Source organism: Streptomyces sp. SID8352 (assembly GCF_009862265.1).
Lineage (GTDB): Bacteria > Actinomycetota > Actinomycetes > Streptomycetales > Streptomycetaceae > Streptomyces.
The window spans coordinates 51907-109577 of the sequence record NZ_WWGX01000075.1 but is presented as its reverse complement, the minus strand read 5'-3'; the positions used below and the strand labels follow the sequence as shown (position 1 = coordinate 109577).

At 76.1% G+C, this 57671-nt stretch carries 25 protein-coding genes and 1 pseudogene (2 of these 26 only partly in view); 17 read left to right on the top strand and 9 right to left on the bottom strand.

Annotated elements, in window-relative coordinates; translation table 11 throughout:
* The 6 genes and pseudogenes from GTY84_RS34105 to GTY84_RS23335 form a co-directional block, all read left to right on the top strand.
* Nucleotides 1–3584, top strand: a pseudogene (locus tag GTY84_RS34105) (SDR family NAD(P)-dependent oxidoreductase); its annotated part reaches 6667 nt to the left of the window's first position; the annotation flags it as partial.
* 746 nt (nucleotides 3585–4330) lie between these two features.
* Entirely contained in the window at nucleotides 4331–8068 is a 3738-nt protein-coding gene (locus GTY84_RS23355) for a beta-ketoacyl synthase N-terminal-like domain-containing protein (RefSeq protein ID WP_345943503.1), read from the top strand.
* A gap of 2 nt (nucleotides 8069–8070) precedes the next feature.
* Entirely contained in the window at nucleotides 8071–19098 is an 11028-nt protein-coding gene (locus tag GTY84_RS23350; protein WP_161228337.1) for an SDR family NAD(P)-dependent oxidoreductase, read from the top strand.
* A complete protein-coding gene (locus tag GTY84_RS23345) occupies nucleotides 19095–34118 on the top strand; it encodes an SDR family NAD(P)-dependent oxidoreductase (protein ID WP_161228336.1) in 15024 nt (5007 codons plus the stop codon). Before GTY84_RS23350 ends, GTY84_RS23345 begins: the two co-directional genes overlap by 4 nt.
* On the top strand, nucleotides 34115–35320 hold the full coding sequence (locus tag GTY84_RS23340; RefSeq protein ID WP_161228335.1) for a MupA/Atu3671 family FMN-dependent luciferase-like monooxygenase: 1206 nt from the start codon (nucleotides 34115–34117) through the stop codon (nucleotides 35318–35320). The genes GTY84_RS23345 and GTY84_RS23340 overlap by 4 nt, the downstream gene beginning before the upstream one ends.
* A gap of 117 nt (nucleotides 35321–35437) precedes the next feature.
* Nucleotides 35438–36211 (top strand): alpha/beta fold hydrolase, encoded by a 774-nt coding sequence (locus GTY84_RS23335; RefSeq protein WP_161228334.1) that lies wholly within the window; start codon nucleotides 35438–35440, stop codon nucleotides 36209–36211.
* Between the two features lie 20 nt (nucleotides 36212–36231).
* Here the strand turns inward: GTY84_RS23335 and GTY84_RS23330 are convergent, their stop codons facing one another.
* Both GTY84_RS23330 and GTY84_RS23325 read right to left on the bottom strand, forming a co-directional pair.
* Entirely contained in the window at nucleotides 36232–36867 is a 636-nt protein-coding gene (locus tag GTY84_RS23330) for a response regulator transcription factor (protein ID WP_161228333.1), read from the bottom strand.
* Nucleotides 36868–36880: 13 nt separating this feature from the next.
* Nucleotides 36881–37966 carry a sensor histidine kinase gene (locus GTY84_RS23325; protein WP_161228332.1) on the bottom strand — a complete coding sequence of 362 codons (1086 nt, stop codon included), beginning with the start codon at nucleotides 37964–37966 and terminating at the stop codon, nucleotides 36881–36883.
* A gap of 298 nt (nucleotides 37967–38264) precedes the next feature.
* Between GTY84_RS23325 and GTY84_RS23320 the strand changes: the two genes are divergently transcribed.
* The 3 genes from GTY84_RS23320 (at nucleotide 38265) to GTY84_RS23310 (ending at nucleotide 40815) form a co-directional block, all read left to right on the top strand.
* Nucleotides 38265–39161 carry a response regulator transcription factor gene (locus GTY84_RS23320; protein ID WP_161228375.1) on the top strand — a complete coding sequence of 299 codons (897 nt, stop codon included), beginning with the start codon at nucleotides 38265–38267 and terminating at the stop codon, nucleotides 39159–39161.
* A 14-nt stretch (nucleotides 39162–39175) separates the two neighbouring features.
* Nucleotides 39176–39892, top strand: a complete 717-nt coding sequence (locus GTY84_RS23315; RefSeq protein ID WP_161228331.1) for a HAMP domain-containing sensor histidine kinase — start codon at nucleotides 39176–39178, stop codon at nucleotides 39890–39892.
* A 359-nt stretch (nucleotides 39893–40251) separates the two neighbouring features.
* Nucleotides 40252–40815 carry a dihydrofolate reductase family protein gene (locus tag GTY84_RS23310; RefSeq protein ID WP_161228330.1) on the top strand — a complete coding sequence of 188 codons (564 nt, stop codon included), beginning with the start codon at nucleotides 40252–40254 and terminating at the stop codon, nucleotides 40813–40815.
* A 290-nt stretch (nucleotides 40816–41105) separates the two neighbouring features.
* Here the strand turns inward: GTY84_RS23310 and GTY84_RS23305 are convergent, their stop codons facing one another.
* From GTY84_RS23305 to GTY84_RS23295, 3 genes are all read right to left on the bottom strand, one after another.
* On the bottom strand, nucleotides 41106–41882 hold the full coding sequence (locus GTY84_RS23305; protein WP_161228329.1) for an ABC transporter permease subunit: 777 nt from the start codon (nucleotides 41880–41882) through the stop codon (nucleotides 41106–41108).
* Nucleotides 41872–42786: an ABC transporter ATP-binding protein gene (locus GTY84_RS23300; protein ID WP_161228328.1), complete on the bottom strand. Its 915-nt coding sequence runs from the start codon at nucleotides 42784–42786 to the stop codon at nucleotides 41872–41874. The genes GTY84_RS23305 and GTY84_RS23300 overlap by 11 nt, the downstream gene beginning before the upstream one ends.
* Nucleotides 42787–43802: 1016 nt before the next feature.
* Nucleotides 43803–44282, bottom strand: a complete 480-nt coding sequence (locus tag GTY84_RS23295; protein WP_161228327.1) for a hypothetical protein — start codon at nucleotides 44280–44282, stop codon at nucleotides 43803–43805.
* A gap of 517 nt (nucleotides 44283–44799) precedes the next feature.
* On the opposite strand from GTY84_RS23295, the gene GTY84_RS23290 reads away from it, so the two are divergent.
* The 7 genes from GTY84_RS23290 to GTY84_RS23260 all read left to right on the top strand — a co-directional run bounded on the left by GTY84_RS23290 (nucleotide 44800) and on the right by GTY84_RS23260 (nucleotide 51701).
* Complete coding sequence (locus GTY84_RS23290; protein WP_161228326.1) at nucleotides 44800–45717, top strand: ribokinase; 918 nt, start codon at nucleotides 44800–44802, stop codon at nucleotides 45715–45717.
* Complete coding sequence (locus tag GTY84_RS23285) at nucleotides 45714–46751, top strand: ABC transporter permease (RefSeq protein WP_161228325.1); 1038 nt, start codon at nucleotides 45714–45716, stop codon at nucleotides 46749–46751. Before GTY84_RS23290 ends, GTY84_RS23285 begins: the two co-directional genes overlap by 4 nt.
* Before the next feature lie 128 nt (nucleotides 46752–46879).
* Complete coding sequence (locus GTY84_RS23280) at nucleotides 46880–47908, top strand: substrate-binding domain-containing protein (RefSeq protein WP_161228324.1); 1029 nt, start codon at nucleotides 46880–46882, stop codon at nucleotides 47906–47908.
* Complete coding sequence (locus GTY84_RS23275) at nucleotides 47908–49476, top strand: sugar ABC transporter ATP-binding protein (RefSeq protein ID WP_161228323.1); 1569 nt, start codon at nucleotides 47908–47910, stop codon at nucleotides 49474–49476. Before GTY84_RS23280 ends, GTY84_RS23275 begins: the two co-directional genes overlap by 1 nt.
* A gap of 68 nt (nucleotides 49477–49544) precedes the next feature.
* Nucleotides 49545–50000: a D-ribose pyranase gene (rbsD, locus tag GTY84_RS23270; protein WP_161228322.1), complete on the top strand. Its 456-nt coding sequence runs from the start codon at nucleotides 49545–49547 to the stop codon at nucleotides 49998–50000.
* A gap of 122 nt (nucleotides 50001–50122) precedes the next feature.
* On the top strand, nucleotides 50123–50836 hold the full coding sequence (gene deoC, locus GTY84_RS23265) for a deoxyribose-phosphate aldolase (RefSeq protein WP_161228321.1): 714 nt from the start codon (nucleotides 50123–50125) through the stop codon (nucleotides 50834–50836).
* A gap of 106 nt (nucleotides 50837–50942) precedes the next feature.
* On the top strand, nucleotides 50943–51701 hold the full coding sequence (locus tag GTY84_RS23260) for a GntR family transcriptional regulator (RefSeq protein WP_161228320.1): 759 nt from the start codon (nucleotides 50943–50945) through the stop codon (nucleotides 51699–51701).
* On the opposite strand, the gene GTY84_RS23255 is transcribed toward GTY84_RS23260, so the two are convergent.
* Nucleotides 51607–52416, bottom strand: coding sequence for a hypothetical protein (locus GTY84_RS23255; RefSeq protein ID WP_345943505.1), 810 nt, complete (start codon nucleotides 52414–52416; stop codon nucleotides 51607–51609). The genes GTY84_RS23260 and GTY84_RS23255 overlap by 95 nt on opposite strands.
* Before the next feature lie 200 nt (nucleotides 52417–52616).
* Nucleotides 52617–54392 carry a phosphatidylglycerol lysyltransferase domain-containing protein gene (locus GTY84_RS23250; protein WP_161228319.1) on the bottom strand — a complete coding sequence of 592 codons (1776 nt, stop codon included), beginning with the start codon at nucleotides 54390–54392 and terminating at the stop codon, nucleotides 52617–52619.
* 447 nt (nucleotides 54393–54839) lie between these two features.
* Between GTY84_RS23250 and GTY84_RS23245 the strand changes: the two genes are divergently transcribed.
* The gene (locus GTY84_RS23245; RefSeq protein WP_161228318.1) at nucleotides 54840–56768 is read left to right on the top strand and encodes a serine/threonine-protein kinase; all 1929 of its coding nucleotides are present in this window, start codon (nucleotides 54840–54842) and stop codon (nucleotides 56766–56768) included.
* A 112-nt stretch (nucleotides 56769–56880) separates the two neighbouring features.
* Here GTY84_RS23245 and GTY84_RS23240 read toward each other — a convergent pair whose 3' ends face one another.
* The gene (locus GTY84_RS23240; RefSeq protein ID WP_161228317.1) at nucleotides 56881–57231 is read right to left on the bottom strand and encodes a hypothetical protein; all 351 of its coding nucleotides are present in this window, start codon (nucleotides 57229–57231) and stop codon (nucleotides 56881–56883) included.
* Nucleotides 57232–57338: 107 nt separating this feature from the next.
* Nucleotides 57339–57671 carry the 3' portion of a hypothetical protein gene (locus tag GTY84_RS23235; RefSeq protein WP_202551634.1) on the bottom strand. 237 nt of this gene lie beyond the right edge of the window, so only the last 333 of its 570 coding nucleotides appear in the window; its start codon lies beyond the right edge, outside the window; its stop codon occupies nucleotides 57339–57341.

Genomic DNA, 57671 nt, shown 5'->3' with positions numbered 1-57671 from the left:
CAGGTGCCGCCGCGCCGCGCCGTGGCTCCCCGGCGCCGCGTCCCGGTACCGCCGTCACCGGCGCGGCGGTCGCGCACCCGTCGGCGGAGAACCGGTGGCCGGACCCGTGGCAGGAGGCTGAGCAGGGGCAAGCGATCGGCGTGTGGGCGCCGTACTGGCAGGACCGGGCCGAGCGACGCCCGGCGGGCGGGGCTCCACCGGGGACGGTCGTGGTGCTCGACGCGCCCGGCGTCCCGCCGGTCGGCGAAGGCGACGGGGACGGGCCGTGGGCGCTGCTGCGCGCGGTGGAGTACCCGGAGGGGGTGACGGCCGACGGCGCTCCCGGCGTCGCGCTGCGCCGGGGCGACCCCGGCGGGCTGCTCGCCCTGCTGGAGCGAGCGGCGGACCGGGGCCCCGTGGTCCTGGTGGACCGGCGCGCGTGCGGGGCGGGGCCCGCGACCGGCGATCCCGTCACCGCCGTGCTGCGGCGGCTGCCCGCCGCAGCGGGCCGGGCGCTCTGCGCGGGCGCCCTCGCCCCGCTGACCCACGTACAGGTGACCCCGGCGGACTCCGAGGACCCGGTGGATGGGGCGGTCGCCGCCTTCGGCCGGGCCCTGGCCCGGGAGACCAGCCGCTTCCGGCACGTCCGGGTGCGCCTCGCCGAGGGCGCGGCCCCCTCGCTGCGGGAGCTGGTGGCGGAGGCGGACGGCGCCGACGCCGAGGTGCGGATCGGGCCGGGCGGACGGCAGGTGCTGCGCTTCGCCCGGACCGGACCGGCCCACGGGGACGACGGCGCGCACGGCGGCGGGGGCGGGGGCAGCGACGACGCCGGGTTCTCCCCAGGGGCCCACTACCTGGTCACCGGGGGTGCCGGGGGCATCGGGCGCCTGGTCGCCGAACACCTGGCCGCGCGGTACGGCGCGCGGATCACCCTCGTCGGGCGGTCGGCGCCGGGCCCCGGGCACGAGCGGTTCCGCTCCCGGCTGCGGTCCCTGGGCGGGGACGGCCAGTACCTCGCTGCGGACGTCACCGACCGCGCCGCGCTGGACGGCGCGCTCCGCACGGCCCGGTCCCGCTTCGGCGCGCTCGACGGGGTGCTGCACGCGGCGGGCGTGGTCGAGGACGCGCCGCTGCGGGACAAGGACGATGCGCGGATGGCGCGCGTGCTGGCGCCGAAGACCACGGGCACCGTCCTGCTGGACGAGCTGACGGTCCGGGACCGGCTCCGGCTGTTCGTCCTCTTCTCCTCCGTCGTCGGCACAGTGGGCAACGCGGGCCAGTGCGACTACGCGGCGGCCAACGCCTATCTCGACGCCTTCGCCGTACGCCGTGACGCGCACGTCGCGCGGGGGGCGCGGTACGGCCGGACGGTGTCCGTGGCCTGGCCGCTCTGGTCCGGGGGCGGGATGCGGCTGGACGCCGAGGCGGCCTCGCTGGCCGTGACGACCATCGGCCTGGTGCCCATCGGGACCGGGGAGGCGCTGGGGGTGCTGGAGCAGGCCCTCCGCTCCGGGGCGCCGCGCCTGTACGTCTCCCGGGCCGGGGCCGGACGCACCCGGGCGGTGCTCGGGCTGACCGGGCTGGACGAAGCGGCCGGCGCCGCTCCGGTCCCGCCGGGCGTCACGGCCCCCGCGCCGGACAGTCCGGCGGCGCAGGATCCGGCGCCCCTCGCGGAGCGGGTGCGGGCCCTGGTGACGGCCCGGGTCGCGGAGGCCGCGGGGATCGCTCCGGAGGGGATCGACCCGGCGGTCGAACTGGGCGCCTACGGATTCAACTCGGTCCTGCTGACCGCCCTCGCCAACCGGCTCAACGACACCCTCGGCACGGCCCTCACCCCGGTGCTCTTCTACGAGTTCCCGACGGTCGACGCGGTCTCCCGTCATCTCATGGAGCGTCACATCGGGATTGTCACGGCCTCGTTGGCAGACCGGTCGCCCGATTTGGCGGCAACTGCCGGGAACGGGGGCCCGGCGGACGCGTCCGCCGCGGCGAGCGCCTCCGGGCCGGCGGAATCGTCCAGTACAGAGGGTGCCTCGGGCCCGGAGAAGACGCCCGGCCCGGTGGGGACACCCGGCGCCGCGGGCACCTCCGGAACCTCCGGCCCGCACGGCACGACCGAGCGGCACGGCACCACCGGGGGGCCCTCCGGCAAGGCGTCGGCAGCGCGGCCGGGCGGGGGCGGCGGGGCCGAGCCCGTCGCCGTCGTGGGCCTGGCGGGACGCTTCCCGGGCGCTCCGGACGCCGAGACGTTCTGGCGGAACCTGCGCGCCGGGCGGGACATGGTCACCGAGATCCCCGCCGAGCGCTGGGACTGGCGGTCGTACGACGGCGATCCGCGCCGGGAGCCGGGCACCTCCGACTGCCGGGCGGGCGGCTTCCTCGACTCGGTGACCGGCTTCGACGCGACGCACTTCTCGCTGTCCCCGCGCGAGGCCGCCCTGATGGACCCGCAGCAGCGGCTGTTCCTGGAGACCTGCTGGCACGCGCTGGAGGACGCCGGGTACGACCCGCGGTCGTTCGCCGGTTCGCGCACCGGTGTCTTCGCGGGGGCCACCCTGCACGACTACCTGGAGGTCCTGGGCGCGCACGGCACCGCGGCCGCGGGGCACACCGTCACCGGCAACGTGCACGCCATCGTCGCCAACCGCGTCTCCTACCTGCTGGACCTGCGCGGCCCCAGTGAGACGGTGGACACCGCCTGCTCCAGTTCGCTGGTCGCCCTGCACCACGCCCTCGCGGCACTGCGGTCGGGCGAGTGCGACGCGGCCCTCGTCGGCGGGGTCAATGTGGTGATGACACCGACGTGGTACGTCTCGCTCAGCCGGGGCGGCATGCTGTCGCCGGGCGGACGCTGCCACACCTTCGACAGCCGCGCGGACGGCTACGTTCGGGCCGAGGGCGTCGGCGCGGTCCTGCTGAAGCCGCTGTCCCGGGCGCTCGCCGACGGCGACACGGTCCGGGCGGTGATCCGCGGCTCCGCCGTCGGGCACGGCGGCCGGAGCCACTCGCTGACGGCCCCGACCCCGCGCGGCCAGGCCGACACCGTCGTGGCCGCGCTGCGCGACGCGGGCGTCGCCCCGGAGTCGGTGGGGTACGTGGAGGCGCACGGCACCGGCACGAGGCTCGGTGACCCGATCGAGGTCCAGGGCCTCCGGCTCGCCTACGAACGGGCCTCCGACGGCCGGGGCGCACCGGCCGGGACCACGGTGCTCGGCGCGCTCAAGGCGTCCGTCGGCCATCCGGAGAGCGCGGCCGGCGTCGCCGGGCTGATCGCCGTGGTGCACGCGCTGCGGGACCGGACGCTGCCGCCGGTGGCCGGGCTCGACGTCCTCAACCCACTTCTGGAGCTGGAGGGTTCGCCGTTCCGCGTGCTGCGCGCCGCCGAGCCGTGGACTCCGTCGGGCGGCGGGCCGCTGCGCGCGGGGCTGAGTTCCTTCGGCTTCGGCGGGGTCAACGCGCATGTCGTGGTCGAGGAACCGCCGGTGCCCGCGCCGCGTCCGGAGGTCCGGCCGGGGCCGCAGGTGGTGGTGCTGTCGGCCCGGACACGGGAGCAACTGTCCTCGTACGCCGAACGGTTGCGGGACGCCGTCGCGCGGGACGGCGCGCGCCTGGACGATCTGGCGTGGACGTCGCAGACGGGGCGCACCCCGCTGGCCGAGCGGCTCGCGGTGGTCGCCTCGTCGCGGGCCGAGCTGTGCGAGCGGCTGTCCGCCTGTCTGCGGGACACGGGTGAGGCCGGGACGCCGGGTGTCCATCTGGGCGGACCGCACCCGGGAGCGGCGGACGGTCCCGCCGTGCGCCCGGCCGATCCGGCGGACGCCGCGGCGCGCTGGGCGGCGGGCGAACGGGTCGACTGGACGGCGCTGCACGACACGCCCCGCCGCCGGGTGCCGTTCCCGGGGTATCCCTTCGACCACGGCACCGCGTTCGGGCCCACGGGGATGCCCGCGCGGCCGGCCCCGGGTAGCACGGCTTCCGACCCTGGCACCGTGTCCGGCGGCGCTCCGGCGGGCGGCTCCGCGAACGGCACGGTGCGGGGTGACACCGTGCGGGGTGCCACGGTGCGGGGCGGCGCGGGGCCCGTGCGCGAGGCAGTGCCGGGCGGCCCCCCGGCCGTGGCAGGGCCCCGGGACGGGGGGACGGGCGCCGGGGCGCCCGCCCCGGCGCCCGGTGCAACGGCCCGCGGCGACGCGGACGGCGGACCGGCCGTGCCCGTCGGCTCCCGTCCGGCCGCCGTCCTCCCGGCCGCACCGGTGCCGGACCGGGAGACTCCGGGCCGGGGCGCCGGGGCGCCCGTACCCGCCGGGGTGCGCGGGGAAAGAGGCTCTCCGGGGGCCGCACCGGCGGTGCCGTGGGGCACCGCTCCCCCCGGGACCGCCGTACCGGCCGCCGAGCCTCCGGAGCCCGCACCGGCGCACGGTGCGGTGGTCCCCGAACTGCTGGTGCGGGAGTGGGTGGAAGCATCTGCGAGCGGTCCCGTCGCCGTGGACGGCGGCCCCCTGCGGATCGGCGTGCTGCTCGTCGGGGCGCGGGACGCCCTCGGGCTGGCCGAGATCGCCGCCCGCGCGGCGGGCGCGGACAAGAGCGGCTGGGCCGTGGTGCGCGAGCGCAGCCTGCTCCCCCATCTGGGCCCCGACGAGTACGACCTGGACCTGGACGACCACGCGGCGGGCCGGGACCTCGCCGGACGGCTGTACGAGCGCTACGGGCGGCTCGACGCCGTCGCCGACCTGGCCGATCTCTCCGACGGCGCGCGGGACGGCTCACCGCGGGACCGGGAGGCGGCCCGGATCGGCCTGCTGCAGGAGCTGGTGCGCCGCGCCGCCGGGGCCGGGCACGAACTGTCGCTCCTGCACGTCACCCGCGGCCGGGAGGCCCTGGGGAACTCCGCGCCGCGCGCCCGGGGCGCGGCGATGGCCGCCCTCGTCCGGTCGGTGGGCGCCGAGTACCGGGCCGTGCGCGCGGCCTCGGTGGACCTGGACCCGGTCACGACGGACCCCGCGGCGGTGCTCGACGCCGTGCGGGCGGAACTCGCCGCGCTCACCCGGGACCCGGGCGAGGTCTGCCTGCGCGGCACGCGGCGCTGGGTGCCCGGGCCGCTGCGGGTGCTGCCGACCGGTCCGGAGCGGCCGGACCTCGATCCCGGCCGGACGTATCTGGTGACCGGCGGCACCTCGGGGGGCTGGGGCTGGCGGCGGCGCGGCGGCTGGCGGACCGGGGCGCCCGGGGGCTGGCGCTGCTGGGGCGCCGTCCGCTGCCGCCGCGCGCCGACTGGCCGCGGATCGCGGATGCCGCGGCCGGGGGCCGGGAGGCACCGGGGAGCGCGGCGGACCCGCGGACCGCGGAGCTGGTGCGGACGGTGCTGGAGCTGGAGGGGCGTGGCGTGCGGGTGCTGGTCCACACCGGGCCGCTGACCGACCGGGCCGGGCTGACCGGCTTCCTGGACCGTGTGCGCGGCGCTTCCGGACCGGTCGCCGGGGTACTGCACTGCGCCGGTTCGGTGGACCGCAGGCCCCCGGCGTTCGTGCGCCGCACGCCCGGCGCCATCGCGGGCACCTGGGAACCGAAGACGGCCGGGCTGCGGGTGCTGGACGAACTGGTGCGGGCCGACCGGCCGGACTTCGTCGTCCTGTACTCGTCGGTCTCCGCCGTGCTGCCCCGGCTCGCCGTCGGACTGGGCGACTACGCCGCCGCCAACGCCCATCTGTCGGCGTACGCGGCCGAGCGCAATGCCGGGGAAGGACCCGACGGCACCCGCTACCTCTGCGTCTCCTGGGGCAGTTGGACCGGACTCGGCATGGGTGAGGTGACGGCGGCGGCCTATCACAAGGCGGGATTCGGCGCGTTGGGCCGCAAGGAGGGGCTCGGTCTGCTGGAACGGGTGATCGCGGGCCGGATCGACGGAGCGGTCGCGGCGGCCGTCCGCCCCGGTCACTTCCCGCCCCTGGCCACCGGCCCGGCCCCGCTCCCCGCAGCGCTCCCCGCCCCACCGCTAGGTGGCGGCGCACCGGCGGCGGACCCCCGCGCCGACGGCGGGACGGTGGCCGCCGGCCCGGTCCCGCCGGTGGTACGGCCCGGCGGCGCGCACCACGGCACCGTCCGCGCCACGGAGCCGGAGGCTCGGACACCGGCGCAGGCGCAGGCACAGGCACCGGCCGAAGCACACGCACACGACGCGGCGGTGGACGAGACGAAGGAGCCCCAGGTGACGACCTCGGAAGGCGCCCCGGGCGCTGCCGTCGGAGCGGCGGTCGAGGAGTTCCTCCTCGACCTCATGGCCCAGGAGCTGATGCTGTCGAGGGAGGCGGTGTCGGCCGATTCCCCCTTCGCAGAGCTGGGCGTGGACTCCATCCTGATCGCCGGGATGGTGGGGAGACTGGAGGAACTGGCCGACGCCCCGCTCGACCCCTCGGTGGTCCTGGAGAACCCGACGGCCGGACGCCTCGCCGCCTTCCTGACCGGCGAACACCCGGAGGGCGTACGGCGCTGGGCCGACCGGCGGGACCCGGTCCGCGTCCCGGACCGGTCCACCGCGGCGGTCAGCGCGCCGCGCCCGGCGGCCCCCGTTCCCGCCGCGGTGCCCGGGCCCCGGCCACTGGCCGTGATCGGCATGGCGAGCCGCTTCCCCGGGGCGCCCGACACCGACGCCTTCTGGGAACTGCTGGCCGGGGGCCGCAGCGCGATCCGGGAGGTGCCGGCGTCCCGCTGGAGCGCCGCCGAACTGTACGCGCCGCAGAAGGCACCGGGGCGCTCGCTCTCCCGGTGGGGCGGATTCCTCGACGGGATCGAGGAGTTCGACCCGGAGCCGTTCGGCATCGCGGCCGAGGACGCGTCCCATGTCGACCCGCTGATCCGGCTGGTCCTGGAGTGCGCCGAGCAGGCGTTCCGGGACGCCGGGTACGAGCGGCCCGAACTGGCGGGCACCCGTACCGGCGTGTTCGTGGCGGCGCAGACGGGGGCGTACGCGCAGCGCGTACGGGTCCCGCACCGCGCCACCGTGACGGGGCTCAACCAGAACTTCGCCGCCGCCCAGCTCGCCCAGGTCTACGACCTGCGCGGCCCGCATCTGGTGGTCGACACCGCCTGCTCCTCGTCGCTGACCGCGCTGTCGCTGGCCGAGCAGTCGATGCGACTGGGCGAGTGCGAGACGGCACTGGTGGCCGCGGCGGACCTGCTGCTGGACGAGATGCCGTACCTCAAGCTGAGCGCGTCCGGCGCGCTGTCCCCGGACGCGGAGTGCCGGGTCTTCGACGCACGGGCGAACGGCCTGGTCCTCGGGGAGGGGGCGGGCGCCCTGCTGCTCAAGCCGCTGGACGCGGCGCTCGCCGCCGGAGACCGGGTGCACGCGGTGGTGGAGTCGGTGGCGGTCAACAACGACGGGCGCACCATGGGACTGACGACGCCCAACCCGGAGGCCCAGGAGGAGGTGGTCCGCCGGGCGCACCGCGCGGCGGGTGTGGACCCCGCCGCGATCGGCATGGTCGAGGCGCACGGCACCGGCACGATGATCGGTGACCCGATGGAACTGCGGGCCCTGACCCGCGCGTTCGGGGACGGGTCCGGGAGTACCGGGTACTGCGCGGTGGGCAGCGTCAAGTCCAACATCGGGCACGCGCTGATGGCCGCCGGCATGGCGGGCCTGCAGAAGGCGGTGCTCGCCCTGCGCCACCGGCTGATCCCGCCGACCCTGCACTGCGAGACGCCCAATCCGCGCTTCGCCTTCGACCGGTCGCCCTTCCGTCCGCACACGGTCCTCGGGGAGTTCGCCCCGCTCGGGGGCGCGCGCCGGGCCGGGGTGAGCGCGTTCGGCTTCGGCGGCGTCAACTGCCATGCGGTGCTGCGGGAGTTGACGGACGCCGAGGCGGCGTCGCGCCCCGCGGTGCGCCCGGCGCTGCCGCCCGCGGTCTTCCACCGCGTCCGCCACTGGGTGGACCGGGATGCGGGCACGGCGCCCGCGCCGACCCCTGCCCCGGTCCCGGCGGCCCCGGCCGCGCCCTCCCCGCTCTCCGTCCCCGCGCCCGCGGCCGGTTCCGGCACCGGTGCCGTTGCCGTTGCCGGACCGATCCTGCCGCTCGAGGAGTTGATCTGACGATGTCCGACCCCACCCCGTCGTACGAAGCCCGGGACGCCGTGCGCCGCCTCGCCGGGCGCCGGTTCGCGACCCGGGTCACCGCGCGGGACGCAGCGGTGCGCGACCATCTGGTGCACCGCACCCCGGTGCTCCCCGGTGTCTTCCACCTCGACCTCGTGCTGCGCCTGGTGCGGCACCTGGGGGTCGATCCGGCCCTGGTCGAGCTGCGGCGCTGTGTCTTCATGCGGCCGCTGATCGCCGTGGGCGACCTCGACCGGCAGTTGGAGGTGAGCGTGGGCGAGCCGGGGCCGCAGGGCGGGGTCCAGGTCACCGTCCGCAGCCGCCCGGTGGTGGGTGGGGTGGTCGCCGACGAGGAGTGGCGGGACAACTTCCGGGCGGAGATCCACGGCACGGACCCCTGGGTTCCGGACCCGGTCCCGGCGGGACGGCTGGCCGCCTCCTCCGGGCCGGGCTCGCTGGACGCCGACGACCTGTACGCGCTGGCCCGCCAACTCGACATCGAGCACGGGCCGTTCATGAAGGTGCTGGGGCGGGTCGGAGCCGGTGAGGGCTTCTCGGTGGCCGATGTGCGGCTGCACGCCAGCGCGGTGGAGGCCCTCGGGAACTTCCATGTGCACCCCGTCTTCATGGACTTCTCGGTCCTCGTGCCGTTCCTCCAGTTCCCGGAGCCGGTCCGGCGCGGCATCGTCCAGCCCTTCATCCCGATCTACGTCGACTCCTTCCGCGCCCGGCGCCCCCTGGAGTCCCGGACGCTGGTGCACGCGCCACAGCTGCCGAGCCTCCATGTGGACGACTCCACGCAGGCCGTCGTTGCCGACATCGACCTGTGCACGCCGGACGGGGAGGTCGCGGTCCGGCTGTCGGGCTACCGCGCGAAGCGGGTGCGCACGTCGGAGGACATCCGCAAGTACGCGGCGGAGGGCCGCCGTCCGGCCGTGCGGAGGGCGGAACCGGCGCCGGCTCCGGCACCGGGGGGCGCCGCGCCCGCGTGCGCGGAGGCCGCGCCCTCCGCGCACGCGGCGGTGCCCGAGTCCTCCCCCGCACCGGAGGTCGGGCGGGCCGCGCCGGCACCCTCGCGGGAGGCGACGCCGGCCCCGTCGGCGCCCGGCGGCGGTCTCACCGCCCTGGTGACCGCGCTCGTCGTCGAGCAGACCGGTGGCTCCGCCCCGGCCGTCCTCCCCGACCAGGGCTTCTACGACGAACTCGGCCTGACCTCCGTCGACCTGCTCGCCATCGCCGGAAGGCTGGAGACCGCCCTCGGCACCGAGCTGTATCCCACCCTGCTCTTCGAGCACCCCACCATCGCCCAGCTCGTCGCCCACCTCCAGGAGGAGGGGGTACGGGTACCCGAACCGCCGGACCCCGGTCCTCCCCCGGCCACCGCCGAGCCCTCCGCTCCGGCCGCCGCACCCGACACGGCACCGTCGCGGGTGTCCGGGCCCGCGTCCGCGCCCTCCGCGGGCGGCGCACCGGACGGGACCGCCGACGCGCCCATCGCGATCGTCGGCGTGGCCGGCCGCTACCCTGGCGCCCGGAACCCCGACGAGCTGTGGGAGGTGCTGCGCTCCGGCCGCGACTGCCTGGGCGACGTGCCTCCCGAACGGTGGGACGCGGACGCGTGGTTCGCGGCCGAGCCGGGCACCCCGGGCCGCACCCATCTGAGACGGGGCGGGTTCATCGAGGACGTCGACCGCTTCGACGCGGCGTTCTTCCGTGTCCCCCCTCGGCAGGCCGCGCTGGCGGACCCGCACGAGCGGCAGTTCCTGGAGGTGGCCTGGTCGGCGCTGGAGGACGCGGGATACACACCGGAGTCGCTGACGGCGGCGGCGCGCGGCCCGGTCGGCGTGTTCGCCGGGTCGATGTGGGCCGACTACCACCTGCACGGCCTGGACAGCGTGCGCGACGGCGGCTCGGAGGTGGCGCTGAGCTGGCTCGGCGGCGTTCCCAACCGGGTCAGCCACGCCTTCGACCTCCGCGGCCCCAGCGTCCTGGTGGACACCGCCTGCTCCTCCTCGCTCGTGGCGCTGCACCAGGCCTGCGAGTCGCTGCGCCGGGGTGAGTGCCGGGCCGCCCTGGTGGGCGGGGTGAGCCTGTCGCTGCACCCGTACAAGTACCTGCGGTCGTCGGCGGGCGGGCTGCTGGCGAAGGACGGCACCAGCCGCCCCTTCGGCGAGGGTGCCTCCGGCTACGTCCCGGCGGACGGGGTGGGCGCGCTGGTCGTCCGGCCGCTGGCGGACGCCGAGGCCGACGGCGACCGGATCCTGGCCGTGGTGCGCGGCTCCGCCGTCAACCACACGGGCCGCACCGCCGGTTACACCGTCACCAGCCCCGACGCCCAGAGCCGGGTGGTGGAGGAGGCCCTGGCGCGGGCCGGCGTCCCGGCGTCGACCGTGACCCTCGTCGAGGCGCACGGCGCGGCGACCGCCCTCGGCGACCAGTTGGAGGTGGAGGCGCTGACCCGGGCGTACCGCAGGGAGACCGACGCCGTGGGCTACTGCGCCATCGGGTCGGTGAAGGCGAACATCGGGCACACCGAGGCCGCCGCCGGGCTCGCCTCCCTGACCAAGGTCCTGCTCTGCCTGCGCCACCGCACGCTCGTGCCCGCACCGCACGCCGACCGGCCCAATCCGGCGATCGACTTCGCGGGCTCGCCCTTCCGGCTGCCGCGCGGCGAGGAGCCCTGGACCCCCGTGACGGACCCGGTGACCGGGCGGCCCGCGCCGCTGCGGGCGGGGATCAGCGCCTTCGGCTTCGGCGGCTCCAACGCCCATGTCGTCCTGGAGGAGTACGTACCGTCCCGGGCTCCGGCGCCCGGCGCGGCCGAGGGCACGGGCACGGGCCGCCAGGTCGTCGCCCTGTCCGCCCGGACCGGGGAGCGGCTGACGCGCCGGGCCGCCGATCTGGCCGCCGCCCTGCGCTCCCGGCCCGGGATCCGGCTGGCCGACGTCGCCCACACGCTCGCCGTGGGGCGGCGTCCCCTGGGCGAGCGGCTGGCCCTGGTCGTCTCGTCCACCGGCGAACTGGCCGACGCCCTGGACGCGTTCGTCTCCGGCCGAGTCCCGCCGGTGCCGCACACCCGCGCCACCGCCCGGCCCGGGGCGTCCCAGGCGGCCCCGCCGTCCCCGGCGGACCACGCGGCGGTGGCCGCGTCCTGGGCGGGCGGCCGCACGGACACGCTCGCCCCGGTACCGGGCGGCCGGCGGATACCGCTGCCCACCTACCCGTTCGCCGGGGAGCGGTACTGGGTCGGCCGCGCGACGCCCCCGCCCGCGCCGGCGCCCCCGGCCGGACGGGTGGCTCCGCCCACGATCGCGGTGCCCTCCGCGCCGCTTCCGGAGCCCGGCCCGGGGCCGGTCCCGACGCCGCCCGGCACCGGTTCCGTGCCACTGGAGGACCTGCGGCGCGTGATGCTGTACGAGCCCGCCTGGGCACCACGTCCGGCACCCGCGCCGTCGGTGCCGCTGGACGGGGCGTGCGTGCTGGTCCTGGACACCTCCGGGGCCCGCCTCCCGGCCCTGCGCACCCGGGTGCGCCCCGTGCTGGTCACCCCGGGCGACGGCTTCGCCCGGCTGTCCGGCGACCACTTCACCGTCGTCCCGGACTCCGCCGAGGACCACCGCAGGGTGCGCGAGGCGCTGGAGGCGGAGGGCAGGGTGCCGGCGGCGATCCTGCACCTGTGGCATCTGGACGGCTGCGACCCCGACGGGCCGGCCGACCGGCCCACCGGGCTGCTGTCCGTCTACGCGCTGTGCCGGGCGTGGGCGATGGGGCGCCGCACCGCGCTGCCGGTCGTGCACGCCTACCACGCGCCCGACGAGTGCCCGCCCGACGCCTCGGTCGGCGGACTGGCCCGCGGACTGCGGCTGGAGCAGCCCAAGCTGCCCCTGAGTACGGTGCGGTTCGCCCGGCCGACCGGTGGTGATCAAGCGGGAGCGGTCGCCGCGCTGCTCGTGGAGGCGTCCTCTCCCGGGGACCTGGAGGTCCGGTACCCCGCGGGCACCCCGCGCGAGGTGCGCGGCTTCGCCCCCGCCCGCGCGCGGGCCCACGGGACACCGCTGGCCCGGCCGGGCGGCACGTATCTGATCAGCGGGGGCACCGGGGGCATCGCGCGGCACGTGGCGCGGCGGATGGCCCGCGCGGCGCGGCCCGACCTCGTGCTGTTCGGCCGCTCCCCGGAGGGCCCCGCGCAGCGGGAGTTCCTCGCGGAACTGGCCGCGCTCGGCTCCCGGGCCGTCTACCTGACGGCGGACGTGACCCGGCTCGACGAGATGCGGCGGCTGGTCGCCACGGCGGAGGAACGGTTCGGGCCGGTCACCGGGGTGATCCACACGGCGGGGGTGGTGGAGGACGGCCTCCTGATCACCAAGCGGCCCGACTCCGTGCGCCGGGTGCTCGCGCCCAAGCTCGACGGCGCCCGCAACCTCGACCTGGCGACCGCCGGCCAGCCCCTGGACTACCTGGTGCTGTTCTCCTCCACCTCCGCGGTCCTCGGCTCCGTCGGTACCACCGACTACACGGCGGCCAACGCCTATCTGGACGCCTTCGCCGCCCGGCGGGAGTCCCTGGCCGCCCGGGGCGGGCGCCGGGGCCGCAGCGTCGCCCTGAACTGGCCGCTGTGGGACGAGGGCGGCATGCGGATCAACCCTGCCGTGGAGGCCCAGGTGCTGGAGAGCACCGGCCTGGTGCCGCTCCGGACGGCGCACGGGCTGGCCGCGCTGGAGGCCGGTCTGGCCCATGACGGCCCGCAGCTCGCGGTCTTCGAGGGCGACCGCGCCCGGGTGGAGCGGCTGCTCGCAGTCATCCTGCCGGAACGCGTCCGCCCCGCCGCCACGGACGGGACGGCCCCGGCCGACGGCCTCCCGGCCACTCCGTCCGACGGTGCGCCGCAGACGCCCGGAGCGCCCGGGGACCTGCGGGGCACACCCGGCGGGCATCAGGCCGGGGCGGGCGAGAGCGACCCGGTGCCCTGGCTGGAGAGCGTGATCTCCGAGGCGGTGGCGGGGACGCCGGCGCGGGAGGCCGCACCGTCCGGGGAGATGAACACCTGGACCTTCATGGAGCTGGGCCTCACCTCGGTGGACGTGGTGCGGCTCGGGGAGCGGCTGGGGCGACTGCTGGGCGTCGCGATCTCCCCCACGCTGTTCTTCCGTCACACCCGCGTCCCGGAACTGGCGGCCCATCTGGCCGGGGCGCACCGCGAGGCGGTCCTCGCCGCCCGGCGCTCCTCGCCCACGGCGGGAACCGACACGCTCCACCCGGTGGGGCCCGGCGCCACGGGCACGGGGGCCGCGGTGGCCGCCGCACCGGCCCCCTCCGCCCGTACGTCGTCGCCCTCATCAGCCCTCCAACAGCACGTGGACGAGCGGGACATCGCCGTGATCGGCCTCGCGGGACGCTTCCCCGGCGCCGCGAACGCGCGGGAGCTGTGGGACGCCCTCGTCACCGGGCGCGATCTGGTCGGGGCGGTGCCCGCCGACCGCTGGGACCACACCGGGTTCCTGGACCCCGACGGCGCGCCGGGGACCACCGAGTGCCCGGCCGGCGGCTTCCTCTCCGACGTGAGCCGGTTCGACGCGGCCTTCTTCGGCATCCCCGCGGCCGAGGCCGAGGCCATGGACCCGCAGACCCGGCTGCTGCTGGAGGTGCTGCACGAGGCGGCCGAGGACGCGGCCGTCCTCCCGGCGCTGCGCGGCAGCGACACCGGTGTCTTCGTCGGCGAGTGCTTCCGCGACTACGAGGGCGAGATGATCGCCCTCGGGCGCCGCCCGGGGCCGTACGACGCGACGGGGATCGCCACTGCGATGGCGGCCAACCGGCCCTCCCACCACTTCGGGCTGGAGGGCCCGGCGATCACCGTGGACACGGCCTGCTCCTCCTCGCTGCACGCGCTGCACCTGGCCGTGGAGTCGCTGCGGCGCGGCGAGTGCTCGATGGCCTTCGCGGCGGGCGGCAACCTGATACTGACACCCCGTCACTATCTGTCGCTGTCCGGGACGGGGGCCCTGTCGCCCAGCGGTCGCTGCCACGCCTTCGACGAGCGGGCCGACGGCTACGCGCCGGCCGAGGCGGTGGCCGCGGTGCTGCTGAAGCCGCTGCGGGCGGCGCTCGCCGACGGGGATCCCGTCAGGGCGGTCGTCAAGGGCGTCGCGGTCGGCCACGGCGGGCACGCGGGCGCCGTCACGGCGCCGAGTCCGCAGCGGCAGACCGCGCTCATCGAGCGGGCCTGGCGCGACGCGGGGGTGCCCGCGCACACCATGGGCCTTCTGGAGGCGCACGGGACGGGTACCCGGCTCGGCGACCCCGTCGAGATCGAGGGGGTGCGCGGCGCCCTGACCGGCCGGCCCACCGACGCGCCGCCGGTCGTGGTCGGCACCGCCAAGGCCCATCTGGGTCACGCGGAGGGCGCGGCGGGCGTGATCGGGGTGGTGAAGGCGGTGCTGTCCCTGGAGCACCGGCGCATCCCGGCGATGCCCGGCTTCCGCACCCCCAACCCGTATCTCGCCCTGGACGACGGGCTGCTGGCCCTCGCGACCCGCACCGCCGACTGGGCGGCCCGGCCGGGCGTCCCGCGCAGGGCGGGGGTCAGTTCCTTCGGGTTCGGCGGGGCCTACGCGCACGCCGTGCTGGAGGAGGCCCCGGCGGGGGCGCGCAGGGCGGCGGACGGGACGGGCCGGAGCGTGGTGGTGCCGTTCTCCGCGACGTCCGGGGAGGAACTGGCCGAGGTGCTGTGCCGCCACCGTGCCGCCCTCGACGGGGTGCCGGACCCGGCGGCGGTCGCCGCGACCCTGCAACGGGGCCGCGAGGCCCTGCCGGTGCGGGCCGCCGCGGTCGCGGGCACCGCGACGGAACTGCGGGACGTCCTGGACGAGTTGATAGCGGGACCGACCATGCCGGGAGCGGTCCGGGCGGCGCCCGGTTCGCCGTCCGCGGCCGTGGACACCGCCCGCCGCTGGGCGGAGGGCGGATCCGTGGACTGGGCGACGGCGCCGGGGGGCTCCGGGGCGCGGCGGCTGAACCTGCCCGGACGGCCCTTCGGCGGCGGACGGTTCTGGCTGCGCGAGGCGGGAGAGCGGATGCCCACGGCACCGGGAGCACGGACTCCGGTGGCGCCGGATGCGCGGGGACCGGGCGCGGCGGCGCACGCGCGGGGGGCGGCGGAGACGCGAGCGCCGGGAGCGGAAGGAATGAAGGGAGCGCGGGGGCCGCGCGCCTCGGCACCTGACCCGACGCCCGACGCGCCCGCGCTTCCCACGCCACCGCATGCCTCTGTTCACCCCACGTCCCCGCACGCGCCCGCCCTCTCCGCAGTCCCGGACGGGTCCGGCGGACGAGCAGCCGGGGTCGCCGGCACCGCGCCGCCGGACGCCGACGGTCCCGTCGGGGCGGCGCTCGCGGCGGCCGGGGAGTTCCTGGACCGGGCGGGGTACGACGCGGCCGGTGTGCGGCGCGGGCTGGACCGGCTGGGCGCCGTCGGTACCCGGCTCGCCGCGCTCTCCCTGCGCGAACACCTCGGTGTCACGGGCGAGCTGACGGCGGCCGCGGTGCTGGCGGGGCTGCCGCCGGTCGAGCCGTACGGGCGCCACGTCGCGCGGCTCGCCGCCATGATGGCCGCCGCGCCCCGCCCCCTGCCCGACCGGGCCGCCGAACGAACCTTCGTCGAAGGTGAGTTCGAGATGCTGGTCCGGGACCATCCGGAGGTCGGCAGCCTGGCGGCGCTGGCCCGCGAGGTGATTCCGCACATCCCCCGGGTGGTCACCGGTGCCGTGTCGGCGCTCGACCTGTACTTCGGCGGCGAGGTGGCGGACCTGCTGGGCCAGGTGTACCGGGGCAACGCCATCGCCGACCACTACAACACCCTGGTCGCCCGCCTCGCCGAGGGCTTCGTCGGCGCGCGTCTCGCCCGGGACCCGGACCGGACGGTGCGGGTGCTGGAGGCGGGCGCCGGTACCGGCGGCACCACAGCACCGGTCCTGGAGCACCTGGCGCGGCACGGGGCACGGGTGGAGTACACCTTCACCGACATCTCCGCCTCCTACTTCCGGCGGGCCCGGGGCGCCCTCTCCGGTACCGGAGTACCGATGGTGTTCACCACCTTCGACGTGGAACGTGACCCCGCCGCGCAGGGATTGGGGACGGGCGCGTACGACCTGGTCATCGCCGCCAACGCGGTCCACGCGACGAGCGACGTCACCAGGTCGACGGCCCGGCTGCGGGAACTCCTCGCGGACGGCGGGCTGTTGCTCCTCAACGAGATCACCTCGGACATCGACTACCAGTTCCTGCTGTTCGGCCTGATCCCCAGCTGGTGGACGTGCCGTGACTCCGAACGGCTGCCCGGCGCACCGCTGCTGGCGCGCGACCGCTGGCAGGACGTCCTCCGTCGGGCCGGATTCACGCGGTCCTGGGTACGGGCGCACCGCACCGACGAGCCGGACGGGGACACCGACCAGTGCGTGATCGTGGCCCGGGCGGGAGGCACCGCGCCCCCCGTCCCCCCGATCACCGCACCCGCCCGGACGGCTCCCGCTCCCTCCGCCCCGGCGGGGACCGCCCCCGCCCCCGCGCCCTCGCCCTCGCCCTCGCCCTCGGCCGCGGAGACGGAGCGGGCCGTCCGTGCCCATCTGCGGGAGGTCGTCGCCTCGTTCCTCTCCGTGCCGGCGGACACCGTGGACGAGGAGACCTCCTTCACCGAGCTGGGCGTGGACTCCCTCGGCACCATCCAGCTCGTACGGGAACTCGAACCGGACTTCGGGAAGCTGCCCAAGGTGCTGCTCTACGAGGCCGGCACCGTCGCCGCGCTCGCCCGTGAACTGCTCGCCCGCGCACCGGAGTCGTGCGCCCGTTTCGCGGCCCCCTCCGCCCCGGCCCCCGGGTCCGGGGCACCGGCGGGGAGCGGCCCGGACCCGCGGCCCGGGACCGCCGGAACGACGACCGCCGACGCCGACGCCGACGGGACGGACCCGGCGGGCACCGCGCCCCGGGACCCGGTGGCCGTCGTGGGCATGGCCGTCCGCGTACCCGGCGCACGCACCACGCGCGAGCTCTGGCGCCATCTGCTGGCGGGCACCGACCACGTCACGCAGATCCCGGCGGACCGCTGGGACTGGCGTCCGCTGTTCGGCGACCCGCACCGCGAGCCGGGGAGGACCAACAGCCGCTGGGGGGCGTTCGTCGACGGGGTCACCGAGTTCGACGCCGAGTTCTTCGGCATCTCGGGCCGCGAGGCGGAGGTGATGGACCCGCAGCAGCGGCTGATGCTCCAGACCGCCTGGCACGCGGTGGAGGACGCGGGGCACGCGCCGTCCTCGCTGCGGGACACCGACACCGGGGTGTTCATCGGCACCACCTCCCACGACTACGCGACGCACCTGGCCCGGGTGGGCCGCTACCGGGAGCCGTACGCGGTCAACGGCAACGCCAAGACGGTGCTGGCGAACCGCATCTCCTTCGAACTCGGGCTGCACGGGCCCAGCGAGGCCGTGGACACCGCCTGCTCCAGCTCCCTCACCGCCCTGCACCACGCGGTCCGCGCCATCGAGAACGGCGAATGCTCCTCCGCCCTGGTCGGCGGCGTGCACCTGCTGCTGGCGCCCGACATGTACGTCGCCCTCGGCCAGATGGGCGCGCTGTCCCCGGACGGCCGGTCCCGGGCCTTCGACGCCTCGGCGAACGGCTTCGGCCGGGGCGAGGGCGTGGTCGCGCTGTACGTCAAGCCGCTGTCGCGGGCGCTGGCCGACGGCGACACGGTGTACGCGCTGGTGCGCGGCTCCGGCGGGAACCACGGCGGCCGGGCGCAGTCCCTGCCGGTGCCCAACCCGGCCGCGCAGGCGTCGCTGATCGCGCGGGTGCTGCGCGAATCGGACACCGATCCGCGAACCGTCGGCCTCGTCGAGGCCCACGGCACCGGCACGGAGGTCGGCGACCCGATCGAACTGCGGGGCCTGCGGAGGGCGTTCGCGGAGCGCGCGGGGATCGGGGAGGACGAGGAGGTGGCCCCCTGGTGCGCGGTGGGGTCGATCAAGTCCAACATGGGCCATCTGGAGGCCGCCGCCGGGCTCGCGGGGGTGGTCAAGGCCGTACTGGCCCTGCGGCACGGGATGATCCCGCCGAGCGTCCACTTCCGCCGGGCCAATCCGCTGCTGGACCTGGAGGGCAGCCCGTTCCGGATCGCCGACCGGCTGCGCGCGTGGCCCGCACCGGTGGACGGACGGGGGCGGGCGCTGCCCCGGCGGGCGGCGGTGAGTTCGATGGGCTTCGGCGGCACCAACGCCCATGTGATCCTGGAGGAGTACCCCGGGCACTCCCCCGCCCCGGCGGCCCCGGACGACGAGCCCGCCGAACGGCTGTTCGTGCTGTCGGCCCGGGACGAGGAGCGGCTGGCGGACGCGGTCCGCGCCCTGGCCGACCGGCTCGACGGCGCGCGGGACCTGACGGCGGCCGAGGTGTCGCACACCCTGTGCACCGGCCGGAACGCGATGGAGCACCGGCTCGCCGTGGCCGCCCGCACCCTGCCGGACCTCGTGGCGGCCCTGCGCCGCCACGCCGAAGGACGCACCGCCGACGGGGTGTTCGGCGGGCGGGCCACGGGCTCGGGCCCCGCGCCGCGCCCCTCGGCCGGCCGGGTCGGCGACGCGCGCACGGTGGGCCGGCTCTGGGCCGGGGGCGGGGCGGGCGCGGAGGAACTGGCCGCGCTCTCGCGGCCGGGCACACGGCGGGTGAGCCTGCCCGGCTACCCCTTCGCCCCCACCGCCCACTGGGCGGAGGCCGAGCCCGACGGGGAGCCCGGTCCGGCCGGCCCCGCCGGACACCCCGGGCGCACCGGGTCCGGGGCCCCGCCCGCCACCGCGGCCCCCGGCACCCCCTGCCCGGTGGCACCGGACGTCCCCGGGGGCCCGGCCGCCGCCGACCCCCTGCGGGACGACGCCCCGCAGGAGCTGATCGCCTTGCTCGACGCCCTGAGCAGAGGCGACGTGACCGTTGACGACGTGGACCTCAGCCTGGTCCGGAACGACGGGATGGAACGATGACAGCCAGCACCGACACGCTCCGCCGTCTGGTCCTCGAACGGGTCCGCGACGGACGGCTGGATCCCGGGGTGGCCGCCCGGCTGCTCGCCCGCGCCGGGGCCGCCGACCCTGCGGAGGAGCGCCCGGGGACCGTACGGTTCGTCCCCGTCTGGGAACCGGCCGCCGCGCGCCCGGCCGGGCACCCCGCCGTCGCGGCCGGGGACGTCCTGTTCCTGACCGACGCCGCCGCGCCCGTACCGGCCGGGGCACGGACCCTGCGGACGGACGGGGCAACCATGGAAGCCGGGGACTGGACGGCGCGGCTGGCCGCGCACGCCGCGCGGCACGGGCGGCCACGCGGACTGGTCCTCGACCTGGGGACGGTGGAGGCCCGGCACGCGGTGGAGCGGGCGCTGCCCCTGGTGCGCGCCCTGATCCCGGACCGCTCGGCCGGACCGCTGCCGCTGGTGTTCCTCACCGGCCCGGACCACCCGGACACGGCCGCAGCCCTGGGCGCGCTGGCGCAGGTGGCGCACGCGGAGGACCGCAGACTGCGCGCGGTGGCCGTGACGGTCGACACCGGGCCCGGCGGCACGGTGGACGCCTTCGAGGTGGCCTTCGCGGAGCTGGCGGCGCTCCGGCCGGGCCTCGGACAGGTGCGCCACGGCGCGGGCGGCCGGGAGGTCCGGGTGCTGCGCCCGGCACCGGACCGCACCGGGCGGTCCGCGGTGTTCCGGGACGGCGGCCGGTATCTGGTCACCGGCGGCACCCGGGGCATCGGCCTGCGCCTTGCCGCGCTGCTCGCCCGTGACCACCGCGCCCGGCTGGTGCTCACCGGCCGCTCCGCGCCGGATCCGGAGCAGACGGCCGGGTACCGGCGGCTGGAGGAGTCCGGGGCCCGGATCGTCCCCGTGCGCGGGGACGTCACCGATCCCGGGGCGGCGCGCGCGGCCGTCGACACCGCCGTGCGCGAGTTCGGCGGACTGGACGGCGTCCTGCACTGCGCGGGGCTCAACGAGGACGCGTACCTGGTCAACAAGGACCTCGCCTCGGCGCGGCGGGTGCTGTCCGTGAAGCTGGACGGGGCGGCGCACCTCGACCGGGCCACGGCCGGGCTGCCGCTCGACCTGTTCGCCCTGTTCTCGTCGACGTCCGCCTACTTCGGGGCGGCCGGTCAGTCGGACTACGCCGCCGCCAACCGGGCCCTGGGTGAACTGGCCGCGGCCCGCGCCCGGCGGGTGGCCCGGGGTTCGCGGCACGGCGCGTCGGTGGCCGTGGCCTGGCCGCTGTGGGCGGAGGGCGGCATGACGGTGTCGGACCGCGACCGCCGGATGCTGGAGGAGACGCAGGGGATGCTGCCCATGCCGACGGGGACGGGGCTGCGGGAGCTGTCCGCCGCCCTCGCGGCCGGGGAGCCGGAGATCCTGCTGGTCCACGGGCGGGCGGACCGCGCCCGCGCCTGGGTCGCACGGGTGTCGCGCGAGGAGTCGGCCGGGGCCGCGCAGGCCGGTCCCTCGGCGACCGGGGACGGAGAGGGTTCGCGGCCGGGCACCGGAAGGGACCCGGCACGGGCGGCAGTCGGGACCGGCGAGGTCGGCGGCCCGGGTGGGGACGGCGAGGGCGGCGGCTCCGGCGGAGGCGACCGGACCGCGGCAGCGGAGGCGTATCTGCTGGACCTGGTCACCAGGACCGCCAAGCTGCCCCCCGGACGGCTCCGCGCCGACCAGGAGTTCTCCACCTTCGGGGTGGACTCGATCCTCATCAAGAAGCTGACCGCCACCCTGGAGGACCGCTTCGGCGACCTCCCGGTGACCCTGCTGTTCGAGTACCGGACCGTGGCGGAGCTGGCCCGGTACCTCGTCGCGCGGCACCCGGAGGGCTTCGCACCGACGGCCCCGGACGCGCCGGGTACGCCGGACGGCGCGGGCACCGGCACCGGCACCTCCGCCCCCGGCACCGGCAGTACCGGCTCCCCCGCCCGCCCCGCCGACACCAGGCACCGCGCGCGCACCGGTCCGCCCGGGGAGCTCTCCGGAGGACTGCCGCTCGACCGGGCGGTCGCCGTCGTGGGCCTGGCCGGACGGTACCCGGGCGGCGCCGACCTCGACGAGTTCTGGGAGTCGCTGGCCTCGGGCACCGATCTGATCACCACGGTGCCCGGGGACCGCTGGGACAACGACCGCCTCCTCACCGACCGGCGCGGCACCCCCGGCGCCGTCACCGGCCGGTGGGGCGGCTTCCTCGACGACGTGGCCCGCTTCGACCCGCTGTTCTTCGCCATCTCCCCCGCCGAGGCCGCCCGGCTCGACCCGAACGAGCGGATCTTCCTGGAGGTCGCCTGGTCGGCGCTGGAGCACGCCGGGTACTCGCGCCGGCGGCTGCACGAGGCCACCCGGACCGGTGACACTCACGCCGTCGGCGTGTTCGTCGGCGTGACCGGCTCCCAGTACGGGCTCGTCGGCGCCGAGCAGTGGGGCCGCGGCAACAAGGTCCTCGCGCACTCCATGGACTACTCGATCGCCAACCGGCTCAGCTACGTCCTCGACGTGCACGGGCCCAGCATGGTCGTCGACACCGCCTGCTCCGGTTCCCTGACGGCGCTACACCTGGCCTGCCGCAGCCTGCTGTCGGGCGAGTCCCGGATGGCCGTGACGGGCGGCGTCAACGTCAACATCCACCCCATCAAGTACGCGGCCCTCACCGACATGCGGCTGCTGGCCTCCGACGGCCGCTGCCGGGCCTTCGGCGCGGACGGCGACGGCTTCGTGCCGGGCGAGGGGGCCGGGGCGCTGGTCCTGAAGCGGCTGTCCGACGCCCTCGCCGACGGCGACCGCATCCACGCCGTGGTGCGCGGCACCGCCGTCAACCACGGCGGGCGCAGCAACGGTTACACCGTGCCGACGCCCCGCGCCCAGGGCGCGGTCGTCTCCGAGGCGCTGCGCGCGGCCCGCGTCGACGCGCGGACCATCGGCTGCGTCGAGGCGCACGGGACCGGGACGGCGCTGGGCGATCCGGTCGAAGTGGAGGGGCTGCGGCGGGCGTTCGCCGAGCACACCGACGACACCGGCTTCTGCGCGATCGGTTCGGTGAAGTCCAACATCGGCCACGCCCAGGCAGCCGCCGGCGTGGGCGGCGTCACCAAGGTCGTGCTGCAGTTCGCGCACCGCACCCTGGTGCCCACGCTGCACAGCGAGCCGGTCAACCCCGGGCTCCGGCTGGAGACCACCCCGTTCCGTCCGCAGCGGACGAAGGAACCCTGGCCCGCCCCGGCCGGCACCCCGCGCCGCGCGGCGGTGAGCTCCTTCGGGGCCGGGGGCGCCAACGGACACGTGGTTCTGGAGGAGTGGGCCGTCCCGCAGGGGTCGGCGGACGACGGACGGCCCTACGCGGTGGGGCTGTCGGCCCGTACTCCGGAGCAGTTGCGGAGGATCGCGGAGCGGCTGGTGGCGGATCTGACGCGGGGGCCCGGCCGTGCGCTGCGCGACATCGCGTTCACCCTGCTGACCGGGCGCGACGAGTGGGACCACCGGCTCGCGGTGGTGGCCTCCTCGGTGGACGAGCTGTGCGAGCTGCTGAGCGCCCATCTCGACGGCGAGGTGTCGTCCGCGGTGCGCGCGGGCCGCGCGGGCGGGGGCGCCGGGGTGCCCGCCGTGACGGCCCCGGCGGACGGACCGGGGTGGGCCGCGCTCGCCGCGGCCTGGGTGGCGGGGGCGCCCGTCGTGTGGCGGGAGGCGTTCGGGGACCCACGTCCCACTCCGGTGCCGCTGCCGTCGTATCCGTTCGGCGGCGGGCGGCACTGGGTGGACCTGGTGGACGAACCGGCCGCCGCGTCCGGCGGCGGAGCCGGCCCGGGCGGCCGGGAGGACACCGTCCCGCCGCTGCCGTCCCGGACCGACGCGGTGATCGCGGACCATCTGGTGGACGGCCGGGCCGTGGTCGCCGGGGTCGTGCACCTGGAACTGGCGCGGCGGGCGGCGGGGCTCGCGGAGGCGCCGGCGGTCTTCGAGGACGTGCGCTGGCGGGTCCCGCTGGTGGCGGGTGCGGGCGTGCTGGACGCGACCGTCCGGTTCGCCGGGGACGGCGCGGGCCGGGGAGCGAACGGGGCACGCGGCGCCTACGAGGTCCGTGGTGCCGCGTCCGGGACCGTGCACTCCAGCGGGGTGCTGACCCCGGGCGGCGGTACGGACCTGGGCACGCTCGACGTGGCGGCGGTGCGCGCCCGGTGCGGGCGGCGGGTCGAGGGCGGCGAGGTGTACGGCCGGGCCCGGTCGGCGGGCCTGCGTTACGGTCCGCTGTACCGGGGGCTCGGGGCGCTGTACCGGGGTGACGGCGAGGCGTTCGGGGAGCTGTCCGGGCCCGGCACGGGGGCTCCGCCGTGGGCGGCCGGGGCGGCGCTGACGGACAGCGCGCTGCACGCGGTGCAGGGGGTGCTGCCCGAGGACGGGGAGCGCGCCGTCCTGCCCGCGTCGGTGTCCCGGATCGTGTGGGGCGGCTCCGCGCTGCGCGCCCGCTACGTCCACGTGCGGCTGGTGGCGCTGGACGCCGTGCGCGGCACCGCGCGCGCGGACGTCGTCCTCGCCGACGCCGACGGCGCGGTGCTGGCCCGGTTCGAGGGGCTGCGCGTGGCCCGCCCGGCGCCTTCGTCGGCGGGGACGACCGCTGCCGCCGACGGCGGGGACGATGACGTGCCGCTGTACCGACCGGTGTGGCGGCCGGCGGCACCGGCGGGCACGACGGCCTCCGATGGCGACGGCGGGGAGGCGTCCGGGGGCGCCCCGGGCCCGGTGCTGGTGCTGGACACGGCCCACGACCACGGGCTCGGCCGCGCGCTGGCCGCGCACCACCGGGCCGCCGGACACCACGTGGTGCGGGTGCCGCTGGAGGAGGTCGCGCTCTCGGCGGACGCCTTCGGCCGGGTGCTGGACGAGGCCGGGGGGCCGGGCACGGTCTGGTTCCTGGGCGGTGTGGAGGAGCGGCTGTACTCGGCCGACGACCTCGGCCAGCTCGACGAGGCCCTGGACCGGGGCCCGGTGGCCCTGTTCCACCTGCTGCGCGCCCTGGACACGCGCCGCGCCGCCCCGCGGTCCGCCCCCGGCGGCGACACGGGCGCCGGCGAAGGCGTGGACGGCGGTGTCGGCACGGACGCCGCCGGAGGGACCCGTTCCGGCGCGGGGGTCCGCGTCCGGGTGGTGACCTCGGGGGTGCAGGCCGTCGACGAGGCCGTCGCGGCGCGCAACCCCTTCGCGGGCGGGCTGCCCGGACTGGTCGCCACGGCCTCCCGTGAGCTGGCGTCCCTCGGCCTGAGCTGCGTCGACGTGGCGCGCGAGGATCTGCTGCGGTGCGCGCGGCAGGACGCCTGGGAGGAGTTGCTCGCCCCGCTGGCGGCGGAGCCCGCCGCCCGGCCCGCGCACCCGGTGGCGCTGAGCGGCGGGGTGCGCCACGTCCGGGAACTGGAGCGGATCGACCTGTCCGGCACCGGCGACCCGCCGCTGCGCGAGGGCGGGCGGTATCTGGTCACAGGGGGCGCGGGCGGACTGGGCACGGTCGTCGCCGGGCACCTGGCCCGCGCCCACGGGGCACGGGTGCTGCTGACCGGCCGCAGGCCCCAGGAGCACCTGCCCGAGCGGGCCCGGGCCCTGCTGTCCGAACTGCCGGACCGGGTGGCGTACGCGGTCGCGGACGTCACCGACGAACCGGCGCTGCGGCGCGCGGTGGCGGGCATGCGCGAGGCGTGGGGCGGCGTGGACGGCGTCGTGCACTCGGCCTTCGTGCTGGAGGACCGGACGCTGGCGCGGATGGACGAGGCGACGCTGCGCGCGTCGTTCGGTCCGAAGGCGTACGGCACGGTGGTGCTGCACCGGGTGCTGGCGGACGACCCGCTGGACTTCTTCGCGGTGTTCTCCTCCGCGATCTCCTTCAACGGCAACGCCGGGCAGGGCAACTACGCGGCGGCCTCCACCTTCCAGGACGCCTACGGCCGGTTCCTGGCGGCCAGGCTGCGGCTGCCCGTCCGGGTCCTCGACTGGGGGCTGTGGGGCGAGAGCGGTTCGGTCGCCACCGACGGCTACCGGGCCGGGGTGGCCGCCCGGCTCGGGGTCGAGCCGCTGAGCGACGCGGCGGGCCTGACCGCGTTGCGGCGGGTGCTGGCCGGTCCGGCCGTGCAGGTGGCGCCGGTCCGGCTGGCGGGGGCGGAAGACGGCCCGGGGGTGCGCCCGGCCCCGGTGCCGTCCGGTGGATCCGGGGCGGTCCGCGCGGCGGAGGCCGCGGCCCGGCGGAGGACCGCCGAGGGCCCCGGGCCGGCGGGCGCGGAGTACTTCGCCGCCCTGGAGCCGTACGCACGGGTGCTGTTGCGGGACGCCTTCCTCGCCCACGGCTCGTGGCCCGGCCCCGGCACGACGGTGACCCGGACCGCGCTCGCGGAACGTCTCGGGGTGCCCCCGGCCCGTGGACGGCTGCTGGACGCGGCGCTGTCGGCGCTGGTACGGGGCGGGCACCTGGAGCGCGGCGCGGACGGCGCGTTCACCGTACCGGCGACCGGGCCCCGGGTGCCGGACCCGGCCGCCGCCGGGGTGCTGGAGGAGCGGCTGCTCACCGCGCACCCCCACGCGGGCGCGCTGGTGGGCCTGTTGCGGGAGTGCGCGCGGGCGCTGCCGGAAGTGCTGACCGGCCGGCGCGACGGGCTGTCGGTGCTCTTCCCGGGCGGCGGCCACCACAAGCTGGCGCCGCTGTACCACGACGACCCGCGCTCGGAGCACTTCAACGCGGTGTGCGCGGCGGCCGTCGCCGCCCACGCGGAGCGGTGGACCGGCGAGGGCACCGGGCGGCTGCGGCTGCTGGAGGTCGGCGCGGGCACCGGCGGCACCGCTCGTCCCGTCCTGGAGGCCCTGCGCCCGTTCGCCGACCGTGTCGACTACGCGTTCACGGACCTCTCCCCCGGACTCGTCCGCAGGGCCCGCGAGCGGTTCGGGGAGGCGTACCCGTACGCGGACTTCTCGGTGCTGGACATCGCGGGGGACCCGGTGGCGCAGGGCTTCGAGGAGGAGGCCCACGACGTCGTCCTCGCGGCGAACGTGCTGCACGCCACCCGCGATGTGCGCGGCGTCGTCCGGGCGGCGGCGCGACTGCTGCGGCCCGGCGGGCTGCTGGTGGTCAACGAGGGCACGCGGGTGCTGGACGCCGTCACCATGATCTTCGGCCTGACCGAGGGCTGGTGGGCGTACGGGGACGGGGAGCTGCGCCAGCCGTGCTCGCCGCTGCTCAGCCCGGGGACCTGGCGGTCGGTGCTGCTGGACGCCGGGCTGCGCGGGGTGCGGACCGTGGGCGCGGCGGGGCCGGACGACGGGGCGGCGGGCCAGCACGTGTTCCTGGCCGAGCGCGACGAGTGGCCGGTGCCCGTAGGGCGCGCCCCGCACGCCGGGGGCACGCACGCCGGGGGCGCGGACGCCGGGGGCACGGACGCCGGGGGCGGGGTGGGCGGGGGCGCGGTCGGCGGGGCGGCGCTCCCGTCCTCGGCGCCGATGCCGGACGCGCCGGGGACGGCGCCCGGACCGGACGCGGTTGAGGCCGCCGCGGCGTATCTGCGGGGCGTCCTGGCCGACGTACTGCGGATGGACAGGACGGACCTCGACCCGGCGGCAACGCTGTCCTCCTACGGGGTCGACTCCCTGGTCGCCCTGGAGGCGGCCGAGCGGATCGAGGCGGACCTCGGCACGGCACCGCGCCACGTCCGCTTCGAGTCGGTGTCCGTGCGCGAACTTGCCGGGGTGCTGCTGGAGACGGCGGGCGGAGCGCCGGACCGGTTCACGGGCGGCGGGGTGGCCGGGACCGCCGTCGCCGTACGGCCGGACGGGACCGGCGCCCGCCCGGCCCCGACCGGCCCCGCTCCCGTCGCGGCAGCCACCGCGTATCTGCGGGAGGTGCTCGCCTCGGTGCTGGGCATGGACGCGGCGGACCTCGATCCCGCCGCGCCCCTGTCCTCGTACGGGGTGGACTCCCTGGTGGCCATGGAGGTCCTGGAGCGGGTCGAGGCCCGGCTCGGGCCCGTCCCGCGCGCCGTGCGCTTCGAGACGACGTCGCTCGACGGGGTGGTCGAGGCGCTGCTCGGCGATCCTTCCCGTCCGCTGGACCGGCTGTCCGGCCCGGCCGCGGCGACGGAGCCCGCCCCGGATGCCGGATACGTCCCGACGGGGGCGGTGGCCGCGGTGCCGCGCGCGGGCGGGACGGCGTCCGGAGCACCGGGCGCGGGAGGGAACGGAGGGTGGCCGTCCGGCACGGACACCGCCCCGGTTCCCGCTCCGGTCGGGGATGCGGCGGCCGGGCCGGTCCCGGCGGAGGCCGTCGGGTCCCCGCACGTCCCGGTCCCGGCCGCGCCGGCCGCGGTCGGCCCGGCGGCACCGGCCCACCCGATCGCTCCGGCCGGACAGGGCGCCCCGGCCCGGGTGGTGCCGACGCCCACCGCCGAGGAGCCGCTCGCCGTCGTCGGGTTCTCCGGACGGTTCCCCGGGGCCGGTACGCCCGACGTGCTCTGGGGGCGGCTGCGCGCCGGCCGGCGGGCCGTCTCCGGGGTGCCCGGCGGGCACTGGGCGGCCGATCAGAAGGAGGGTGAGGCGCGGTGGGGCGGGTTCCTGGACGACGTGGAGGCGTTCGACCCACTGGTCTTCCGGATGTCCCCCCGGGACGCCGAGCGCACCGACCCCCAGGAGCGGCTGTTCCTGGAGGCGGTGTGGACGGCGCTGGAGGACGCGGGAACCACCCGGGCCGGTCTGGAACGCGCGGCACGCGCCACGAACGGCGCCGGTGTCGGCGTGTTCGCCGGGGTGATGCACAGCCCCTACCAGGTGCGGGCGGCGGAGCTGCGCGGCGCGGGCCACGAGGCGCGCGCCCATTCCGCGCACTGGTCGGTGGCCAACCGCGTCTCGCACGTGCTCGGCTTCACCGGGCCGAGCCTGGCCGTGGACACCGCCTGCTCGTCCTCCCTGACCGCCCTGCACCTGGCGTGCGGGGCGGTACGGCGCGGGGACTGCGGCGCCGCCGTGGTGGGCGGCGTCAACCTGATCCTGGACCCGTCGCACCACGACGCCCTGGCGGGGATGAGGATGCTCGCCCCGGACGGCCGCAGCCGCTCCTTCGACCGGGACGCCGACGGCATGGTCCCCGGCGAAGGCGTGGGCGCCGTCGTGCTCAAGCCGCTGGCGGCGGCACTGCGCGACCGCGACCGGGTGCACGGCCTGGTCCTGGGGACCGCGGCCAACGCGAACGGGGCCACCGACAGCATGGTCACCCCGAGCGCCGACGCCCAGGAGGAACTGATCCGCAGGGCGCTGGCCCGCGCGGGTGTCGAGCCCGGCGCCGTGCAGTACGTGGAGGCGCAGGCGACCGGCTCCCCGATCGCCGATCCCGTGGAGGCGGCGGCGCTGGCCCGGGTGTTCGGGGGAGCCGGGGTGGCGGTCGGGTCCGTGAAGCCGTCCCTGGGCCACCTGGAAGCGGCCTCCGGGATGGCCCAGCTCATCAAGGTGCTGCTCCAGATGCGGCACGGTGAGCTGGCGCCCACCCTGGACTGCCCCCGTCCCGTCGCGGAGTTCGACGGCGACGCGCTGCGCCTGGTGCGGGAGCCGGAGCCCTGGCCCGGCGGCACACCTGCCGCCGGACGGCTCGCCTCGGTCAGCTCCTTCGGCGCGGGCGGCGCCAACGCCCATGCGGTGCTGGCCGGTCCGCCGGAACCGCGGCCCCGGGCCCAGGCGGGGCCGGGAGCGGGTGCGATGCCGCGCCTGATCCTGCTGTCGGCCCGGCGGGAGGAACAACTCACCGCCCACGCACACCGGTTGCGCGACCATCTGGCGGAACGCGGCGACGCGGCGCCGGAACTGGCGGACGTGGCCCGCACCCTCGCGGTGGGCCGCGAACCGCTCGGGCGCAGGCTGGCCGTCGTGGCGCACGACGTCCCCGAACTCGTCTCCCTGCTGGACCGCCATCTCGCCGGGGAACGGCCTGACCGGGTGTCGGCCGGCCACGCCCCGGCGGACGCGGACACCGGTCACACCGTCGCGCCCGGCGCCGGGCCGGCCGCCCTGGCGGCGGCGGGCGCGGCCTGGGCGGCGGGCGCCCGGCTGACGGGGGCGGCGGAGGCCCTCGGCCTGGACGAGGGCCGGATCGTCTCCCTGCCCGGCTACCCCTTCGCCCGGACCCCGCACCGGCTGCCCGCCGGAACGGCCCCCGCGGGCGTCACCGATGCGCCCCCGGCGGTGCCGGTCCGGGCTCCGGTCCCGGTGCCGGCCTCCGGACCGGCCGCCGTCCCCGCCGCGGAACACCGGCCCCGCCACACCTCGGTCCCGGAGGAGGACGACGTGACAGAGACCATCGGCCGGATGCGCGCCACCGTGGTGGACGCGGTGGCGGCGGTGCTGGGGGTGCGGCACGAGGACATCGGACTGGACGAGCACCTCAGCGACTTCGGCTTCGACTCGGTCACGGTGGTCGAACTGACCGTCCGCGTCAACGCCGAGCTGGGCACTTCCCTCAACCCCGCCGACCTGTACGGCTTCCGCGATGTCGGGGCCCTGATCGAGGCCCTGGCCCGGCAGACGGCGACCGTGCCGCAGGCCCCGGCCGCACCCCCGAGCCCCGAACCACCGGCACCGGACCGGCCACAAGCACCGGCACCGGCACGAGTGCCGGCCCCCGCGCCGGCCTTCCCGCCCGGGACGGCCCCGGGACCGCCGCCTCCCACCGGGACCGGCCGTCCGGAGCCGGGGCACCCGGGCGTGGCCGAGCCCGTCGCGATCGTCGGGATGGCGGGCGCCTTCCCCGGCTCCCCCGACCTCGCCTCCTACTGGGCCAACCTGCTCGCCGGGCGGGACCTCGTCGAGGAGATACCGGCCGAGCGCTTCGACTGGCGGGAAATCTACGGCGATCCGAGGACCGATCCCGGGCGGGTGGCCTCCCGCTGGGGCGGCTTCCTGGCCGACGCCGACCGGTTCGACGCCGGGTTCTTCCGCATCTCGCCGCGCGAGGCCCGGCTGATGGACCCGCAGCACCGGCTGTTCCTGCAGACCGTGTGGCGGGCCGTCGAGGACGCGGGCCACGATCCGGCCTCCCTGGCCGGCACCCGCACCGGCGTCTTCGTCGGCTGCGGCTCCACCGAGTACGCCACGCTGCTCCTGGAATCCGGCACCGAGATCGACGGCCAGGTCGCCACCGGCAACGCGCACAGCATCCTGGCCAACCGCGTCTCCTTCCTGCTGGACCTGCGCGGACCGAGCGAACCGGTCGACACCGCCTGCTCGTCGGGGCTGGTCGCGGTGCACCGCGCGGTGGGCGCCCTGCGCTCCGGCGAATGCTCGGCGGCGATCGCGGGCGGGGTCAACCTCACCCTCACGCCCACCGGGCACCTGGCCTTCGGCAAGTCCGGGATGCTGGCCCCGGACGGCCGCTGCAAGTCCTTCGACCACCGCGCCGACGGCTATGTGCGCGGCGAGGGCGTCGGCGCGGTCCTGCTGAAGCCGCTGTCGGCGGCGCTCGACGACGGCGACACGGTGTACGCGGTGATCCGCGGCACGGCGGTCAACCACGGCGGCCGGGCGGCGTCGCTCACCGCGCCCAACTCCGAGTCGCAGGCGGCCGTGATCACCGCGGCGCACCGGCGGGGCGGCACCGACGCGTCCCTCGTCGGCTACGTGGAGGCGCACGGCACCGGGACCGCGCTCGGCGACCCGGTCGAACTCAAGGGCCTCACCCGAGCCTTCCACGAGCTGGGGGTGGGGCCGGAGCACGGCCGGGGCATCGCCCTCGGCAGCGTCAAGACCAACGTCGGGCACCTGGAGACCGCGGCGGGCATCGCGGGACTCGTCAAGACCGTCCTCGCGATGCGGCACGGCATGCTGCCGCCGACGCTGCACCTGGAGCGCCCCAACCCGCTGCTCGACCTGGCGGACGGCCCGTTCCACCTGGTCGACTCGGTCCGCCCGTGGGACCGGCCGCGCACCGCCTCCGGTGCCGAGGCGCCCCGGCTGGCCGGGATCAGCTCGTTCGGCTTCGGCGGTGTCAACGCCCATGTGGTGGTGGAGGAGTTCGTCGACCCGCGGGCGGTGCCCGCCGACGACGGCACCCCGGAGCTTTTCGTGCTCAGCGCCCGCTCCGACGACCGGCTCAGGGAGTACGCGACCCTGTTCGCGGACCGGCTGGACCGGGCGGCGGCCGGCGGCGCGGACCCCGTGGGCCTGCGCGCGCTCGCCCGGACGCTGCGGGTCGGGCGGCCCGCGCTGGAGCGCCGTCTCGCCGTGGTCACCGACTCCTCCGCGCGGCTGGCCGCGGCGCTGCGGGCGTTCGCCGCCGGTGAGCGGTGCGACGTGGTCGCCGAGAGCACCCCGGCCGTGCCCGACCGGGCCGCCGCCGGGGTGCTGGACGCGGACGACACGGCACGGGTGCTGGAGCTGGCCCGCTCCGGCGACCTGGGCAAGGCGGCGGCCCTGTGGGTGCGGGGCGCCGACCTCGACTGGTCCGCGCTGGACAGCGGTGAGCCGTGGCGCCGGGTGGCGGGGCTGCCCACGTACCCCTTCGCTCGCGAGCGCCACTGGTTCACCGGAGCCGCGCCCACGACGGCCACGGCGCCCGTCCCGGTGACCGTGCCCGCCGCGACCGCCCCGGCCGCGACGGCAGGGGTCACCTCCCCGCCCCGGCCGACGGCGTCCGTCGTCCCGGCCCCGGCTCCCGTGACCGGCCCGGCCCCCGCACCTCCGGCGTCCCCGGCACTCCCCGCTCCCCCGCACCTCGCTGCGCCGGCCCCACCGGCGCCCGCTCGCCCCGCCACCGTGCCCGCGCCCGAGCCCGCACCCACGGCGCCGCCGACGCCACCCGCCTCCCGCTCCGCGACCGCGGCGGACGGGACGACGGCCCCGGCAACGGCTCCCGCCCCCGGCGGCGGCCTGGCCGCCCGGGTGCGGGTCCTGCTCGCCGAGGGCATCGGTCTGCCGCCCGAGTCCGTGGCCCCCGACCGGGACCTGGCTGCGTACGGCGTCGACTCGATCTCGGCGCTGCGGATCATGCAGCGCATCCAGGGCGCGTTCGGCGACCACATCCCCATGGCGGCGATCTTCGAGTGCACGACCCTGGACAGCCTCGTCCGGCACCTCACCGACGAGTACGGCGTCTCCCCGGACGGCGGACCCGCACCCGCCACCGCCGGGGAACCCGGCGCGGCCGACCGGGCGGCGGGCGCACCGGACGCGCCGCCCGCCCCGGCGCCCCGGGCGGTCGTGGTCCCCTTCGGGGAGGACGGCCCCGGCACCCCTCTGTACGGCCTGCCCGGGGAGACCGGCGAGCTGACCTGGCTGCTGCGCCTGCGCGCGCCGTTCGCCGCCCGGGGGCCGGTCCGGGGAGTCGAGTTCACCACTCCCGCCCCGCGCGGCACGACGGCGGGGCACGGGCTGGCGGAGCTGGCGCGGGTGTGCGTCGACGCGATCCTCGCGCACCGTCCTGCGGGCCCGTACCGGCTGGCCGGTCACGCGGTGGCCGCCCGGCTCGCGGTGGAGGCGGCACGGCTGCTGACCGACGCGGGCCACGAGGTCGCCGATCTGGTGCTGCTGGACGCGCCCGGACCCGAGGAGCGGCTCGCCGGGGACGACGCGGCCGATGTGCGCGCGGTGGCCGAGCAGTTCGCCGCCGTCTGGTGCGGCTCCCCGGCGTCCGCGCCGCCGCCCGCCCCCTCGGGGACCGCGGCGGACCGCGGGGCGGCGCTCCGCTCCGCCGTCCGGTCGCTGTCCGCGCTTCCCGGTGTCCCCCTGCGCGGCACCCCGCTGGAGGAGCGCCTGGCCGGGGCGGCCGACTGGCGCCGGCTGCTGCGCCGGGCCGTCGGGGACACACCCGTCCGCCCGCTCGCCCCGGCCGGCCGGACCGCCGTCCTGGCCGCCCCCGGGGCGGGGTCCTGGGACCGCGCGCTGGTGCCGCCGCCGGTCCTGCTGGACGCGGTGGAGGTGCCCGGTGGCACCCTGTCGCGCGAGGGCGCCGCACGGCTGGACCCCCGCGCCTCCGGGACGGCACCCGCGCCCCGGCCCGCGCCCGTGGCCGCAGGACGCGGTGTCCGCACCGTCCCCGCCGGGGACCGCAGCTTCCTGGTTCCCATCAACCGCTCCGGGACCAGGATGCCGTCGTACTGGGTGCACCACCTGTTCGGTGACGTCAGCTACTGCATCTACCTGTCCCGGTACCTGGGCATGGAGTATCCGCTCCACGGGCTGGAGCAGCTGGACGCCGATCTGCGGTTCACCGAGTTCCCGTCCATCGAGGCGATGGCGGCACGCTACGTGGCGGAGATCCGGGCGGAGCACCCCGAGGGGCCGTACGTGCTCGGCGGGGCCTCCTTCGGCGGCATCCTGGCCTTCGAGATGGCGCGCCAACTGGTGGCGGACGGAGCCGAGGTGGCCCACCTGTACCTCGTGGACGCCCTGCTGCCGGGGACGGGCGCCTGGGACGGCGTCGACAACTCGGTGATCACCGAGGAGAACCAGGACGCGGTCACACTGATGCTGATCGGCAACTCGGCCTCGCAGTTGTGGAAGGCCGAACCGTCACTGACCATCGAGGAGCTGACGGGTCTGTCGGCCGAGGAGGCCATCGACCACGTCACCCGGCACGTGGTGGAGGGCTCCCCGGCCGAACTGTCGGCGGAGGAGGTGCACCGGCTGGTGCGCACCCGGTTCGCGCTCCTCGACCTCAACGGCAAGCTGCTGCTCGACTACCGGGCGCGGCCGTTCGCCCGGCCGGTGCCGACCACGGTCTTCCACGCCACGCGGGGCTTCTCCGCCGCGCGCAATCCGTACGGCATGCCCGCGATCGGCCGGGACGACAGCGACACCACCAACGGGCTCGGCTCGCTGGCCGGTGACGACGTGCGCGTCCACCACCTGGACGCCGACCACTTCACCATCGTCCTGGAGGAGAACCTGCGGGCCATCGCCGAGGTCGTGGCGGACACCCTGCCCCCGACCGAACCCGCCACCACCGCCACGTCCGCTCCCGCTCCCGCTCCGAAGGGACCGCGCGCATGACCGACTTCAGCGTCTACTTCTTCTCCTCCGACGACCGCAACGCCGCGGGTGACCGGTACCGGTTCATCCTGGACGTCGCCCGCTACCTGGACGACCGGGGGTTCCTGGCGATCTGGACGCCGGAACGGCACTTCCAGGAGTTCGGCGGCAGCTTCCCCAACCCCTCCGTGCTCAGCGCGGCCCTCGCCACGGTGACGAGGAACCTGCGGTTGCGGGCCGGGAGCGTGGTGCTGCCGCACCACCACCCGGTGCGGGTGGCGGAGGAGTGGGCCCTGGTCGACCAGTTGTCCGGCGGCCGGGCCGGGATCTGCCTGGCCACCGGCTGGCACAAGGGCGACTTCGTCTTCCACCCGGACCTCTACGAGGACCGGCGGGAGTACACCTTCGGGCACGTCGCGACGCTGCGCGCGCTCTGGCGGGGGGAGCGGGTGTCGTTCCCCGGCCCGGACGGACGGCCGCTGGAGGTGCGCACCCATCCTCGGCCGCACCAGCCGGAGCTGCCGCTGTGGCTGGTGCACACCTCGAATCCGGAGACCTGGCTGCGGGCCGGCCGGGAGGGGCTCAACGTCCTCACGCTGCTGGACAGTTGGGAGCGGCTGGCGGAGAACGTCGCCGCGTACCGGGCCGCGCGGGCCGGGGCCGGACTCGACCCGGCCGAGGGCGTGGTGACCGTGGGGCTGCACACCTTCGTCGGCGACGACGAGGCGGAGGTGCGGCGGACCGTGCACGATCCCGTCCGTCGCTATCTGGCGTCGTTCGTGCGCCAGAAGCGCGGGGACGCGGCGGTCGACGGGGCCTCCTCCGCCATGAGCGACGAGGAGCAGCGGGCGCTGGTGGACGTCGCCGCGGAGGACTTCTACCGGCGGCGCTCGCTGCTGGGGACGCCGGACAAGTGCGAGCAGGTGGTGCGCAGGCTGGCCGGGATCGGGGTCGACGAGATCGCCTGCCTGGTCGACTTCGGTGTCCCGTTCGACACGGTGCTGGGCATGCTGCCCCGGCTGGACGCGCTGCGTGCCCGGTGCGCCGACCTGCGCCCGGCGCCGGCGGCCGCCCCCTCGACGGCACCCTCGGCGGCACCCGCTCCGGGTCCGGCCCCGGACGGACCCGGAGCGACCGGGGAACCCACAGCGACCGCCGGGGAGACCGCCCGCCGTACGGGCGTCCCGGACGGCGGACTCTCCTGGTACTACGCCCGCTCCTGACCCTCTCCCCCACCACCACCTCCGACCGCCGGTCCGCCGGTCCGCCGGCCGGTCCGCCGGTCCGCCGCCGGGGCGTTCCCGGACCCCGGCACCATCCCTTCCCCTCTGGAGTGCCCCGTGACCACGGCCCCGTCCGACCTCGACCGCTGGGTGCTGCGTCCCGCCCCGCGCGCCGCCCCGCTGGTACGGCTGCTGTGCCTGCCGTACGCGGGCGGCGGCACCGCGGCGTTCCAGGGCTGGGGGGCCCTGCTGCCGGACGCGGTGGAGCCCTGGCTGCTGCGGCTGCCCGGGCGCGAGGCACGGTTCCGGGAGGAGCCGCGCACCGATGTGCCGGCCCTGGTCGAGGAGGCGGCGGCGGTCCTCGGTCCGGCGCTGGACGGCGGCCCGTACGCGGTGTTCGGGCACAGTCTGGGCGGGCTGCTCGCCTTCGAGCTGGCCCGGGAGCTGCGCCGCTCGTACGGCACGGAGCCGGTCCGCCTCGCGGTGTCGGCGCGGGCGGCGCCCGATCTCCCGCTGCGGCACACCGTGGTGCACCGGCTGCCCGACGACCTCTTCCTGAAGGCCCTGGACGAACGCTTCGGCGCCATCCCCCCGGCCGTCCGGGACGATCCGCAGATGCGCGCCCTGTACCTGCCGTCGCTCCGCGCGGACGTCGCGCTGCTGGAGACCTGCGCGCACGTTCCCGGGCCGCCGCTGTCCTGTCCGGTCACGGTCTACGGCGGCCGGGACGATCCGGAGTTCTCCCGGGAGGAGCTGGAGGGCTGGCGCCGCCAGACCGCGTCCGGGTTCCGGCTCCGGGTGTTCCCGGGCGGGCATTTCTTCCTCGCTCCGTGCCGCGCGGAGCTGGTGGCGGACCTCGCGGACGACCTGCTCGCCGCGACGGTCCCGTGAGCCCCGGCCCTCCCCCGGCCTCAGTCCTCCCTCGGGTGGGGCGCGGGGAGGAGGGAGGCGGCCACCGCCTTGTTGACCGCGTCCAGCCGGGACACGGCGCCGAGCTTGCGGTAGACGTTGCGCAGGTGCCGCTTCACAGTGCCCTCGGCGATGCTCAGGCGGCGGGCGATCTGGGAGTTGCTCAGTGCCTCCGCGGTGAGCGCCAGCACCTCGCGCTCGCGGTCCGACAGCGCGTCGCCGGGGGCGTGGCCGACCCGGTCGAGGCCCTGTTGGGAGACGGAGAGGATCACATGGCCCGGGAGGCGGTCCACGACCACGCTGTGGATCGCGGAGACGAGTTCGTGCCGGGTCGACCCCTTCACCAGATAGGCGCCGGCGCCGAGGGCGAGCAGCTCCCGCGCGAGGACGACGTCGTCGTGCATGGTGAGCACGACGACGCGCGACTGCGGGGAGATCCGGCGCAGGCGCGCCAGGGTCTCCCTGACCCCCTCGCCGGGCATCTCGACGTCGAGGACGATGACGTCGGGGCGGAGCACGGCGGCCTTCTCGCAGGCGTCGTTCCCGCAGTGGGCCTCGCCGACGACCTCGACACCCCCGGCGGCGGTGAGGATCTCGGTGATGCCCTCGCGGAACAGGGTGTGGTCGTCGGCGATCATGACTCTGATGGGCCTACGCGGGTTCACCACCGCTGTCCCCCTCCAGTGGTACGAAGACCAGGATGCGCGCCCCGCAGCCGGGCTGCGACTCCACCGTGACGCTGCCGCCGAGGAGTTCGGCCCGCTCCCGCATGGAGAGCATGCCGCTGTGGCCGTGCGGGGCGGTGGCCACGGGGTCGAACCCGACGCCGTCGTCCTCGACGGCGGCGCGGACCTCGCCGGGCGCCACGTGGACCTCGACGGTGATCAGCCCGGCGCGGGCGTGGCGGACGGCGTTGCGCTGGGCCTCGCGGACGATGAGGTACAGCTCCTCCGCCGCACCGTGCGGCAGCCAGGACTCGTCGCCGGTCACGGATACCCGCACCTCGGCCCCGTTCCGGCCCGTGCGGTCGAGGTCGCGGGTGAGGGCGGTGCGCAGGGAGTCGGTGTCGATGCGGCGGCGCAGGCCGGTCATCACCTCGCGCAGGCTGCTGAGCGACTCCCGGACCGTGGTGCGGGCGGCGTCGAGCTTCTGCCGGGCGAGTCCGGGCCGGTCCGGCTCGTACAGCTCGTGGAGTTCGAACCAGTTGAGGGCGGTGCCGAGGTGCCCGGCGACCTCGTCGTGGAGTTCCCGGGCGACGCGCCGCCGTTCGTCGTTGTGCGCGCTGCGGATGCGTTCCAGCAGATAGCCGATGTGGGCGACGGAGCGCGCGGTGTGCCGGGCGACGATCTCGCGGTGCAGCAGGGAGAAGAGCACGGCGGTCTCGGCCGGGCCGGGGCGCTCGCCGTCGGGCTGGTCCATCAGGACCACGACGACGGCGTCGAACAGGGCGGTCGCCGCGCGCCCGGACTCGACCGGGTGGGTTCGGGGGCCGCCGGGACGTAGCGCCTCGCCCAAGTAGTCGGTGCCGTGCGGCAGATGGGTGCCGCGGTGGAGTTCGGAGATGACGTGGGCGAGGATGCGGCGGGCCTCCGCCAGATGGGGCGCGGCGTGCTCGCCGTCCCCGAGGAGGGAGGATCCGGTACTGCGCAGTGCGGCGTCGTAGGCCGCGAGGATCTCGTCCACGCGGCGTTCCAGCACGTCCACGGCGGTGCCACGTCCGTTCTGCCGAGCTTCCACGTCTGTCTCCCCGGCGAACGGTCGCGCAGCCCTCCGCTTTGCACTCGTGTCCGAACGACCAGACTACATCGCTCACTTGACCGAATGCCGTTAAGGAACCGTCAAGATCCGTTCCGGTTCGCCGGGCCGTTTCCGAACCTACCCCCAAAGACACATCCGGGGGGTACCACCCTGGGAGCGAAGGCGGCCCGCGTGGTTGATGCCGGTCGGTGGGTCTTGGTTGACTCGCGGCATCCGGCGGCCGCTCCACCGTTCCGGGGCCGTGACCGGACTCCGTCTGCGGGAAGGCATCAGCTCCATGAATGTTCTGATCGTCGAGGACGACGACGGGCTGGCCGAGGCGCTCGGGGAGACGCTGGGCGCGCACGGGTTCCCCGCCCTGCGCGCCGCCACCGGCGCCGAGGCCCTGGAACGGCTGTCCGAGGCCGGTGTCGTCCTGCTCGACCTGGGGCTTCCGGACCTGGACGGCCACGAGGTCTGCCGGCGCATCCGCGAGGTGTCCTGCGTGCCGGTCATCGCGATGAGCGGGCGCACCGAGGAACTCGACCGGGTCATGGCCCTGCATCTGGGCGCGGACGACTTCGTCCCCAAGCCGTTCAGCCGACGCGAACTGGTGGCGCGGATACGGTCCCTGCTGCGCCGGGCGGGGGGCTGCGCCGTGCACGGCGGGCCGCCTCCCCGGGCCGGGCGGAGAGCGACGGACGAGCCGCTCCGGGGGCCGGTGCCGGATACGGCCGGGGAAGGCTGGGCCCCGACGCCGGTTCGGGCCGCCGTGCCAGAGGCAGCGCCGCCGCCGGATGCGGTGGCACCGTCGCCCGTGCCCGCCGGGGTGCGGTCGCAAACGGTCGGTTTCCGGCCGGAGGACCCCCCGGCGCGGCCCGTCCGGCCCCTCCTCCAGGCCGGTCCGGTGCGGCTGGACCCGCGGACCCGCAAGGTGTTCGCGCACGGGGCGGAGATCCGCGTCACCCGCAAGGAGTTCGACCTCCTGGCCATGCTGATCGAGGAGCCGGGCACCGTCGTGGAGCGCGGGCAGATCATGTCCCGGGTGTGGGACGAGAACTGGTACGGGTCGACCCGCACCCTCGACGTGCACGTGGGCTCGCTGCGCAGCAAGCTCGGCGACGCCCGGTGGATCGAGACCGTCCGCGGGGTCGGCTACCGCCTGGCGGTACCGCTGTCCGCCGTCCACGCCTGAGACGGGACGCGACCATGTCGATCGGCGCGCCCGCTCCGGTTCCCGCTTCGCCGCTGCCCCGAGGGGGTTCGCCCGCGTTCGCCGCGGTCGCCGCCCATCAGGTGCGCGGCCCGCTGTCGTCCGTCCGGCTGCGACTCGAACTGCTCCTCGACCGGCTGGCGCCCGGGGCCGAGGCGGACACGCTGCGCCAGGTCCGGGGGGCGCTGCGCGAGGTGGACCGGCTCTCCCAGGTGCTGGAGCAGGTGCTGGCCTGGGGCGCGGCCGGGCAGGACGGCGATGTCCTGGAGACGGTGGACGCGCTCGGCGTCGCGGCGGCGAGGGTGGACGCCTGGCGGGTCGTCGCCGGGGAGCGGGGCGTGGGGCTGTGCCTGGACGGCGCGTCGGTCACTGCACGCCAGGTGCGGGGCTGCCTGGGGCAGTGCCTCGACGTGTTCCTGGACAACTCCCTCCATGTCACGCCCCGGGGCGGCCGGGTCACCGTGCTGGTCCGCGGTACGCCGGGCACGGTGCGGGTCGAGGTCCACGACCAGGGGCCGGGGATGAGCCGGGAGGAGATCGACCGGGCCTGCGAGCCGTTCTGGCGCGGTCGCGCGGGGCGCGGTCACCAGGGCACCGGCCTGGGTCTGCCCATCGCGTCGTCCCTGCTGACCGCCTCCGGCGGGCGGATGGAGCTGGGCCGCGCGCACCGGGGCGGGCTGCGGGCGGTGGCGGTCCTGCCGCGCGCCGTCTGACATCTGCCCGGCGCACCGACCGGCGGCAGGTGTCACGCGCTCACGGTCGGCCCCCTCCCCTTCGGCTGATCCCGGCCCCTGCCACCGCACCCCGGGAGACGCCGCACGCCCGCTGCCGGGCGCCGGAACCGGTCCCCGTCCGTGCCGGGTCCACTCGCGCCGGAGGCCGCGCCGTGCCCGACGGGCGGGAGACGGCGTCGGGGCGTACCGGTGCCCCGACAGCCATAGCGCTCGCTGAACGGAATCGCCTCAGCGGAGTGCCCCCCTCGGGTGACTCGACCCGGTGGATCCCGCGTCGCGGCGGGTCCGGCCCCGTCCGGCGGCCGTACGGTCGGATCCGCTACCGAGGAGGGCTTGCGATGCGCGGCGTGACGTATTCGATGGGCGTCTCACTGGACGGCTACGTCGTCGGGCCGGACGGCGGCTTCGACTGGGCGCCGCCCGACGAGGAGGTCTTCCGCCTCGCCACGGACGAGGTGCGCGAGGCCGGCGTCCACCTGCTGGGACGACGGCTGTACGAGACGATGCTGTACTGGGAGACCACCGACCAGGATCCCTCGCTCGACTTCTCGACCCGCGGTTTCGCCGCGCTCTGGAGGGCGCTCCCCAAGGTGGTGTTCTCCACCACGCTGTCGGCGGTGCGGGGCAACGCCCGCCTGGCCTCCGGCGGACTGGCGGAGGAGATCGGGCGCCTGCGGGCCGAGCCGGGGGACGGCGACATCGCGATCGGCGGGGCGACCCTCGCCGCTGCGGCCGCCGAGCTGGATCTGATCGACGAGTACCGGGCCAGGATCCACCCGGTGCTGGTCGGGGGCGGCATTCCGTTCTTCCCCCGGCACCGGCGCCGGGTGGATCTCGAACTGGTCGAGTCGCGCACCCTCGGTTCACGGGTCGTCCGGCTCCGCTACCGCGTGCGGCGTTAGCGGCCGGCTCCGCCGAGCCCCGGGCGCACGGGCGGTCAGTGGCGCCTCCTGTGCGCGATACCTCGGGGGGCGCCGTAGGGCAGGCACCGGAGGCTGTCCGGTGCGCGGCGTCCCGTGCACCCGGCCGGGCTCCGGCCGTCCTTCCGCCCAGCCGGGGCCCGGGACGACGCGGGCGGTTCCGCCCCCGCCGCCACGGGTCGCCCGCGAGAACCGGTCCGCCGCACGGGCGACACCGCGCCGCGCCCCCTTCCGGGGAAGCGCGGCGCGGTGCGAGCGGTACGTACGTGCGGTCAGACGTTCAGGTCGCGGCTGCGGAAGCGGGCGAGACCGATGCCGAGGAGCACGGCGGGGGCCGCCACCAGGACGAGCATCCCGGGGGAGAACCCCTCACGGAGCGGGTTGCCGCCCAGGTAGTAGTGGAAGGCGGACAGGTACTTCAGCGGCTCCAGCGACTCGGACTGGCTCGCCAGCGCGTTCACCACGAACGCGAAGGCGCCGTAGCCCGCCGTTACGCCGAGGGTGAGCGTGCGGCGGCCGGTGACGGCACCGGTGGAGAACGCCACGGACGCGAAGGTGATCACGAGCAGGGCGAGCCCGATCACGGTGACCAGCAGGTTGCCGAATCCGACGCCCATGTCCAGGGCCGAGTCGAGGACGGCGAGTTCGGCCAGGAGGATCAGCGCGAACCCGGCGACGGCGAGGCAGGTCGCGGCGAACCGCTGCATCAGCAGTCGGCCGCGCTCGACGGGCTGGGCGAGGTAGAGGTCGAGCAGCCCGGTCTCCTCCTCCCCCGCGACGGCCCTGGCCCCGCTGATGGTGACGAAGACGAGGAGCAGCAGCGGCGCGATCATGCCGAGGACGGTGGCCCGCAGGAAGCCGGGTCCGGTGGCCAGGTCGTCGAAGGACAGGGCCTTCTGGAGCCCGCCGGCGTCATCGGTGACCTTGTCCGGGTCGAAGCTCGACGTGTACATCAGCGTGACCAGCGCCAGCCCCACGGCCCAGAAGACCAGGCCGCGGCGCTGGTCCCGGAGCGCCTTTCCGAAGACCGCGAACGATTCAGCGGGCACCGTGCATCTCCTCCTCGGGGTCCTGCGCGTAGGCGTGCAGGAAGATCTCTTCCAGGTCGGGCTCCGCGCACACGAGGCTCACCACGGTGTGCTGGGCGGCCGTCTTGACGAGGGCGTCGGCCGACCCGTCGAGCGTGCAGGTGAGTGAGTTGGCGCGGACCCTGACGTCGCGCACCCCGGGCAGGACGGAGAAGTGGCGCGGGTCGACGGGGTCGGCGAACCGGATCTCCACCCGGCGGCGGGCCTGTTCGAGCAGGGAGTCGACGTCCGAGACGGAGACGAGCCTGCCGCGGCGGATGATGGCGACCCGGTCGCCGACGTGCTGGACCTCGGACAGGATGTGCGAGGACATCAGGACCGTCTGGCCGTTGTGCTTGGCCTCGCGGACCATGGACAGGAACTCCTGCTGGACCAGCGGGTCCAGACCGGTCGTCGGCTCGTCGAGGATGAGCAGATCGGGCCGGTGCATGAAGGCCTGGATGATGCCGACCTTCTGCTTGTTGCCCTTGGACAGGCTGTGCACGGGGCGGGTGAGGTCGACGTTCAGCCGCTCGGCGAGGGAGGGAATCGCGGCCGGGTCCACCCCGCCGCGGACCTTGGCCAGGAACCTCAGGAGCTCCAGGCCGCTGCCGCGTCCCGCGAGCGGGAGTTCGCCGGGCAGGTAGCCGACGCGGCGGCGCAGCTCGCTGCCGCCCTCGCGCGGGCTCCTGCCGAAGAGCTCGATCCGGCCCCCGCTGGGGCGGATGAGGTCGAGCAGCAGTCGGATGGTCGTCGTCTTGCCCGCGCCGTTGGGGCCGAGATAGCCGAACACTTCCCCCTGCTCGATGCTGAGTGAGAGGCCGTCCAGCGCTTTGTGCTTGCCGTAGGACTTACTCAGGTCCTCGGCCAGCGCCACAGGGGTCATGCTGCATCCGCTCCTTCATTTCTTGTTCCCAGCGACTCCGCGCGAGGGGCGTTTCCCTTGCCGGCCCCTCGTGGAAGCCGTCCATCTCCCGCAGGGACCGGCTCCGCCCCGGCGGGCCGTCCGCCGACGGAACCGGTCCTTCGGCGGTCACCCGGCGGAACTCCCCGGACCGGGTGGGCCTGGTCGGGCCACGGGGACCCAGCCGGTACCGGCCGCCCCGCTCCGCGGCAGCGACCGACCCGCCCGCCGGGCACCGGGGCCGCAGCTCGGCACCCCCCGGTCCGCCGCGGCGGGTCCGGAGCCGCCGGGGAGCGCCCCGGCGGTCCGCCCGGGCGTCCGCTCTGCCGGACCGCGGACCGGCGGCCGGCCGACGGCGCGTCCGGACACGCGGACCGGGCCCCGCGGTTCCCGCCATCCGGCCTCCACCTCCTTTGGTTTGTTCAGAATACACTGAACACACTGCACGTACGAGCCGTTCTAAGGTTACTGCGCAGGTGAAACCTTTCGGGACCGGGCGCGACCACCCACCGGGGCACGGAATGACGGTCGGAACGACCGCCGGTGCGGCACGAGTGGGCGGCGGGCCGGGCCCTGGCCCCGCACGACCGGACGCCTGAGCCCGCGAGACCCACCGGGGCCGCCGGACGCACACCGGACGGGAGATGCCGGGACCGGGGCGACCCGGGGCAGCGGCGGGGCCGGGGGCCTCGATGTCGGCGACCCCGGACGCGACGCCCCCGCCGGACGCACCGCCGCCGGGGTGGCGGGGCCGAATCGTCAGGGTCAGTGGACCCGACCGGGGGACGGCCCGCGCGGGCGACGGGGCCGGGGTCGAGGGGCGTTCGCGACGACAGCCGCCCCCACCCGCGCGGACGCCCTGTGCCGGCACCCGCTCCGCCCGGGCCGCCGAACGGGCACGCCAACGGGGAGGCCACGGCACGGGCGGAGGCCCGGCCGGACACCGCTTCCGCGGCAGCACCGGGCGGCACCGGGAACGCCGGGCGGCCCCGGAACCGTCAGGCGACCCTGGGGACCGGCGGCGACTCGTGGGCCGGGAGCGGCAGATCACGCACCGGCCGCCCGTACACGGGGAGCAGATGAGCGGCGTCGGCCAGGTCCGCGAGCACCTGGGTGACACCGGCGCGCCGGAGGCCTCCGGCGATCGTCAGCAGTTCCCGCCAGGACCCGGCGCCGGTCCCGCCCACGAGGACCGGGCGGGTGACGCCCCCGGTGGCCACCAGTTCACCGAGGCCCGAGAGCTGTCGCGCGACGGTGGCGGGATCGTCGCCGCAGAGGAGGAGCAGTGCCTCGGCCTCGTCGCGGCACTCCAGTTCGGCCGCCGCGCGGTCGAGGGTGACCCCCGTGCCGAGGTTGACGGCGCGGACGCCCCGGCAGCCCAGGCGCATGGCCATCAGGAAGCTGTCGACCGGGGACACCGAGTCCCCGAGCGCACCGACGACGACCGTGCGCGCGCCAGGGCCATGTCCCCGCTCCACCACCGTCTCCCCTCGGCCACCGGGACGCGGGCGGCCGCCGCCCACTCCATTCCGGTTCCGGATACACCCAACCTAGGAACGGGTCGAAAAGCGTGTCAACGAAAGGCGTTCGATCGGCTTGTTCTCACGCGTGGACCCCGGCCGGCGGCCCCGCGCACACCTGGGGCGACGCGCCCGGCGCGGAGAGCGGCGCCCCGTCCCCCGGGAGGCCCGGCCCCGCCGGAAAGGGCCCCGGGCCGTCCGGACCCGTGCGGCACCCGGTCCCAACCGGCTTCCGGAACGCCTCCGCATCATCCCCCGCGGGCGCTCCGCGGGGGCCGGCGGCCGCGGTTCGCGGAGGTGCCGAACGGGCGGCGACGCGGGGGCCGTACGGGGGGACGGAGGCGTGTACGCACCATCCGGGCGCACTTCGGTGGGATGTCTGAAAACTGACGTTCACCGGAACCATTGACTATGGACATCCCTATACCTACGATCTGCCTTGTCCATGGTTGTCCATACACAAAGCGGTGTGCCGATGAAGATCGTGGTTGTCGGAAGTTACGGAGCCGGGCTGACCATGCGGGTCCCCAAGGCTCCCGCGGCCGGCGAGACCCTCTCGGGTGGGGTGTTCGACTCGGGCGCCGGCGGCAAGGGCAGCAACCAGGCCATCGGTGCCGCCCGGCTGGGTGCCGAGGTCTCCCTGCTCACCGCGGTGGGCGACGACGAGTTCGGCCGCGCGGCGCACGAACTGTGGCGGCGCGAGGGCGTCGGCGCCGAGCACGTGGTCACCGCGAAGGCCCCCACCATGGTCGGATTCATCCTGGTCGAGCCGTCCGGCGAGAACCGCATCGCCATCGCGCCCGGCGCCCTGGACGAGCTGGACGCCGCCGCCGTCGAGGCGTTCCGCGCCGAGATCGCCTCCGCCGACGTCCTCGTCGTCTCCATGGAGATCCCGGAGGAGGCCGTGCTGGCCGCCCTCCGGGTGGGCCGGGAGAGCGGCACCCCGACCCTCCTCAACCCGGCGCCGGCCCGGCCGCTGCCCGAGGAGAGCTGGTCCCTCATCGACGTCCTCACCCCGAACCAGACCGAGGCCCCCGTCCTCCTGGGCCTCGCCGAGGACCACGGACTCGGTGACGAGGAGCTGGCCCGGGCGCTCCAGGAGCGCACCGGAGGTGTCGTCGTCATCACCCGCGGCGGGGAGGGCGCCCTGGTCGCCCGGTCCAGCGGCACCTCCCCGGTGCCCGCGCGTCCGGCGCGGGCCGTCGTCGACACCACCGGCGCCGGCGACTCCTTCACCGCCGCCTTCGCCGTCGCTCTGGCCGAGGGCCAACCCGTCGAACGGGCCGTCGAGTTCGCCGCCGCCGCCGGTGCCCACACCGTGTCGATCGCGGGCGTCGTCCCCGCCCTGCCCACCAGAGCCCAGCTGAACGCCTTGATTGGAAACGCCTCGTGACCTCGACCGCCACCAAGCCGCCCGTCCCCGCGGCACCGTCGCCCGACACTCCGGCCCAGCGGCTCCCGCTCGCCCTGCGCAGGCTGCTGCACGCGCGGGAGGCCGGTGTGTTCGCCGCCCTCGTGCTGCTCTTCCTGCTGGGCACCGTGCTCTCGCCGACGTTCGCCCAGTCCGACAACCTGCTCTCGGTGGGCCAGCAGATCGCGCAGATCGGCATCATGGCCGTCGGGGCCACCTTCGTCATCCTCAACGGCGAGATCGACCTCTCCGTCGGCTCCACCTACGCGCTGTCCGCGATCTCCACCGGCATGCTGATCTCCGACGGCTGGAGCTGGCCGGCGGCGATGGCGGTGGGCCTGCTGGTGGGTGTCCTCGCCGGACTCTTCAACGGCCTGGCCGTGGTCCTGCTGGGGGTGCCGTCGTTCATCGTCACCCTGGGCACGCTCAGCGTCTTCCGCGGTGTCGCCCTGCTCATCTCCGACGGCGCCCCGATCTCGCTCAGCTCCTCGCAGCCCGGGGTCGCGGAGTTCAACCTCCTCGGCCAGGGGCGGCTGTTCGGGCTGATCCCCATGCAGTTCGTCTTCTTCGCCGCCGTCGCCGCCATCGGTGTCGTCCTGCTCGCCCGCTCCCGCTTCGGTTTCAACACCTACGCGGTCGGCGGCAACCAGGAGGCCGCCCGGCTGGTCGGTGTCAACGTCAAGCGGGTCAAGCTCACCGCGTTCGTCCTCTCCGGCTTCACCGCGGGCCTCGCCGGTGTCCTCGGCCTCTCCTTCCTCTCCTACGTGCAGGGCGTGACCGGCCAGGGTCTCGAACTGACCGTCATCTCCGCCGTCATCATCGGCGGTGCCGCCCTCTTCGGCGGATCGGGCACCATGTGGGGCACCGTCATCGGTGTCGCCTTCATCGGACTGCTCCAGAACATCCTCAACATCAAGGGCATCTCGTCCTTCTGGCAGACCGTCGTCACCGGTCTCGTGATCGTCGCCGCCGTCGCGGCCGACACCTGGCAGCGCAAGCGCAAGACGCGCGCCTGACCCCCGGTCCCCACCCGGCACCGTCCCTCCCCGCGGCCCGCGCACACCCCCCGCACGGGCACCCGCCGCCCTTCGCGGCACCCCTCCCCCGCACCCTCCCCGTCCCACGGACCCACGCAGGAGCAACGATGTCCCCGCGCACCCTCCTCAGAACCCTCACCGCCGCCACGGCCGCCGCCACGGCCCTCGCCCTCACCGGCTGCGGCGCCATCACCAGCGACGACGCCACCAGCGGTTCGGACGACGGCGGCTTCAAGCTCGCCCCGTACATCCAGAAGCGGGTCGACGACGACAAGCCGCTGCGCATCAAGCTCAGCTACCACGACCCGTCCCTCGCCTTCGCCACCCCGATCGGCGCCGGCATGAAGAAGGCGGGCAAGGAGTTCGGCGCGGAGGTCTCGCTGATCGGCCCCACGGGCGGTGACGCGGCCAAGCAGGTCTCCGAGATCCAGACGCTCATCCAGCAGAAGGCCGTGGACGGCCTCGCCGTCTCCTCCGCCTCCAGCGACGCCCTCAAGCCGGTGATCGGCCAGGCGTACAAGGCGGGCATCCCGATCATCTCCTTCAACACCGACAACCCCGACTCGCAGCAGATGGGCTTCGTCGGCCAGGACCTCAAGGGCTCCGGCAAGTCCCAGGCCGAGCAGCTCCGCAAGGGTCTGAAGGGCAACGTCAACGGCAAGTCCGTCGTCGTGTTCTCCGTCGACACCGGAGCCGGCTGGTCCCACGACCGCTTCAACGGCTTCAAGGAGGGCATGGAGGGCAGCGGGCTGAAGATCGTCGGCCCGGTCAACGTCGGCAACGAGCCCAGCAGCGCCTACAACACCGTCGAGTCGACCATGTCCGGCCAGTCCAACGTGGCCGCCGTCGCCGGACTGGACTGCTGCTCCACCACGGCCGCCGCCAAGTGGGTGGCCCAGTCCGGCAAGGCCGACTCCATCACCATGGGCGGCTTCGACCTGCTCACCCAGACCGCCGAGTACATCAAGCGCGGCGTCCTGGACTTCAGCATCAGCCAGAACCCGTCCGAGCAGGGCTACCAGGCCGTCAAGGTGCTGCACGACTTCGTCACCAAGGGCACCGAGATCACCGGCGTGGACACGGGGGCGCAGTTCATCACCCGTGACAACCTCGCCGACGCCACCGTGGAGGACTGATGACCCTCGCCCCCCGCGACGCCTCCCCCGGGGGCCCGGACCGCACCGCGGTCCCGGCCGCCGGCGGGCCGGCCGTCCAGATCCGCGGGCTCTCCCGCAACTTCGGCCCGGTACGCGCCCTGCGCGATGTCTCCTTCGACGTCCCGGCGGGCGAGATCACGGCCCTTCTCGGCGAGAACGGCGCCGGGAAGTCCACCCTGCTGAAGATCCTCGCCGGTCTCCAGCCGCCCAGCGAGGGAGGTGTGACCGTCTTCGGCGAGGAGGTCACCTCCTTCGAACCGGCCGCCATGCTCGGCCGGCACGGCGTGGCGATCGTCCCCCAGGAACTGTCGCTGCTGCCCGACCGCACGGTGGCCGAGAACGTGCTCAGCGGCGTCGAGCCGGGCAACCGCCTGTTCCCCTCCCGGCGCCGGATGCTGGAGCGCACGGCCGAGCTGCTCGCCGAACTCGACCTGGATCTGGACCCGAACGCCTCCGTCCGCACGCTGGACCTGGCCACCCAGCAGCTCATCGTGGTGGCCCGGTCCATCGCCCGGGGCTGCCGCGTCCTCATCCTGGACGAGCCGACGGCGATGCTCACCCCCGCCGAGGCCGACCGGCTGTTCACCCTCATGGACCGGCTCAAGGCGGCCGGCACGACCATGCTGTACGTCTCGCACCGCATGCCCGAGGTGTTCCGGCTGGCCGACCACATCCAGGTGCTGCGGGACGGCGGCCACGTCGCCTCCTGGCGCAGCGCGGACACCACCCCCGACCAGGCGGTCGCCGCCATGGTCGGCCGGGAGCTGGGCGGCTTCACCCGCCGGGCCGGGAACAGCGCCGCACCGGCCGCCGAACCGGCCCTGAAGGTCAGGGAGCTGAGCGGCAGGCGGCACCGGGGCGTCTCCTTCGACCTGCGGCCCGGCGAGATCCTCGGCGTCGCCGGACTGCCCGACTCCGGCCGGGTCGAGCTGCTGCACAACCTGTTCGGCGGCTCCCCCGGCTCCGGCGGCACCGTGGAACTGCTCGGCGCGCCCTACGAGCGGCGCAACCCGATCGCCAGCGTCGAGCGCCGGCTGGCGTTCGTGCCCGGTGAGCGCCGCGCCCAGGGCCTGCTGACCACCATGAGCGTCGGCGAGAACATCGGCGCCCTGACCACGCGGACGTTCAGCCGGCTCGGCCTCGTCCGGCGCCGTGCCTTCGACGCGGCGGCCACCGAACAGGCCGAGCGGCTGCGGGTCAAGACGGCCACCATGACGCAGCCCATCACCAGTCTGTCCGGCGGCAACCAGCAGAAGGCGATGCTGGGGCGCTGGCTGGCCATCGACCCCGGGGTGCTGATCCTCGACGAGCCCACCCGCGGTGTGGACATCGGCGCCAAGGCCGAGATCTACGCCCAGCTCTCCGCGCTGGCGGACCGGGGCCTGGCGATCCTCTGCTCCTCGTCCGACCTGCCCGAGCTGCTCACCCTCACCGACCGCATCGCGGTCATGAGCGAGGGCCGCCTGGTGGCCGTCGTCGACACCGCCGACGCCACCGAGGAGTCCGTGATGACCCTCGCGACGGGGGCGACCCCGGCCGCGGCCTGACCGCGCCGCCGGGTCACCCACCGCCGCACCGCACGGCCCCGACGAACCATCCGAAAGGAATCCCCACCATGAAACGCTCCGGCATCCTCAACGCCGAACTGAGCGGCGTCCTGGGCACCCTGGGCCACACCGACCTGCTGCTCGTGGTCGACGCGGGCTTCCCCGTCCCGCGCGACGCGCACCGCATCGACCTGGCCCTCGCCGAGAACCTCCCCGACCTGCGCACCGTCCTCGGCCTGATCGCCGACGAACTGGTCGTCGAGGGCGTCGTCCGCGCCGAGGACGTCCCGAGCCACAACCCGCGACTCGACTCCTGGCTCCAGGAGCGCTTCGCCGGCGCCGAGTTCACCACCCGCCCGCACGCGGAGGTCCTCGGCGAGCTGGCCCGGGAGGCCAAGGCCGTCGTGCGCACCGGGGCGTTCGAGCCCTGGGGCAACATCGGCCTCTACTGCGGCGTGGACGCCCCCCGGTGGTTCGGCGGCGAGGGCGTCGTCGTTCCGGAGCAGTACGCCGACAAGGTCTGAGCCGTCCCGGCCCGCACGACGGCGCCGGCGGTTGCCATCCACTCGCGGCGGCACCTCAAGGAGAACCCCGGGCGGCCGATCCGCCCGGCTCCTGCCGCCATCCACCCAAGGGAGATCACCCCGTGTCCGAAACCACCGTCAACCGCGCCGAACTGGCCCTGTCACCGGCCGAGCTGGCGCCCTTCATCCAGCACACCAAGATCGAGGCCGACGCGACCCTCGACGAGATGGTCGCCCACGCCCGGGAGGCCGTCACCCACGGCTTCAACGCGGCGATGGTCCCCGCCTCGTGGCTCCCGGTCGTCGTCGCCGAACTGCGCGGCACCGGCGTCGAGGTGGCCTCGGCGCTGGACTTCCCGACCGTCGGCGTCATGACCAGCGCCGGCAAGGCCGCCGAGGCCGCCGAGATAGCCCGGCTGGGCGCCGACCAGCTGGACATGGGCGTGCAGGTGGGCTGGCTCAAGAGCGGCCGCTACGACGACTTCCGCGAGGACATCGCGGGCGTCGTGCGCGCTTCCGGCCTGCCCGTCAAGGTCATGCTGGAACTGCCGCTGCTGACCGACGCGGAGAAGGAGGCCGCCGTCGAACTCGCCATGGAGGCGGGCGCGGCGTTCCTCAAGAACGCGAGCAGCGGCCAGATCGAGACTGCGAATCCGGCCAGCGTTGGTTACCTTGTTGACCGGGCGCGGGAAGGTGTCCGGGTCAAGGCGTCCGGTTCGATCAAGACCTACCGTCAGGGCCTGGATCTCCTGCGGGCGGGCGCCTCCCTGCTGGGGACCAGCGCCGGACTGGCGATCATCACCGACACCGGTGACGAGGCCACCGTCAGCTACTGACGGGCACCACCGCCGTGCCCCGGCCGCCGAGCGCGGCCGGGGCACGGCACCCACGCCGGGGCGACACCCGTCCTCCGGTGCGAGCGGCGAAGGAGATGCGACCACCGTGACGGCCGACAAGGGCGGACTCCCCGGTATCAAGCGGGACGTCCCCACGGCGATCCACGTCCAGATCTCGGAGCACATCCGGCTGCGGATCGCGGGCGGCGAGTGGCCCGCGCACTACCGCCTCAAGAGCGAGCCCGAACTCGCCCAGGAGTTCGGCGTCAGCCGGGGCACCCTGCGCCGCGCCCTGACCACCCTCATCGAGGAGGGACTGCTCCGCCAGGTCAGGGGCCGCGGCACCTTCGTCACCTCCACCACCATCGAACCCGCCATCGCCCAGAAACTCTCCACCCTCTCCGAGGACTTCGCCAGTCAGGGCGTCGTCACCACCACCACCGTCGACGACTGCTCCCTCATCCTCCCGCCCCGCCCCGTCGCCGCCCTCCTCGACGTCACCCCCGCCACCCGCGTCCTGCGCCTGGCCCGCGTCCGCCGCACCGACCAGGGACCCGTCGCCCTCCTCTTCAACTTCGTCCGCACCGACCTCGCCCCCGGCATCGAACGCACCGACTTCACCACCGCCAGCCTCTTCGGCACCCTTGAGGGCACCTACGGCCTCAAGATCGCCACCGCCCGCCGCACCTTCAGCGCCGAAGCCGCCACCCCCGACGTCGCCCACGCCCTCGACCTCCCCGAACACGCCCCCGTCCAGTACCTCCAGCAGGTCACCTACCTCGCCGACGACCGCCCCGTCGAATACTCCGACGTCTGGATCCACAGCGGACGGCTCCGCGTGACCTCGCTGCTGCTGCGGCGGTGAGCCGGGCGGTCCGGCGCGGACGGGGGCCCGCCGCGCCGGACCCTTCGCCGCCTCCGCCGCGCCTCCGCCCCCGCAGGGCCGGGAGCGCGCAGAGCGCGGCCGCCGCGGCGACGGCCACCAGGTGCTCCTTGCCCGCGAGGTTCGGCTTCAGCACCGCCTCGACCACCATCAGCACCACGACCAGGGTCCCCGTGAACCAGGCGCGGAAGCGGCAGCAGAGCACCAGCGCCAGGCCGACGACCGCGCTGGACGGCCCGGTGTCGACGACCCCGGCGTCGGCGGCGGGGAGGCCGAGCGGCCCGCCCGGTCCCGTCGCCACCCCGATCCGGGCGTACAGGGTCCCGGCGAGGGTGCAGACGTAGGCGACGAGCAGCGTCCGCCGCACCCTCAGGGTGACCTCCGCGATCCCCAGGACCACGAACACCTGGGCCAGGGCCCCCCACACCGGCAGGTCCGCGGCCGGCACGAACAGGGAGAGCGGGGTGCGCGCGAGCGCGAGCCACCACGGGTCGCCCGCCCGGACGAAGCCGAGGTCCGCCACCAGCCCGTGGCCCCAGGAGTGGCTCCGCCGCTGGGCGGCCTGGAGCAGGACGATCAGGCAGAGCGAGACGAGGGTCAGCGGGATCGCCCGCGGCCCCCGTCCGGCGAGGCCGGTCCGCACGGCCGTCCACACCGGACCCCACTCCCGGCGCGCGAAGCCCGCCGCCGCCTCCACCGCGCGGCGCGCGGGCCCGCCGCCCTCCCCGGCGGCCCGGTGGGACCCGGTGGGCGCGGGCCGCGCGGCCCCCTCGTCCGGCCCGCCGTCCCGCGGGGGACGACAGCCCGTCACCCGGTCTCCCCCGCCGCGCCGTCCCGGGCGCACGCCCCCGGGCCCCGGGGGCGCCGTGCCGGGCCGACGGTCCCGCGGCCGGGGGCTCACGGCTCGGGCACCGTGCTCCGCGCGCGTCGCCCGCCGAGCCGTTCCGGCAGGGCGGGGAGCGCGAGGAAACCCTCGGCACGGGCGCCGGCGACGGTGATGCGGAGCAGGTCGGCGCTCCTCTCGAAGAGCAGGTAGCGCGGTTCCCACACCGGCCGGTACTTGGCGTTGGCCCGGTACAGCGACTCGATCTGCCACCACCGGGAGAAGAAGCCGAGCAGTGAGCGCCACAGGCGCAGCACCGGGCCCGCTCCCAGCCGGGAGCCGCGCTCGAAGACGGAGCGGAACATGGCGAAGTTCAGCGAGATCCGCCGGATGCCGAGTTCCCCGGCATGCTCGGTCAGCTTCAGCACCATGAACTCGAAGAGGCCGTTCTCGGAGCGGCGGTCCCGGCGCATCAGGTCCAGGGAGAGCCCGTCACGGCCCCAGGGAACGAAGCTGAGCAACCCGCGCGGGCGCTCCCCGTCGTAGCAGACCACCATCACGCAGCGGCCGTCCCCGGGGTCCCCGAGGCGGCCCAGCGCCATCGAGAAGCCGCGTTCCGTCTCGCCGTCGCGCCAGTCGTCCGCGAGCCGGACCAGCGCGGCCATCTCCTCCGGCGGGATGTCCTCGTGCCGGCGGACCCGGACGGTGAACCCCGCCCGGCCGATGCGGTGGTACGCCTGGCGCACCCCGCGCATGGCGCGGCCCTTCAGGGTGAAGTCGTCGAGGTCGACGACGGCCTCGTCCCCGAGTTCCAGGGCGTCCAGTCCGTGCCGGGCGTAGACCGTGCCGCCCTCCTCGCCGGCGCCGATCACCGCCGGGGTCCACCCGTGTTCCCGGGCCTGGGCGAGCCAGCGGCCGATCGCGCCGGGCCACGCCTCCGGATCGCCGATCGGATCACCGGACGCCAGGGACACACCACCGGTCACCCGGTAGGCGACGGCGGACTTGCCGGTGGGGGACCAGACGACGCTCTTGTCGGACCGCAGCGCGAAGTACCCGAGGGAATCGCGCTCCCCGTGCCGCTCCAGCAGGGCGCGCAGCCGCCGCCGGTCCTCGTCCGTCATGGCGTCGACCGGGCGCCGGGAGCGGAACGCCGCGTACAGGACCAGCAGGACCAGGGCGGTGCTCATGACGTTGATCAGGACGTTGATCCCCACGGGTGTGCCGATGTCCCCGTAGTGGACGTCGTCGTAGGCGAGGGAGAGCATCCGGAGGACGCCGTAGTGCCACTGCTGGAAGAAGGTGGCCCGCCAGGCGTCCGGGTCGGTGTTGGAGGCGGAGACCAGCGCGGCGGCGGTCAGGGAGCAGACCGCGAACCCGGCCGCCGCGACGGTGGCCGCCAGCCTCGGGTTGGCCCGGTCGCCCCTGGCGCGGAACTCGCGGCGTCCCGCGACCAGGCAGGCGACGAAGAGCGCGGTGACGACGGCGGAGACCCAGTTCTGCCCGTGCCGCCGGTACACCGGCAGCCCGAGGGCCACGACGCCCAGGGCGAGCAGCAGGGAGGCGAGGACCAGGTTCAGCAGCCACGCCGCGCGTTTGCGGCGCCGCATGGTGACGGCCAGCAGGAGCGAGACGGAGCCGGAGAAGAAGCCCGCGGTCAGCAGGTAGGGGGTGAAGAACTCGTCGTCGTTGTGGCGCCGGATGTCGTTGCCGAAGGAGACCCACACCCCGGCGAGGAGGTTGACGAACGCCACCGCGCGCAGGTACCAGACGGCCCCCAGGTAGCAGCGCCGCGACCGGCTTCCCCGGTCCCGTCCCGCCCGCCGCCCGTCCGGCCGCTCACGCTCCATGGACGTGACGATAGGAGCCCGGGGGGCCGCCCGCCCGCTTCACGGCTCCGTCGGTGAGTTGCCGGGCCCCGCCGGGCCGGGAACCGCCGGGCCGGGCGGGCTCCTCGGCCGGGACGCGGGCGCGGTCGCCCCGCCGTGCTCCTCTCCCGCATGGCCGGGGGCCGGGCGGGGTTTCCGGGCCGGGCACGGCGGGCAACCTGTCGCACGTCCGTGCGGCGTCCGGGCCGTACCGGGGCGGGCGGCCGGTGCCACGGGGCGGGCCGGCCGTGCGGTCGCCCCGGGCCGGTCCGGCGGCCCCGGGGCGCTCCCGTGGCCCGGGCGGGCCGGCCGCCGACCGCCGCGGCCGTCCCGGCCCGTGCGGCCGGGGCACGGACGCGCCGTCCGGAACCGGCTCAACTGACGAGGCGTCTACTGTTGCTGTCCGTATCGACAATCAATGGGGGTCGGATGCGCAGCGAGGGTACGGCCGGCGGGCCGGGCGACGGGCCGGGCACGGTGATCGCGGGCCGCTACAGGCTGCAGCGCCAGCTCGGACGCGGTGGGATGGGCGTGGTCTGGGAGGCCCTGGACGCGAGCCTGGACCGCAAGGTGGCGGTGAAGGGGCTGCTGTACCCCGGCGCCGCGGACCCCGCGGCGCAGGCCACCTGGGTGAGCAGGGCGCGCCGCGAGGCGCAGGCCATCGCCCGGATCGGGCACCAGAACGTGGTCGCCGTCCACGACGTGATCGAGGACGGCAACCAGGTCTGGATCGTGATGGAGCTGCTGAACTCCCGTTCGCTGGCGGACCTGCTGCGCGAGCAGCGGCTGCTGTCCGTCCCCCACGCCGCGCGCATAGGCCTCCAGGTGCTGCGCGGGCTGGCCGCGGTGCACGAGTCCGGCGTCCTGCACCGGGACGTCAAGCCGCACAACATCCTGTTCCGTCCGGACGGGCGCGCCCTCCTCATGGACTTCGGGATCGCCACCTTCGAGGGCGCCGTCCAGGTCACCCGGTCCCACGAGATCATCGGGACGCCCCAGTACCTTGCGCCGGAGCTGCTCAGCCACACCCCGGCCACACCGCGTCCGGCGTCCACCGCCTCCGACCTGTGGTCGCTGGGCGTCACCCTGTACGAGATGGTGGAGGGCAGGCGGCCCTTCGAGGGGGCCACCGGGTTCGAGGTGCTCATCGCCGTGCGGGACGCGCCGGTGCCGCCGATGAAGTACGCGGGACCGCTCGCCGGGCTGATCGAGGCGCTCCTGGACAAGGACCCCGACCGGCGCCCGGACGCCGCCGAGGCCGACCGGATGCTCCAGGCGGTCACCGACGACGCGGCGGCGCTGGACACCCCGGCCGCGCGGGCCGCTCCGGTCCGTCCGGGGCCCGCGGCGCCGGGGGCGCCCTCGCGGTCCGTGCCGCCGGAGACGGCCGGGCCCGGGACCGGTGGTCCCGCCGCCGGTCCGGGCGGGGCCGGGCGGCGCCGGGGGCCGCTGCGCGTGGCCGCGGCGGTGGTCTGCGCGGCGCTGCTCGCGGGAGCGGGATGGTTCGCCTGGCAGCAGTTGGACGGTGACTCGGCCGGCTCCGGACCGGCGGCGGAGGGCGCCTCGGAGGGGAAGCCCGGGGAGCCCACTCCCGCCAACTCGCCGAAAGAGCTGCGGATCGGCGTCAAGGAGGACCAGCCGGGGCTGAGCGTGCGGACCGGGGTCGTCTACCGGGGCTTCGAGGTCGACCTCGCCCGGGCCCTCGCCCGCGAGATGGGCTACACCGACGACCAGGTGTCCTTCTACCCGGTCACCTCGGACAACCGCAGTGCGTACCTCACCGCGGGCCGGGTCCATCTGGTCGTCGCCACCTACAGCATCAGCGACGAGCGCGAGCGCAAGGACGAGGTGCTTTTCGCCGGACCCTACTTCGAGGCGCTGAAGGGGATGCTGGTGCGCAAGAACCGGCGCTACAACGACGTCAGCGACCTCCAGCGGGACCCGAGCGCGCAGGTGTGCACCGCCCGGCGGTCGGTCTACGTCCCGTGGATCGAACAGGAGGGCCTGGGCGGGCAGATGACGTTGCGGACCGGGTACGAGGACTGCGTCCGGGATCTCCTGGACCCGAAGTCCGCCGTGTACGCGGTGGCCACCGACGACGTGATCGTCGCGGGGCTCGCCCACAAGTACTCCGCGAAGACCAAGGCCCTGGAGAGCATGGGCGGTTCGAAGGAGGGCTACGGGGTGGCGGTGGACCGCCGGAAGCCGGAGCTGCACCGCCGGGTGTGCGAGGCGCTGGCGGCGGTCATGGACCGTTCCTCGGGCGAGCCCTCGCGCTGGTCCGCGCTCTACAACCGGCACCTCCGGCCGTTGATGAACCGCCCCGCGCCGGAGGAGCCCCAACTCACCTCGTGCTGAGGCCGCCGGGCCGCCCGGAGCCCCTCCCCCGCCGGGACGTGGCGCGCGGCGCACGCCCCACGCCTCCGCACGGGAGGTCGCAGGGCCGCCCGGGGGCCCGGCCGGCCGCGGGTCAGCCCTCGTCCGGCGCGTCGGATATGGTGCCGTCCCGGTCGACGACGTGGGTGCGCCAGTACACGTCCCACTCGTCGTCGACGTACTTCGGCACCTTGCCCCGGGGGTAGGCCCGGAAGCCGTCCGGGGGCGCCTCACCGTCGGGCACACAGGCGCTGCCGGTGCCGCCCAAGGCCACCACCGGGTACTCCCCGCCCGCGCAGCTCGCCTCCCGGTACTCGAGGCCGGCGCATCCGGTGACCGTGACGGCCCCGGCCGCACAGACCAGGGCGGCGGTGAGGAGGCGGGTCCGCCGGGGGCGGAGGGCGGTGGCGGTGCGGGGCCGGTTCGTGCCGCGGGGGCTGCGCATGGTCGTCTCCAGTCGTGGGGCACCGGTCGCTCGGTACGCCGCCCACTCTCACAGCGGGAGCCCGCGGCGGCATGAGTACGCGTACTCGGTCCCGCGCGCGGGCGTGCTCACCGGGCGCAGGGCGCGGTGGCGGGGGCCGGACCACCGCCGCCTGCCCGGCGCCGCCTGCGGGTCGCACAGGCCCGGACGGTCACCGCGGTGAGGAACAGCCCCAGGAGCGCGGTGGGCAGCGTGACGACGGCCCAGGATCCCTTCCCGGGTCCCGCCGCAAGGAGCACGGCGGTGGCCGCCGCCGCGGCGAGGACGGCGACCAGCAGCGCGGCCAGGAGCGGGCGGAGCGCGGGGGCACGGTGCGGCTCCAGGTCGAGGCCCGCCCAGTCACGGGCCGTCTCCCGGGCCTCCCGGCGGTGCTGGACGGCGGCGCGGACCAGCGCCCCGGC

Bases quoted from the DNA above. Each gene is read 5' to 3' on its own strand.
- GTY84_RS23350 (WP_161228337.1), top strand. From the start codon at position 8,071: ATGTCCGACCCCACCCCGTCGTACGAAGCCCGGGACGCCGTGCGCCGC.
- GTY84_RS23345 (WP_161228336.1), top strand. From the start codon at position 19,095: ATGACAGCCAGCACCGACACGCTCCGCCGTCTGGTCCTCGAACGGGTC.
- GTY84_RS23340 (WP_161228335.1), top strand. From the start codon at position 34,115: ATGACCGACTTCAGCGTCTACTTCTTCTCCTCCGACGACCGCAACGCC.
- GTY84_RS23330 (WP_161228333.1), bottom strand. From the start codon at position 36,867: ATGATCGCCGACGACCACACCCTGTTCCGCGAGGGCATCACCGAGATC.
- GTY84_RS23320 (WP_161228375.1), top strand. From the start codon at position 38,265: ATGAATGTTCTGATCGTCGAGGACGACGACGGGCTGGCCGAGGCGCTC.
- GTY84_RS23315 (WP_161228331.1), top strand. From the start codon at position 39,176: ATGTCGATCGGCGCGCCCGCTCCGGTTCCCGCTTCGCCGCTGCCCCGA.
- GTY84_RS23310 (WP_161228330.1), top strand. From the start codon at position 40,252: ATGCGCGGCGTGACGTATTCGATGGGCGTCTCACTGGACGGCTACGTC.
- GTY84_RS23300 (WP_161228328.1), bottom strand. From the start codon at position 42,786: ATGACCCCTGTGGCGCTGGCCGAGGACCTGAGTAAGTCCTACGGCAAG.
- GTY84_RS23290 (WP_161228326.1), top strand. From the start codon at position 44,800: ATGAAGATCGTGGTTGTCGGAAGTTACGGAGCCGGGCTGACCATGCGG.
- GTY84_RS23280 (WP_161228324.1), top strand. From the start codon at position 46,880: ATGTCCCCGCGCACCCTCCTCAGAACCCTCACCGCCGCCACGGCCGCC.
- GTY84_RS23275 (WP_161228323.1), top strand. From the start codon at position 47,908: ATGACCCTCGCCCCCCGCGACGCCTCCCCCGGGGGCCCGGACCGCACC.
- rbsD (WP_161228322.1), top strand. From the start codon at position 49,545: ATGAAACGCTCCGGCATCCTCAACGCCGAACTGAGCGGCGTCCTGGGC.
- GTY84_RS23250 (WP_161228319.1), bottom strand. From the start codon at position 54,392: ATGGAGCGTGAGCGGCCGGACGGGCGGCGGGCGGGACGGGACCGGGGA.
- GTY84_RS23245 (WP_161228318.1), top strand. From the start codon at position 54,840: ATGCGCAGCGAGGGTACGGCCGGCGGGCCGGGCGACGGGCCGGGCACG.
- GTY84_RS23240 (WP_161228317.1), bottom strand. From the start codon at position 57,231: ATGCGCAGCCCCCGCGGCACGAACCGGCCCCGCACCGCCACCGCCCTC.